Raw genomic sequence first — 57,671 nt, 5'->3', positions numbered from 1 at the left:
ATTTGGAAAATGAAAACAGCCTTTTTCTGAAAATAGAGAACACGGTAGATTCGGCATCAGACAACAAAAAAACAAAAGGTGTCGGACTAAAATATGTTAAGAAGAGACTGGATCTTTCTTATCCGGGTAATTATAGTCTTGAAATTAAGCGGGAAGAAAATAAATACAGAGTAGAACTTCAAATAAATCTGAATAGGTAATGACATGTATAGTAATAGATGACGAGCGCATTGCCCGTGAAGGATTGAGTGAATTTATCAAAGAATTTGATTTTTTGGAAAACAGAGGTTCGTTTTCAAACGCACATCAGGCAATGGAAAAATTAAAAAGTGAAGCCATCGACCTGATATTTCTGGATATACAAATGCCTTTTTTAAACGGATTGGAATTTGCAAAAATGATAGCAGATAAACCCTCGATGATTGTTTTTACAACTGCTTACTCTGAATATGCTTTGAAAGGATACAAGGTAAATGCGGTAGATTATTTACTCAAACCCATTTTTTTTGAAGATTTTAAAGCCTCTGTTTTTAAGGCAAAAAAGATGTATGATTTAATCTTTCAGCAGGAAAGTACAGTTAAGCCGTTGTTTTTTAAAGAAAATGGTATTTTTTTAAAAGTACTGCCCACTCAAATTTTATATGTCAAGAGTATGCAGAATTATGTCGAAATACATCTTGAAAACCAAAAACGGATAATTGTACACCATACTTTAAAGAGTATTTTGGACCAATTGCCTCAGGAGGATTTTTTTCAAATTCATAAATCCTATATTGTCAATACAAAATATATTACCCATATAGATGGCAATACTTTATATCTGAATGAAATCAGTCTGCCCATTGCCAGAAATAGAAAGGAAGCTATTTTAGGAGTTTTTCTTCCGCGTTAGATTTTTTACGAAGTAGTATAGTTTTTGTTCTCTGCCTATTTTTTTTATGGATGCAGGAAGATATTCATTGTATCATAGATATTACTGATTGTAAAAAGAAAAGTTATATAAAGAAATCGGTTAAATTTATATGGTAATTTAAAGGACATTTTTACATCAAAATAATAGTATTGATGATCCTTAAAATTAAACTTTCACACAGTTAGGAAACTAGAATCATCAAAACATGAACTACGCGCAATTAGCATTTACGGATGCCATAAAAAAAATGCAGGAAGAAGTAGGAAGCAGAAGTGCTTATGACCGCATGGAAAAAATGTCGGTTGTTGATGGACTTACAGATAACGAAATTAATTTTATTGGTGATCGGGATAGTTTTTATATGGCAAGTTTTGGAGAAAATGAATATCCATATATCCAACATCGTGGCGGACCGGCAGGATTTATTAAAGTAATAGATAATAAAACAATCGGAATTGTAGATTTTTCTGGAAACAGGCAATATATTTCGACGGGTAATATTTCTAAAAATGAAAAAGTCGCTTTAATACTGCTATCATATCCACAAAGAGCAAGGCTGAAGATTTATGCAAATGCAAAAATTGTTGATTTAGAAGAAAATGAAGAATTATATAATCTTTTGAAACCAGCAGATTACAAATTCAAACCAGAGAGAATGATGATTTTCGAAATTCAGGCATACGACTGGAATTGTCCACAGCATATAACACCTCGTTATACAACAGAAGAGATAGAAGAAGCTTTACTGCCACAAAGAGAATACATTAAAAACTTAGAAAATAAGATAAAAGAGCTTGAATCAAAATTATCCGGTAAATAATGTTACAATACTTGTTAATAATCTTGATCTTATGATTGTTAAAGAATTAAATGTGTTAAATTAGTAGTACATTTTTATTGAAAAGCCGGATTACAAAATAATTTATTGAATATGGAAAATTTAAAAGTATCACAGACTGCTATTGACAGTCTGTTTGTGGAGGAAAACATAATTCCTCAGGAATATCAGATTTCTGAAATTCATCAGCGTGAATACTTATTAGACGGGAAATTAGTTCCCTGGAATGGTGAAGTTACCGAAGTTTTTTCACCGGTTTTTATTCCTGGTCCCGATGGACTTAAACGCAAGCTGGTAGGAACAATTCCGCATACTTCTGCCAAAGAAGCTTTAGTTTCTCTGGATGCAGCAGTTGCGGCTTATGATAACGGACAAGGTGTTTGGCCAACCATGAGTGTCGAAGACAGGATTAAATGTATGCAGAAATTTGTATACCTAATGATTCAGCAACGTGAGTTAGTCATTAAATTATTGATGTGGGAAATCGGAAAAAGCCTTCCCGATTCAACAAAGGAATTTGACAGAACGGTAGAATATATAAATGCTACTATCGATGCACTAAAAGATCTGGACAGGCAATCATCAAGATTTGAAGAAGCAGAAGGTGTTCTGGCTCAAATTCGCAGATCTTCATTAGGAGTTGTTCTAAGCATGGGACCGTTTAATTATCCTCTTAATGAAATTTTCACCACCTTAATTCCCGCTCTTATAATGGGAAATACTATTTTGTTTAAATTACCTAAACATGGAGTTTTAGCGCATTATCCTTTGCTTAATGCTTTTAAAGAAGCATTTCCTCCGGGAACGGTAAATACACTTTACGGTAGAGGAGCTGAGATAATTTCTCCGTTAATGGAAAGCGGCAAAGTAAATGTATTGGCTTTTATTGGTTCCAGTAAAGTCGCAAATAGTTTAAAGAAATTGCATCCAAAAGCAAACAGACTTAGATCTATTTTAAGCCTTGACGCCAAAAATGCAGCCATTGTAACCAAACACGCCGATATTGACGTAGCGGTAAGTGAATGTCTTTTAGGATCGTTATCCTTTAACGGACAACGTTGTACGGCATTAAAATTAATTTTTGTACAAAAAGAAATCGCAGAGGAATTTGTTAAAAAATTAAGTGATGCAGTAGCAGCTCTGAAACCGGGACTTCCGTGGGAAAAAGACGTTAAAATAACACCGCTTCCTGAGTTTGACAAACCGGCTTATCTTAAAACCTGTTTAGATGATGCTCTGGCAAACGGAGCAAAAATCATAAATGAGAATGGGGGGTATTCTAATCATTCATTAGTTTTTCCAGCTGTTGTATATCCTGTCAATGATAAAATGAAATTGTATCACGAAGAGCAATTTGGACCTATAATTCCGGTTGTCCCTTTTGAGTCTATAGACGAACCAATAGACTATCAGATTAATGCCTCACATGGTATGCAGGTTAGTATTTTTAGCGAAGATCCAAAAGAAGTTTCAAGCCTTATTGATCCGTTTGTTAATCTGGTAAGCCGTGTTAATATTAATTGTCTTTCACAACGCGGACCCGATGTATTTCCTTTTACGGGAAGAAAAGACAGCGCAGAAGGAACTTTATCAATATCTGACGCCTTGCGATCTTTTTCAATACGTTCACTTGTCGCGACTAAATCTACAGATGCAAATAAAAAACTATTTAATTCTATTATTAGAGATCATGATTCTAATTTTTTAAGTACAGATTATATATTTTAGTATTTAGACAACAAACTATATTAGTTGGTTATATAAGAAAGGCTGCAATTTATTGCAGCCTTTCTTTTTTAATTACTTACACTAATTTCAATTCAAAAACAGCATGAATTTGTTCTTTCAATAAAATAAAACTTAACCTGTTGGGTGTAATGCATAAAAAATTAATTAAACACATAGAAACATAGATTTTATATTTTTGAAAAAAGCAATTCAAAAAGAAACTTTGTTTCTCACACATAGCTATGTTTGTTAATGCAAGTGAAACGCCTTTTTTGAGTTCAATAATTCTATGTTTCTATGTGTTAAAAATAATTGCACCCAACGGGTTAAAACTTGGACTATAAAGCTTCTAATCTATTCCGCTGCTTGAAGAAATTGTCTTAAAACATATTGTAATATTCCATCATTTCTGTAATATTCAATTTCAATTTTTGAATCAAGTCTCGCAATAACATAAAAGCTAATCACTTCACCATTTTCTTTTTGAGCAGTTACTTTAAGTTCCTTTAAAGGTTTTATATCCTGAGCGATTCCGGATATAGAAAAAATTTCCGTGCCGGTAAGTCCAAGACTTAAAGCATTTTCTCCATTTTTATATTGTAAAGGCAGGACTCCCATACCTACTAAATTGCTTCGGTGAATACGTTCATAGCTTTCAGCAAGTACAGCTTTTACACCCAATAAAAAAGTTCCTTTTGCGGCCCAGTCTCTCGATGAACCGCTGCCGTATTCTTTTCCTGCAAGGATAATTAATGGGGTATTAGCGGCTTTATATTGTATTGAGGCATCATAAACACTCATTTCTTCACCCGTTGGAAGATATTTGGTATAGCCGCCTTCTTTATCTGCCAAAGCATTTTTAATGCGGACATTCGCAAAGGTTCCTCTAACCATAACTTCATCATGGCCACGACGGGAACCGTATGAATTGAAATCGGCTTTTTCAACATTTCGGCTTAATAAATATTTACCGGCTGCAGAATTTTCATTAAAAGAACCCGCAGGAGAAATATGGTCTGTGGTAATGCTGTCTCCAAGGACTAATAAAGTGCGGGCATTTTCAATATCTTGTAATTCTTTTGGAAATTCAGTAAGATTTTTAAAAAATGGAGCTTCTTTAATGTATGTAGAATGATCATCCCAGGCATATATTTTTTGTTCCGGTATTTTTAATTTTTGCCAGGTTTCGTTTCCGTCAAAAATAGTCTCATAACTTTTAGCAAATTGTTTAGGAGATAAAACATCGCTTAAAACCTGATGAATTTCATCATCTGTTGGCCAGATATCTTTTAAATAAACAGGCAACTGATTTGGATCAAAACTTACAGGTTCATTCATTAAGTCAATATCTACTTTACCGGCAAGTGCAAAAACAACTACAAGCATAGGCGACATTAAAAAGTTCATTTTAATCTGCGGATGAATTCTTGCCTCAAAATTTCGATTACCGGATAAAACAGATGCCAAAACAAGGTCGTGGTCTTCAATAGCTTTGGCAATATGTGCAGGCAAAGGTCCTGAATTACCAATGCAGGAAGTACATCCATAACCCACAACGTGAAATTTTAATGCTTCAAGATCTCCCAATAAATCTGCTTTGGCAAGATAGTCGGTTACTACTTTTGAGCCCGGCGCAAGTGAAGTTTTTACCCATGGCTTTACGTTAAGCCCTCTTTCCCTGGCTTTTTTGGCTACAAGTCCCGCACCAATCATTACATAAGGATTCGAAGTATTGGTACAGGATGTAATAGCAGCAATAGCAACTGCCCCATCAGAGAGCATAAATTGTTCATTGCCTAAAGTTACGGCAACGCTTTTTATACCATCTTCTATTTTTTCTTCAATTTTTGCATTTTCCGGAATTATGGCATCGCCCTGTATTGGCTGCGAACCTCCTTCGCCCGACCAACGAACAACTTGTTTTTGCGGAAGACTTTTTCTTCCAAAGCTTTTGTCGAGCATATCTACAAGAGAAGGCTGTAAGTTCTTAAGAAGAATTTTATCCTGAGGTCTTTTTGGTCCCGCAATAGTGGGTTCTATAGTCGACAAATCAAGTTCAAGAATGTCAGTGTAGGTTATAGATTCATCGCCGGTTCTCCACAATAAATTAGCTTTACAATATTCTTCAACCAGATCAATCTGATCTTCAGATCGGTTGCTTAAACGCATATATTCCAAAGTTTTTTCATCAATAGGGAAGTAGGTAACCGTACAGCCAAATTCAGGAGACATGTTACCAATAGTTGCACGATCAGGAACACTTAAACTGTCAAGTCCCGGACCAAATACTTCTACAAATTTACCCACAACACCATATTTTCGAAGCAGCTCTGCAATAGTAAGTACCATATCTGTGGCGGTTGAACCAAGCGGAATTTTCCCCGTAAGTTTCAATCCGATAACTTCCGGCATAATAAAATAAATAGGCTGTCCTAAAATAGCGGCCTCGGCTTCGATACCGCCAACACCCCATGCGATGACACCTATTCCGTTTACCATTGGCGTATGACTATCGGTTCCAACCAAAGTATCCGGAAAAATTTCTCCGTTTCTTTCAATCACGCCTTTAGATAAATATTCTAAATTAACCTGATGGCAGATTCCCATACCAGGAGGAACAACACTAAAATTACTAAAGGACTGCTGGGCCCATTTTAAGAATTCATAACGTTCAGAATTTCGCTTGTATTCTTCTTCCATATTACTTAAATAGGAATATTCCGTTCCAAAATAATCAACCTGCACAGAATGATCGATAACCAGATCTACAGGAATTAATGGATTTATCATATCGGGATTTTTGCCCCTGCGCTGCGCTTCAGCCCTTAGAGAGGCAATATCCACAACGGCAGGAACTCCTGTAAAATCCTGCATCAGTACACGTGCAGGTTTAAAAGGAATATCTTTATCAGAAGCTTCTGGTTTCCAGTTCAGCAGGGTTTCGATGTTTTCTTTTGTGATGGCAAAATCATCATAATTACGTAGTACATTTTCTAAAAGAATCCGAATAGAAAATGGCATTTTTTTTATATTAAATCCCTGGTTTTCCATCTCAGCAAGACTGTAGTACGAAAAAGTCTTGTTTTTAGAAGTTAACAGTCTTTTAATTTGATAAATGTCGTTTTGCATAATTAACAGTATTTAATTTAAAATGGTGTGATACAATTGAACTTGTAGACATACAACAGCTATTGATCAATTATTTTTTTGGTTCATAAATTTAAGTTTATTGCCAAAAAGCCTGCCGTATTTTCAAAGTATTGATTTTTAATACTTTTACGTGAAGTTAGTTAATTATGTTTATGATATATCGTTATTTGATAGTGTTTTTTCGATAATTTTGAAAAAAAGTTTATTTCTCAAGATAGATTTCACGAAAAAAACCAGATGAATATTTAGCAAAGAATCAGAAGTAGTTTTTAAGATCTAGAAAACAAAAAAGCTGAAAAGTAACACTTTTCAGCTTTTTTTATTTGGTCTCAAAAGCGTTATTCAATCGCTTTATTTGTTTTGGTCAGGTCAAAATTTAAATTGGTATTCAATATAAATCCATTATTGTTTTGAAAAACGTTTTGTCCGTTTATTTGTCGGCCCAATTGTACGGTTTGGTTAAGATAACCTCCTTCAATTCGTACATTTTTATTGAATCGGTAACCTAATAAAATCCCGATTCTGTTTTGGTCAAAAACATTGACATTTACATTTTTTCCAAAACCAATAAAAATTTCATCATAGAAAGCCAAATATGGTGTTTTGTCTTTTATTTCATTCCCTTTTAAAGGAACCTGAAGCCTAATCATATATCTGATTCTGTTTAGTAACGGAAATTCATCTTCGGTTGTTTCTGCTAATGAGCTGTAACGGCCTACGAATCTTTGTTCTAACATAAACCGATGCGAAAAATCTACAATTCCTTCTTTATGACCAAGCTGCACCATTTCAAAAATTCGGTGCTCGGTAAAATCTCTGCCCATTCCATTTATTGGGATTTCGCCATACGGATACGTTTCTATCCAGCCATATCCAACTCGGAATTGTACTCTTGGATTTAGGTTATAATTTATTCCAACGCGCAATAAACTTTGCTGCCATTCGGTAATGTATTCATTTCTGCGCCATTGGTATTCGGTATGGATTCCAAATTTTTCGGATATTTTAAATGTTCCAAAAAAGTTATACCATCCAATCTCGTTATTGGTGTGTATGCGATTGTTTTGACCAATTGCCGACTGTAAACCACCAACTAAAAGGATGGTCCATAAATAATTTTTAATGCTCATTATTTTAAAAATTCAAGTGTTCCGTCTGTTAAATTATAAAACACGCCTACAATTTTAATTTCACCTTTATCTTCCATTTCTTTTAAGATAGGACTCTTTTTACGAATTTGGTCGATAGTATAAATCACATTGTTTTCTGAAACGTGTTTTACAAATTTATCATTTTTAGATGTTTTTTCACCATTAAAATCCTGACTCATTGCTACTGCCGGTTTTATTTTTGAAAGCATAGCCGTAATATTACCCAGTTTTACATCATCAATTGCGCCTTTTATAGCACCACAATGCTGGTGTCCCATTACTAAAACCAACTTTGCACCCGAAACTTTGCAGGCAAATTCCATGCTGCCTAATAAATCTTCGTTTACGAAATTCCCCGCTACACGTCCGACAAAAATATCTCCCAATCCCTGGTCAAAAACATCTTCTACAGGTACACGGCTATCTACACAACTTAAAACAACTGCTTTTGGATACTGTCCCGGAGCCGATTTTCTTGCTTGTTTACTGTGATCACGCACAGTTGTCGTACCGCTTTGAAAACGTTTATTTCCTTCTATAAATTCCTGTAAAATAGCATCAGGCGTAAGTCTGGTTTGCTCTTCCTTGGTCATTACATGAGAAATTACAGGCTTAACCTCTTCTTTTACAGCCGAAGCTGCATTTGATTTTTCCGTTTTTGTTGCGTTGTTGCAAGAAACCAAAAGTACAGCTGTACATAGCATTACTATTGATTTAAGTTGATTCTCCATTTCGTTATTTTAAATTAAATGTGCCTACTTTGTAAAACGGTGTTCAGCATTTCCGTTTATTATTCTTTACTATTTATGTAAAACAAGAAAAGAGATAATTGCCCTACTTTAAAATCAATTCTTAACCTTAATTTTGCTTTAACTGTATTAAATTCATATTCTAACCAGATTTGATTTTAAAATTTTATAATCAATATTTTCAACTTTGTTTTTTAGCGTGAAGTATAAAATTGATGAATTTTGAGGTGTATTTAATTTGGGTTTATCAATACAAAAATAGTTCAATTTAAATATTACAGGGTAATTAAAGACTTTAATTCATAAGGAGTTTTTTTAGTTTTGAGAAGAGCTTTTTATGAGTGTATTAAATGAAACTTCGCACTTATCAAAATGGTATGAATTCTGAGTGTTTTGGTATCTTATAATTGTGGTCTGCATTTTAATTTTGTCTGATATAAAAATTAAATAAAATGAGCAAAGCACTATTATTAATCGATATCCAGAAGGAGTATTTTAAAAATGGCGCATTAGAACTTGTAAATCCTGTTGCGGCAAGTGAAAATGCACAAAAATTACTGGAACATTTCAGAAAAGAAAATAATACAGTTATCCACGTACAGCATATATCTCCAGAGGGTGTTCCTTTTTTTATTCCCGGAACAGAAGGAGTAGAAATCCATGAAAATGTAAAACCATTAGCAGGTGAGAAGGTAATTACGAAACAGTTTCCTAATAGTTTTAGAGGTACAGATCTGCTCGAATATTTACAGTCAAAAAATATAACAGAGCTTGTTATTGCCGGTATGATGACTCATATGTGTATTGATGCGGGAACAAGGGCCGCATTTGATTTTGGTTTTGAATGTGCCGTAATTGGAGATGCCTGCGCTACAAGAGACCTTCAAATTAATGGTCAAAATGTTAAGGCTGCAGATGTGCATAACGCTTTTTTAGCGGCGTTAGAATTCTCTTATAGCAAAATTTTAACAACAGCTGATTATCTGCGTTCCTAAAAAGAAAATATAAATCACATTATTAAATGAGCTGTAGCAAATTACAGCTCATTTTTTTTTATTTAAGATTCTAATAATGAAATTAAAATTCGCAAGGAGTTTAAATCACCTAATTGAGTTGTAGATTTGCAGTAACAAGAGATAAAATGAAAACAGTAAAATTTCATAAAACCGAATGTGGAGTAGAAGTTCTCCTGAATGTTTTGCACGGAGATACGCTCAGTGAAAAATATTTGGAAAGGGATACTTACAACACGGATTTTTTTGAAATTCTGCTTTTTAAAAAAGCCAAAGGATCCTTAGTTTTAAATCAGCAGAAAATCACTATTGCGGACAACACCATTGTATTTATTTCTCCTTTTCAAAAAAGACAATGGACGTTGGAGAAAGAAGGACTGGATTTTACGGTTTTAGTGTTTCAGGAAAATTTTCTTAATGATTTTTTCTCAGATAAATTTTTTACCTATCGGAAGCTTTATTTTTATCAATTGAATTATCCCTTGTATATTACTGTTGATGATGAGCAACTCCAAAAAGCGCTGAATCAGCTTATGGAAATCAAATCTGAACTTGTAAATAGCAAAACAGACAGCATTCACATTATACGTTCGCTTACCTATTATCTGCTTTTGAAATTCAATCGAATATATGCTGAGAGAAATCATCTATCAATTGAAAGGGCTGAAAATAACTATGCTTATCAGTTCAAGCAGTTACTGGAATTGCATATAAGGCAGAAACAGAGAATTGATCATTATGCCGATTTATTGAACGTAAGCAGAATTACCATTAATACCTGCGTAAAAAAACAGTTTAATGTTACGGCGACAGAACTCTTAAAACAGCGGTTGCTTTTTGAAATTAAAAACGATCTCATACATTCCGGAAAGACAATTGCCGAGATTGCCTATGATCTCGATTTCTCGGAACCCGGACATATGATGCGGTTTTTCAAAACCCAGACCGGGATAACAAGTGGTCAGTTTCTGTTAGATTATCAAAATGGCATCTTTTCATAAGACCAACCTTGATCAAAGTTAAAAAATAAATTTAGAGGCATTGACTTGTCTCAAATAGTGAATTATTATGTTGAAAAAATACAAATCAAATAAAATATATTATCAAAGTACCATTGCGCTGGCAGGACCTGTTGTTATTTCACAATTGGGTCATACTTTGGTACAAACCGTAGATACCATTATTATTGGTCATTATGCCGGAACCATATCGCTGGCAGCAGTTTCGTTAGTGCATTCAGTTTTCATGGTGATTTTGGTCATTGGATTGGGAATTGCCTATGGGTTAACGCCTTTAATTGCACAGGAAAACGGGAAATCAAATTTTAAGGAATGTGCTAAACTTCTTTCTAATAGTTTATGGCTTAATATAATAGCGGCAATAGTACTTTTTATAGTAGTCTATTTCGGCTCCATGTTTGCCATGCAACACGCCAATCAGGATCCTAATGTCGTAGAAACAGCAAAACCATATCTGCTTATTTTAAGTTTGTCGATTTTTCCGTTAATGATTTTTCAGACGTTTAAGCAATTTGCAGAAGGACTTGGTTTTACCAAACAAGCCATGAACATTACAATTTGGGGAAACCTGATTAATGTAGTTATCGCAGTTATTCTGGTAAAAGGAATGTTTGGCATTGAGCCAATGGGAGTTAAGGGAGTAGGAGTTGCAACTTTGGTAGATAGGGTTTTAATGATGGTAGTAATGGCGTGGTACGTATTCAAATCGCATAATTTTAAAGATTATATGCTGCATTTTTCTGCAAAGTATATTAATCTTTCCAAAGTTCTGGCGGTAGTAAAAATTGGTCTGCCGGTTGCTATGCAATATGTATTTGAAATAGGTGCGTTTGCAGCAGCAGCTTTAATTGCGGGTCAATTGGGGGCAACAGAGCAGGCTGCACATCAAACTGCTATAACACTTGCGGCAATGACCTACATGATGGCGGGAGGAATTGCTTCTGCAGCAACCATTAAAATTGGAAATAGTTTCGGAAATCAGAATTATATGAGGCTTCAGAAATTTGCTCATGCTTCTTATCATTTGGTGATTATATTCATGCTTTTCTTCGCCGTTATTTTTACGCTTTTCAATCAATATTTGCCTTTTTTAATAACAAGTGATGTGAATGTGGTAGCAATAGCTGCACAATTATTGCTGATTGCCGGAATTTTTCAGCTGTTTGATGGTACTCAGGTTGTAGGATTGGGAACTTTGAGAGGAATGGGCGATGTCAATATTCCAACTTTCATCACTTTTGTTGCTTATTGGATCATTGGTTTGCCGTCGTGCTACATTCTGGGTATTTATTTCAATATTGGAATTCAGGGAATTTGGTACGGTTTATCTTTAGGCTTGTTAACATCCTCTGTTTTGCTTTATTTAAGATTTAAATATGTTATAAATAAAGCCTTGAAAAAATAATATACCTGTTTGTGTAATTATTAACACATAGAAAATATAGAATATTGAACTTAAAAAGACGTTTCACTTGCATTAACAATCATAGCTATGTGTGAGAAACGAGTTTCTTTTTGAATTGCTTTTTTCAAAAATATAAAATCTATGTTTCTATGTGTTAATTAAAATATTTTGACATTACATTCAACGGGTTACATATATTAACTCGTTTTTCTATTGAAGTTATCTTTACTTTTTGCTTTATTTTATGAAATATCATAAAGTGTAATGCAATTCTTTTTGAGTGTGTTTTAATGCTGCAGAACTTTTATCAAAACTTTCAGTGACCGGGATATAGATATTAAAACTTACCCCTTTATTTAAATTTCCATCAGCAAATATAATTCCGTTATGATTCTCTACAATTTTTTTGACGATAGCCAAACCAATTCCTGTTCCTAAATAATCCTCGCTATGATGAAGCCTTTGAAAGATAACAAAAATATTTTCGTTGTATTGGGCATCAAAACCAATTCCATTGTCCCGAAAATTCAGGTGCCAGTAATCGCATATCTGCGGGCTATGCGACAGATTAAGAAGCCTGAAATCTTCATTTTTCAGAATACTGGATTGTATGGTAATTTGGGGCGGAATATCAGGGATCGAGAATTTTAGAGAATTGCTCATTAAATTATAAATAAGCTGGCGAAATTGGAAAGTTATTACATTTACCGGGATTAATCCGTTTATTTTAAAAACAGCTTTTTTTTGCTGAATTATATCTGTAAGTTCTGATTTTACATCTTCAATAATATCCTGTAAATCGTTCATTTCAAAATGATGATCGGTAGTAGTAACTCTTGAAAACTCCATCAAATCCTCAATGAGCTGTCTCATTCTGGTTGCCGCGACATGTATGCGTTTTAAATTGTTTTTTCCGTCTTCTGTTATATTATTCATTTCCTTTTCCATCAATATTGAAATGAAAATCTGAATTTTTCGAAGCGGTTCCTGAAGGTCATGACTTGAAATAAAATTGAAAGCAAGCAGTTCTTTATTAGCATTGAGCAGTTCAATAGCCCTTTTTTCTTTTTCAGCATTTTGAAATTCCAATTCCTGATTGGCTAAAAGTAATGCAGCAGTCTGAATTTTTAGTTTCTGCAGCAGATCTTCTTTTTCAAATAATTCCTCAGCTTCTTTTACCGCACGGCTTATCTTTTGCAGCAAGGATGAGAAATTATTTTTAGATACATAATCTGTTACACCTTCTTTTATAAGCATTACAGCATTTTCTTCTCCAATGATACCGGAAATTATTATAAAAGGAATATTTAGGTTTTTGTCTTTTATAATTTTAAAGGCAGAAACAGCATCAAATGACGGAAGAGAGTAGTCTGATAATATAATATCGGGTAAAAAGTTTTCAAGGGAATCTTCAAATGATATTCTTGATTCAACGATTTTTGAAACAAACGATAATCCTGATTTTGTAAGATGACGTACAAGTAAATCCGCATCAGCGCTACTATCCTCTAATATCAATATTTTAATATCTTCTTTTATGTGATATGGAATCATAATTTTAGAAATAATCGTTTGCTTTAAATTTATGTTGCAGGCTGGCTAAGAATCATCCAGTACATTCCCATTTCTTTTATGGCATTAAAAAAATTATTGCTGTCAACAGGTTTTACTATATAACTGTTGGCACCAAGGCTGTAGCATTTTGCTATATCAGGATCTTCCTGTGAAGAGGTTAGTATAACCACCGGAATTGATTTAAGATTAGCATCACTTTTAACTTTTTCCAATACCTGCATTCCTGACATTTTAGGCATTTTTAAGTCTAAGAGAAGAAGTTTTGGATATGCTTTTGGATTTCTTTCGGCATAAATATTTCTGCAGTATATAAAATCGAGTGCTTCAGCTCCATCCTTCACATGCAAAAGTTTGTTTGTAAAACCGCTTTTATTTAATGCGCGTATTGTTAACAAAGCATCTTCCATGCTGTCTTCGGCAAATAAAATTTCAATATCGTCGTAATTCATTTTCATATTTTTTAATTTTTAATATCAGGCAGGCTAAAATAAAATTTAGCGCCCTCGTCTAGTTTTGATTCGGCCCATACAGTTCCGTGGTGACGGTTTACTATTTTTTGCACAATTGCCAGGCCAATACCAGTTCCGGAAAATTCTTCCTGTGAGTGAAGGCGCTGAAAAACACCAAACAATTTATCGTAATATTCCATGTCAAAGCCAGCGCCCCAATCCTTTATGCTATAGATAATTTTATTATTTTTTGATGCTGAAGTGATTTTAATATGGGTTTCAGGTTTATATTTTGAATATTTTATTGCATTGGAAATTAAGTTTACCCATACCTGTTTAATAAGTGAGGGATCACCATTTGAAGGAGCAAGTTCATCAAGCTCAAATATTGGATTATTTTCACCTTTTTCTATTGTGATGTCGTTAATAACTCCGTTTACTAATGCAGTCATATTTATATTGGCAGAAGACACCTGTTTACGTCCTAATTTGCTAAAAGCCAATAAGTCATCTATCAATATTCCCATTTTATTAGAGTTTTTGATTATGGCATTAAACATGTTTTTCCCATCTTCATCAATTAAATCAATATGATCTTCGATTAAAATTTGGGTATAACCATTAATGGCACGTATAGGGGCCCGAAGATCATGGGAAACAGAATAAGAAAACGATTCCAGCTCTTCCTGGGCTTTTTTAAGCTCATCGTATGCGAGGGTCAGTTCCTTGCTTCGTTTTTCCTGATAAGCAAGTTCTCTGTTTTTTACAATCAGTTCGGCTGCACGTTTTTGCTTTTCGACCTTTCTTTTTTCTTTCAGAATATTTTCTGCAGCCAGTTTTTTATTTGCAATTATCAATTCAGCAGCACGTTTTTCTTTTTCTTTGCTTTGTATGGCAAGTTCTTTATTGGCTATAATTAATTCCTTTGCTCTTTGTTCTTTTTGTTCGTTTTGAAATTTCAGTTCCTTATTGGCAATTACCAGTTCTGCAGCACGTTTTTCTTTTTCTTCATTCTGAAAAGCAAGTTCTTTATTAGCGACGGCCAATTCAGAGGCGCGTTTTTCCTTTTCCTGTGCCTGTACCGCCAGCTGTAAAAATTGCGTTTTCGAAAGCGTAATATCTGTGGCTAATTTTAAGATTTTATAAGGCTTGCCCAAAATATCCAGAATGGGATTGTAACTTCCTAAAAGCCATATTAATTTTCCGTTTTTGGCTACTCTGACGAATTCATCTTTTTGATAAATCCCTTTTTTCAGGTTGCTCCAGAATAATTGATAGGCAGTAGATTGTGAATAGGCGGGATCAACTAAAAGGCGATGATGTTTTCCTAACAGATCGGCTTCATTGTAACCCATTATTTCCAGAAAATTTTTATTTACACTAAGTATATTTCCATCAAGATCAAACTCGATTGATGCATTCGAAGTATCAATAGCATTAACATGATTGTTTAGCTGCTGTTCTTTTGCTTTTAGCTGTTTTTTAAGGTTTTGGATTTCTGCTGTTTGTTCTTTGCTATTTGCAATGGAAACTTTATTTTTTACAGCAGTATTTTGATCGTTTTCTTTTTCATTAAAAGATAGTTGATCTGAGAAAAGGACTGTTTCCTTTTTGTCATTTTTTTCTTGAATATTCATATAATACGAAGTTATATTTAGAAAAATAATGGCAATAATTTGCTGGAAAAGCACCTATATTTTTAGTAATTATTAGAACGGATACCTAAAATTAATTTTAAGATTATTAGGATATAAACGAATATAGCGAAATTAAGTGATTAAGCACTTACTTATTTCTATTATTTATAGAATAAAGTAAGTCCTGTAAAATAAAATGCAATAAACTACACACCCTGGCAGCTATTTTAATTAAATAGTTATTTTTTTATTTCAGGAATAATGTATGGTTAAATTAAGTACCTTTCTCACAAATAAATAAAAGAATTTATGAACAAGGGCGGACCAATAATTATTATAGAAGATGATCAGGACGATCAGGAAATTCTGGGTTTGGTATTTAAGGAACTTAATTATAAAAACGAAATCATTTTTTTTGGTGATGGGGAATTGGCACTTGATTATTTAACAGCAACGTCGGTTGAGCCTTTTATTATTTTCTCAGACATTAATATGCCAAAATTAAACGGAATAGAGTTACGTTCAAAAGTTCACGAAAATGAAGATTTGAGAATGAAATCGATTCCTTATTTATTTTTTAGTACTGGTGCAGAGCAGCAGCATGTTATTGAAGCCTATTCAAAATCTGTACAGGGTTTTTTTATAAAACCTTCCGATTTTACAGAAATGAAAAACCTGATAAAAAGCATTGTAGAATATTGGCAGAAATGTGTTTCGCCAAATTATATAAAATAAATAATGTTTTTAATATTAAAGTATTAAGAACAAAACAACTACTGTAAAATGGATTTTTTGGATCCAAAACGTATAATTTTCAACACAACATTTTGTTTAAATTTATTTTGAAGCAAAAAAAAAATCCCTGTTTCCGCTAAACAGTAGCTGCACATGAATTTTTTATTTACTGATTTGGATACACGAAATAAAAGTTTAATTTTACCTTATTATATATTGCCTTCCCGCTTGTCAGTGAAAAATAATCCTTCCTAATTATTTTGACAGGTTGTTGGTCTAAGAAGGTTTTTTTTGAAAACTCATTTTTCATCTGTATAAACTCATTATTCATGTATTCAATTATAAAATATATTTTGATGCTTTTTTTAGCATCATTAAGTTTAGTTTCCTGTAAGCAAAAACAAGGTGATAAAATCAAAGTTGGATTTTCTCAGGCCATGACTACCGATGATTGGCGCAAGCAAATGAACAGTTCTATAAAAATTGAAGCTTCGCTGCAGCCTGAAGTAGAATTAAAAATTAGTGATGCTAATAATAATATCGAAAAACAGATTGACGATATCGAAAGATTCATCTCTAATAAAGTAGATGTAATTATTGTATCTCCAATTCAATCAAAACCCTTAACCGCCGTAGTCGAAAAATCTATAAAAGCCGGAATCCCGGTTCTTGTTGTAGACAGAAAAATTGATGGCGAAAAATACACGGCTTATCTTGGAGCTGATAATATTGAAATTGGACGAATTGCGGGTCGTTACATAGTTTCGCACAGTAAAGGTTCATGCAAAATTATCGAAATTACAGGAGCAATTGGTTCTTCGCCAGCATACGAGCGCAGCTTGGGATTTGGACAAATAATAAAGGAGAACAAACGCATAAAAATCGAGAATACAATTCATGGTGATTGGGAGGGAGAATCGGTAAAAGAACCTTTAAAGGCAATTTTGTTAAGCAATCCCAATATTGAGTACATTTTTGCCCATAATGATCGTATGGCATTAAGCGCCTGGGAAACGGCTAAAACTGTAGGACTCGAAAAGAAAATTAAATTTATTGGAGTAGATGGACTAAATACCGTAAATGGCGGTATAGAATTGGTAAAAAGCGGCGTTTTAGACGGTACTATTTTATATCCGACGGGAGGAAATGAAGCCTTAAAATTGGCTTTAAAAATGTACAATAAAGAACCAATTGCAAAAAACAATATTCTCAATACCATCGTAATCGATAAGAACAATGCTGAAATTATCGAAAATCAAATGGATAAAGTCGATCAGCAGCAAGCCGTTATCGATTCGCAGCAAGGAGCAATAAAAATTCAGGAAAAAGAATATGCTTCACAGAACAATCTGGTTCGATTGCTCAGTTTCTTTTTAGTAATTATTTTGAGTTTAACGATTTACAGTATTTATTCGACTATTTCAATTTCAAGAAAGAAAAAACAGCTAGAGAGAATTAATCAAACGGTAATTGATCAGAATAATGAAATTCAGGAAATGGCTCAAATTGCCCAAAAAAGCAATGAAGCAAAATTGAATTTCTTTACCGGACTTTCGCATGAATTTAAAACACCCATAACTTTGATTATGAGTTATGTAGAATCGTTAATCGAAAATGAAAAAATTAAAGGAACCACGCTTGTCGATGAGGTAAAACTAATTCATAAAAACTCAAACAGATTACTTCGATTAATAAATCAATTACTGGATTTTAGAAAAATTGAAGAGCAAAAATTCACCTTAAGAACTTCAAATACAAAAATCTATGAGTTTACAAATGAAGTAATGACCAACTTTAAAGGCGAAGCTGCCCGTAGAAATATTGATTTTCAGCTTACTTGCAAAAACAAAAACCTGGAATTGTTTATCGATAGGGGATTGATGGATAAAGTGTATTTTAATTTGCTTTCGAATGCCTTTAAATTTACACCCGATAACGGAAAAATCACGATTTCGATTATCGAAAATCACGACAATACCGTTAAAATCAGTTTTAAAGATTCCGGAATAGGAATTCCCGAAAATGAATTGTCGAATGTTTTTAATCCGTTTTTCAGGGCTTCAAATAATAATAAAAACAGTTCAGGAATTGGACTGCATCTCTCTAAAGAATTTGTGCTTTTACATCACGGAACAATCGAACTAAAATCAAAACAAGGAAGCGAATTTGTAATTACTTTATTAAAAGGAATCAGTCATTTACAGCCTTCTGAAATGATTAATAAAGAGGAGAATCTGGATGTAACGCCAAATTTAATATCAGATAATTTAGATATCGAGACTGAATTAAACGTTGTAAATGTAGTTTCTGAATCAGAAAAACATACGCTTTTGGTGATAGAAGACAATATCGATCTGGTCGCATTTTTAAAAGCTAAATTATCAAATGAATATGTAGTTCATACTTCTGACGGAAGCGACGCGATCGAAAAAGCAATGGAAATTGTTCCGGACATTATCATTTGCGACATTAATCTCGTAGACAAGGACGGTTATGAAATTAGCAAAGAGTTGAAAAAGGATTTGCGTTCGTCACATATTCCAATTATTATTTTAACAGCGCAAAGTGATAAAGAGTCAACCTTGAAAGGTTTGCAAAGCGGAGTAGATCAATATCTTACAAAACCTTTTAGTCTTTCTATCCTAAAACAATCCATTTCGGGTTTGCTTTTCAACAGAGAAAAACTTCGTTATTATTACACCAATAATATCTATCGCATTGAGCCTGAGTCTAAATTTGGCAATCAGGAACAGTCCTTTATTACTAAAATGAATGATATTATCAAGTTGAATGTTGAAAATCCTAAATTCTCGGTTGAAGATTTGGCCGATAAATTAGGGGTTTCGCGAGTGCAGCTGTATCGAAAGGTAAAAGCTATTATCGGGATTAATATCAGTGATCATATTAATAATGTAAAATTGGAGAAAGCGGCAGAGCTTTTAAAGTCCAATAACATGAATATTTCTGAAATTGCATACTCACTTGGATTCTCTTCTCCCAACTATTTTTCTACAGCTTTTAAGAATAAATTTGGAATTTCACCAAAGGAATACAAATCTTCTAATTAATAGTAGTTCAAAATTGATACAAAACAGGTATCAATTTTGAACTAAATGTAACAAAATCGAAACTACACGGTTTTCGTAAATAAATTTTAAATTATCTAAAGCCTTGTAAATAAGGCTTTTGTTGTTTAAGTATCAAACTATCATTATTTATAGAATTAAATTGTAACATCATTAAAAATAAGTTGTTTTTTTTGCGGATATCTTAGCGATAAGTTTTTAATACATCTACAATGAACAAGATATTAATTTGGTCTGTTACTGCTGCACTGGCAGGTTTTCTATTCGGTTTTGATACCGTAGTTATTTCTGGAGCTGATAAACAATTACAGCTTCTATGGCATTCTTCTGATGCTTTTCATGGATCTGTTGTTATGGCAATGGCACTTTGGGGAACTGTTGTAGGTGCTATTTTTGGAGGAATCCCAACTAATAAAATAGGTCGAAAAAAAACACTTTTCTGGATCGGGATTTTATATTTCATTTCGGCTGTAGGTGCTGCTTTTGCAAATGATCCCTTTGTATTTGCCGCCTTCAGATTTATAGGAGGTTTAGGAGTTGGCGCTTCTACTATAGCCGCTCCGGCGTATGTTTCTGAAATTGCTCCGGCTGACAAACGCGGACGTCTGGTAGCTTTATACCAGTTTAATATTGTACTGGGAATTTTAATTGCCTTTATCTCAAACTACTTTTTAAAAGATATTGGAGAAAATGCCTGGCGTTGGATGGTAGGAGTTCAGGCTATTCCATCTTTTATTTATATTCTTTTTATACTTACAATTCCAGAAAGTCCAAGATGGTTATTGTCTAAAAACCGTGATGAAGAAGCTCGTAAAGTATTGTATAAAATTGATCCAACTGCAAATCTTACTGATATTATGGACGATTCAAGAGAAAACGGAGTAACGAAACACGAAAATATCTTCATGAAAAAATACCGTTTTCCATTAATATTGGCTTTTTTAATTGCATTTTTCAATCAATTTTCCGGAATCAACGCCTTTCTATATTATGCGCCAAGAATTTTTGAAGAAGCAGGTTTAGGACAAAATACCGCTTTATTAAGCAGTATCGGCATCGGGATTACCAATCTTATCTTTACTTTAATCGGTGTAGCATTAATTGACAAATTAGGAAGAAAGTTGTTAATGTACATTGGTTCTGTAGGATATATTATTTCCTTAGGATTGGTTTCGGCTGCATTTTATTTCAATTGGGGAGGATTATCAGTACCTATTTTCCTTTTCTTATTTATTGCATCTCACGCCATTGGTCAGGGAGCTGTAATCTGGGTTTTTATCTCAGAAATTTTTCCAAATCACATTCGTGCATCCGGGCAGGCATTTGGGAGTTCGGTACATTGGGTTTTGGCAGCGATTATTCCCTCTTTAATTCCAATGTTATTTTCAGAAATAGGTCCCGAAGTCGTATTCTTAATTTTTACACTTATGATGGTCCTGCAATTACTGTTTGTCATTTTTCTAATGCCGGAAACGAAAGGAATATCATTAGAAGTTTTAAGTGAAAATCTAACTAAAAAAAATATCAAAAACCATGAAATCAAAGAAACACATACCGCTGGCATTTTATAGTGCAGCTGTACTTTTAATAGGAGCTTGCAAACCGACTTCGGCGACAGCCCAAACAACAGCAGTAACTACAGTTTCAACTTCTATTGAAGAAAAAATGTACCGTCCTAATTTTCATTTTACACCAAAAAAAGGCTGGATGAATGATCCTAACGGAATGTTTTATGCCAACGGATTATACCATTTGTCTTATCAACATTATCCTGATGGAAATAAATGGGGACCAATGCATTGGGGACATGCGGTTAGTAAAGATTTAATTAAATGGGAAGAACAGCCAATTGCAATTTATCCAGACAATGATAAATATATTTTTTCTGGAAGTTCGGTTGTTGATGCGAACAATACTTCGGGTTTGGGTATTGGAAAAACAGCTCCTATTGTAGCGATTTATACGCTGCATGATATGACAAAAGAAAAAGAAAACAAAATTGATGTTGAACGACAGGATATCGCATTTTCGAATGACAATGGTTTTACATGGAAGAAATTTGACCAGGGAAATCCTGTCATAAAAAATCCAGGAATTCGTGATTTCCGTGACCCAAAAATGACCTGGGATGAAACTCATAAACAATGGATTTTGGTTTTGGCGGCACAAGACCGTGCTCAGTTTTACAAATCAAAAGATATTAAAAACTGGGAATATTTATCTGATTTTGGAAAAAATATTGGAGCCCACGGAGGTGTTTGGGAATGCCCTGATTTCTTCGAAATAAAAGTAAAAGGCACCAATGAAACCAAATGGGTTTTAATTCAGAGTTTAAATCCAGGTGGAGCAAACGGAGGTTCAGGAACACAATATTTTATTGGAGATTTTGACGGAAAAACGTTTACGATGGATTCAAATTTTGCAAAAAAAGTAGAACAGGAAAAAGCCGTTTGGATTGATTACGGAAAAGATAATTACGCCGGAGTAACCTGGAATAATGTTCCGGCTGCTGACGGACGAAGATTATTTATAGGATGGATGTCTAACTGGGATTATGCGCAAGATGTGCCTACGACTGCGTGGAGAAGTGCTACTACAATTGCACGTGAAATTCAGTTAGTAAAAAAAGGAAATGATTATAGCTTAATTAGTAATCCGGTAAAAGAAATCAACAAATACGTTTCTAAAACCATCAAAGCAAAAAACCTTAAAGGAAAAGGGAAACTTTCAATTCCCGAAGCAGGAAAAGTTGATTTAACCAAGGCGATTGTCAATTTTGATTTAAAAAACTTAAAGCAGGACAATTACACTTTTACACTTTCAAACGCAGCCGGTGAATCTTTAAGCTTCGGATTAAATAATTCTGATCATTATTTATTTCTGGATCGTTCGAAAGCAGGAAAAAACGATTTCTCAGAAAAATTTGCTTCAACAATTACCAAAGCAACTTTAGATGGAAATCAGAAAGAAGGCGTTTTTAAAATCATTTTAGACAAAACCTCTATTGAAATATTTTACAACAATGGCGAAAAAGTAATTACCGAAATCTTTTTCACAAACCAGCCCTTTACTTCTCTGTCAGTTTCTTCAAACGAAGGAATTGAAATGAGCAACATTGTACTTAACCAATTAAATATAAACTAACTAAAAACCACTAACCTCATGAAAAGTAAAATTATTTATTTTCTATTTTTCTTTTTTCCAATGCTGATGATGACAGCGCAGGAAAGCGGAATTAAAGGAACGGTAATTTCGTCAGATGACGGAATGCCGCTTCCGGGAGCAACCGTACTTATTTCGGGTACAAATACCAGTACAGTAACAGATTTTGATGGAAATTTTTCTTTCGGGAACATCAATCCAGATGCTGTTATTGTTGTTTCTTTTATCGGTTTCGCACCACAATCGATTCCCGTTAAAGGACAAAATACAATCCATATAACTTTAAAAGTAGACAACAATCAGCTAAATGAAGTTGTTGTAACAGGATATTCCAAACAAAAGAAAACAGATATTACCGGAGCTGTTGCTGTTGTAAACATGAAAGATGTTATGAAACAGCCGGAACCAAACCCAATTAAAGCGCTACAGGGAAGGGTTGCGGGGGTTAAGGTTTCGTCTGACGGATCTCCGAGTGGAGCAAATACAAAAGTGGTGATTCGCGGCGTTGGAACTTTAAACAACACAGATCCTTTGTATGTAATTGACGGAATGCCAACTAAATCTGGAATGCACGAATTGAACCCGAATGATATTGAAACGATTCAGGTTTTAAAAGATGCTTCTTCGGCGAGTATTTACGGTTCTCGTGCCTCAAATGGTGTAATCATTATTACGACCAAAAAAGGTAAAGAGGGTAAAATGAGAATCAATTTTAGCACGTATACCTCTCTTTCTAATTATTCAAGAAAGCAGGAAGTTTTGAATGCAGATCAATTTGGTCAGGCTTTATGGCAGGCCAATATCAACGACGGATTAAATCCGAATAATAATAATTTGCGTTACCAATTTGACTGGTCTGTAAATAATAACAAACCACAGTTAAACAAAGTTTTGATTCCCGAATATTTAGATGCTGCTCAAACGCTAAAATCAGCAGATACAGATTGGTACGATGCGATTTCGCAAACAGGAATTGCAAATTCATACGATCTTTCAGTTTCGAATGCATCTGACAAAGGCAATTATGTTTTTTCTCTGGGATATTATGGAAATGAAGGTGTTGTAAAAACAACTGATTTCGAAAGAATCTCTGCCAGAATGAACAGTTCTTATAAATATTTTAATGGTAAATTGGTTATTGGAGAAAACTTTAGTTTTACCCGTACCAATGAAGTTACAGATCCTTTAGTTTTAGATCCTGCGCTTCGTGCCCTGCCAATTATTCCGGTTCACACTGTTGATGGGAAAGGCTGGGGAGGACCGGTTGGCGGAATGAATGACAGACAAAATCCGGTTCGACTTTTAGAATATAACAAAGACAATAAATACGATTATTTACGTCTTTTCGGGAATATGTATGCCGATTTAGAGATTATAAAAAACCTTCATATCAAGAGTAGTTTCGGTATCGATTACGGGTTTTATAAAAAACGTACTTTACAAAGAAGTTACCAATCGGGTTATTTACAAAACGATCAAACATCGGTTACCATAGACCAAACGGTAAGTGATAAATGGACTTGGACAAACACGGCTATTTACAGTTTGAATTTCGGAAAAAGTAATCTGAATTTAATGGCAGGAACCGAGATGTACAAAGATACTTATGATACCACGACTTTGCGCAAAAATGACTTTTTGATCGAAACGCCAGATTATATGTATCCGGATGCAGGAACGGGAGAATCGTTTACAAGCGGAACTTCAACAGTATATTCTTTGCTTTCTTATTTTGGAAAAGCAGATTATGAATTTGATAATCGTTATTTGCTTTCGGCTACAATTCGTCGCGATGGTTCGTCGCGTTTTGGTAAAAACAATCAATTCGGAACCTTTCCTGCAGTTTCAGCAGGATGGAGAATCAGCAATGAAAATTTTATTAAAAATAATGCACCCGTTTTTTCTGATTTGAAATTAAGAGCAGGATGGGGACAAACCGGAAATCAGGAAATCAGCAATACAGCTGTTTATAGTTTGTATTTGGCCAGTTATGCAGGAGGAAGTCCGACCTGGGCAACGTCTTACGGAACAGCTTATGACCTTGCAGGAAACGGAAACGGATTGCTTCCGTCAGGTTTTATTGCAACACAATCCGGAAATGATGATTTAAAATGGGAAACAACGACACAAACAAACATTGGTTTAGATTTCGGATTATTCAAACAAAAATTAAGCGGTTCTGTTGATTATTATATCAAGAAAACAGAAGATATTTTGGTTTTACCGGCTTATTTAGGAGTAATTGGCGAAGGCGGAAATCGCTGGGTAAACGGTGCTTCGATGGAAAATAAAGGATGGGAAGTTTCTTTAGGATATCACGATGAAACATCATTTGGATTGAAATATGACATTTCAGGAAATATTTCGGCAAACAAAAACAAGATTACGCAATTGCCGGATGAAGTACGAAATAACTACGGAGGAGACGGATTAGACGATAATATTTTAGGCCGCCCAATAAACTCTATGTACGGTTATGTTACTGATGGATTGTTTAAAAGTCAGGACGAAGTAAGCAACTCGGCGCTGCAGGAAGGAAAAGGTCTTGGAAGAATTCGTTACAAAGATTTAAACGGCGACGGAAGCATTACGGATAAAGACCGTACGTGGATTGGGAATCCAAATCCGGGATTGACTTACGGAATTAATTTAGGATTAGGATATAAAAATTGGGATTTCACCACTTTCTGGGAAGGAGCAAGTGATGTTGATGTCATTAACAATACCAAATACCAAACCGATTTTTGGAGCGTAGATGACGTAGGTTCTAACAAAGGAACTCGTTTGTTAAATGCCTGGTCCGTTGACAATCCAAACTCGACTATTCCGGCTTTAACTACAGTGGATAGAAATGCAGAGTCAAGATTCTCCACTTATTATGTAGAAAACGGAAGCTATTTAAAACTTCGTGTTTTACAATTTGGATACAGCCTGCCAAAAGATTTATTGAAAAAAATGAATTTCGACAGCTTTAGATTGTACATCAGCGGACAAAACTTATTGATCCTTGATGCTAAAAGTTTTACTGGTGTAGATCCTGAAAATGCAGGATTTGGATATCCGCAGCCAACGACTTTCACGGCTGGTCTTAATTTTACTTTATAATAAAGATTAAATCAAAAAAAAATGAAAAAGATACTATATATAGCAGGGTTTTTAGTGCTGGGAATATTGGCTTCCTGTTCTGATTTTCTGGAAGAAGATCCTCGTGGAGTGTTGTCTGAAGAAGATATTGTAACACCACAATCTGTAGAAGGTTTTATGAATGCGGCGTACGCACAATTAGGAAATGATCATTATGATTCGCCTTATAGTTTGTGGCCATTTGGAAATGTACGTTCTGATGATGCTTACAAAGGCGGAAGCGGAACTAACGATATTCAGGATTTTCACTTTTTTGAAGTTTCGAATAATATCAGATCTGATTTTGGCGAATTGGATAACTTTTGGTACATCAGTTATGTGGGAGTTTCAAGAGCCAATAAAGCTTTGAAGGCATTAGAACAAATTTCAGAAGCTGATTATCCGTTAAAGAAAACCCGTATGGCTGAAATGCGTTTTTTAAGAGGACATTTTTATTTTATGCTGAAAATTATGTTCAGAGATGTTCCTTACATCACAGAAGATATTGCGATTGAAGATTATAAAACAATCTCAAACAAAGCCCTTTCAAACGAAGAACTTTGGAATAAAATAGCAGAAGATTTTCAGGCTGCCGCCGAAGCTTTACCGGAAACGCAGCCACAAGTGGGCCGTGCAACTCAAAAAGCAGCATACGCTTATTTGGCAAAAACACGTTTGTATCAGGCTTATACGCAGGATGAAACTTATAAAGTAACCGGAATCAATCAACAGCATTTGCAGGAAGTAATTGCAGCCACCGATAAAGTAATCGGCAAAGCAAGTTTAGAACCGGATTTTGCCAATAACTTTTTACCGGGAACTTTTGAAAACGGAACTGAATCGATTTTCTCCATTCAATTCTCAGACAATGACGGAACTTTATACGGAAGATTAAATTTTTCAGATGTACTTTCAACACCACAAGGTTTAGGATGTTGTGATTTTCATAAACCAAGTCAAAACTTAGTAAATGCTTTTAAAACAGGCGCAAATGGTTTACCGGAATTTGACACTTATAACAATCAGGATTTTGATTATAAAAATATCGCTGCCAATACGGTAGATCCAAGATTGTATCATACGGTTGCCATGCCAGGTCTGCCTTATAAATATGATCCTGAATTTTTATATGTTGAGGCTTGGGTTAGATCTCCGGGAACTTACGGGTATTTTGCATCCTTAAAAGAAAACGTGGCGCCAAGCTGTAGTTGTGTTGTGAATATTGATCCGTTTTACGGAAATTCTAAAAACAGAATCCAGATTCGTTATGCCGATGTGATTTTGATGCGTGCCGAAGCCCTGATTGAATTAGGAAGACAATCAGAAGCTTTGCCATTAATCAATCAAATTAGAGAACGAGCTGCCCAAAGTACAGGACGACTTCCGTATGTAAATAACTTTAAAGTTAATACGTATGAAGACGGCGTTAATTGCAACTGGACACAGGATTTTGCCCGTAAAGCAATGCGTTTCGAACGCCGTTTGGAATTGGCAATGGAAGGAAATCGTTTCTTTGATTTAGTTCGCTGGGGTGTTACAGATCAGGTAATGAATGATTTTTACGCAGGCGAAAAAACAAAACGCACCTATTATCAGGATGCCTTTTTTGATGCAAGTAAAGAGGAGTATTGCCCAATTCCGTTGAAACAAATTAATTTCAGCCAGGGAGTGTACAAACAAAATCCGGGTTATTAATTGCTATTTTAGAATTAATGATAAATGAAGAATAGCTAAGGAGAAAGAAGTTCCGTTTGCATGATTTACATTATGCAAACGGAATAACATTAATAATAAAACCCGTTGGGTGTAATTATTTTTAACACATAGAAACATAGTCCCGAAGCGTCGGGATGAACTCAAAAAGGCGTTTCACTTGCATTAACAAACATAGCTATGTGGGAGAAACAAGTTTCATTGAATTTACTTTTTCAAAATCATAAAATCTATGTTTCTATGTGTGTAATTAATTTTTTTGCATTATACCCAACGGGTTAATAATAAATATTTTTAGAATGAACAACGGAAAAAACCTTAAGGCGGTTGCCTTTGGAGAGGTGCTTTGGGATGTTTTTGCCAATGAAAAAAAAATTGGCGGTGCACCATTAAATGTGGCTTTGCGAATGAAAACATTTGGTTGCGAAGTAGCCATGATTAGTTGCGTAGGAAATGATGAAGATGGTGAGGCAATTATCAGTCAGGTAAAAAACCTGGGACTTGAAACGGATACTATTAGTAAATCAGAAGATTTTCCGACTGGTTTAGTAAACGTAACCTTGAATGAACGCGGATCTGCAAGTTATGAAATCACGTATCCATCGGCATGGGATAAAATTGTTTTGAATGAATTTGGAAAAAAAATAGCGTTTGATGCTGATGTGCTAATTTACGGAAGTTTGGTTTGCAGGGATGAAGTATCAGGGAAATCTCTGGAAGAATTGCTTCAGACACAAGCTTATAAGGTTTTTGATGTTAATTTGAGAAAGCCCCATTATTCTTATGAAATGTTAGAAAAATTAATGCACTTAGCTGATTTTATTAAATTTAATGATGAAGAATTGCTGGAAATAGCAGACGCAATGCATTCACCCTATTCGGGTTTGGAAGACAATATGAACTTTATTGCCGAAAAAACCAAAGTAAAAGCCATGTGCGTAACAAGAGGAAAGCATGGGGCTTTGTTAATGTGGGAAGGCAAGCTTTATGAAAATGGAGGTTATCCGGTAAAGGTTGCCGATACAGTTGGAGCGGGCGATTCGTTTTTGGCCGCTTTAATTACATCAGTGCTTAACGGAAAAGATCCACAAACAGCTATTGATTTTGCATGCGCCGTAGGAGCTTTGGTAGCTGAGGCGCCGGGAGCTAATCCCGAGATTTCTAATTCCAGAATTGAAGATTTAATGGCACAAAATAAAAGTATAATTTAACCACGAGCGTTTAATTAATACTGATTATAATATTAAGTTTTGACAAAAAAAATGGCGCCACCTGAAAACAGATGGCGCCATTTTTCATATCGATTAATGTTTTGTTTACTTGCCTCTTTCAACTAACAGCGAAGAAAATGTTTTAACTCCAATTCTAATACACTCTTCATCAACTTGAAAATTAGGAGCATGATTCATTGCTATGATTCCTTTTTGCACATTAGATCCTCCAAGCAGGAAATAAACTCCGGGAATTTTCTGTTGGAAATAGGCAAAATCATCATTGAAATAAGGAACCTGCCCATAGTCAGTTACTACAAATCCTTTTCCGTAAATATTGTCAAGCGTAGTAATAGCAGTGCGTGTTAAATTTGGATCGTTTAAAACTGTTGGGTTTTCTTTTATGAATTTAATAGAAATTTTCTGAGCGCCATAATTATTGTCTTCAATTACTTTATCAATGGCAGGTATAATGTTTTTTAATCGGCTTGCATCAGTTTCATAAATTTCTGCATTTATATGGAATGCATCGTTTTTAGAATATGCCCTAAAATTTTCGTCAGCAATTAAATAATCAGTAAATATTGTTTTTGGATTCATCAAACCCATTTCAGGATCTGAAATAAGTTGAATCTCCCATGGTTTGCTTTGGTTATTCGATCTAACCAAAGAATTGCGAATTTTTGAGGTTAGCTCTTTTAACTCTTTTGCAGGTAAAACATTTTTAAATTGTATTCCTATTTCTTTTTGGTAGGCAAACACTTCATTAGGTTTTACCATTATTTGTCCTGCCGGTAATCCTACTACGTGAAGCGCGTAAATCTCATCAATTTTATATTGGGCAAATAATTTGTTTTCAATAATTTTTTTTGCTCCTATAAATGTTTCTTCTTCAGGCTGAAAAATAAAATAAATTGTGCCATGCAGCGACTTTTTATTTTTTGCCAAAACTTCTGCTATTCCTAACGAAATCGCCATGTGAACATCATGACCGCAACCGTGTTGGACGCCTTTTGTATTAGATTTAAAATCAGATTCATCAGCAAAGTCATTTGGCAATGCATCCATTTCTGCTCTCCAGGCGATTTTCTTCCCTTTTTTTCCACTTTCTAAAATGCCTACAACCCCATATCCGTAAATATCCGTTTCAACTTTAAGACCTAAATTCAATAAATATTTTTTTATAGTCTCCTGGGTTCTTTTTTCTTTACCCGCCAGTTCCGGATTCTGATGAAACTCTCTTCTAATTTGGACAAGCTTGTCGAAAATTGCATCAGTTTCAATTTGGATGGATTTTTGAGTAACATCGTTACTCTTTTTTTCCTGTCCATAAATAATGTATTGTCTGCAAAATAGATTTACAATAAGTAATGCCAATAGAATTTTTTTATTCATTTTGTGTTTTGGGGTTAGCTGAATTTACTTTGAAATAGCTAATATAAACTAATTTTATAATGAATTGGTCTTAGATTGCCGATAGTAACCTTCTTTTAATACTATTGTTTAATGAAATTTCTGTTGATTAAAACAGAGACATAAATATAATTAAAGATCAAAAAAAATGAATCTTTAAAAATGATTATGTAGATTGAAAATCAATATTTTACCTTTTTTATCAATTTAACCCTTCTATTAAAAAAAAAGAGGATTAGAGAGAATATGTCTATGCTTTTGATTGATAAATCCATCTTATAGAATAGCATTATGTATACTTTTATTTTCGGTTTAATGTTCCATTATTTGATCCTGAAATTTAATGGATACAATTATTAATTATTAGTAATATATTTTTTGTTAGGTTTTGTTTGACAGGGAGATTAGTAATTTTTAATCTCCCTTGTTTTTGTTAGGCTAAATACGTTAAGACAATTTAATTAAGATATGATTTATATGAAAAGAGAGAATTTAAAAAGTAAAAAGGACAATTCCTTAAAAATGGCCGTCTCAGTTATGCTGTTATTTCTTTGTTCGTTTAAAGGATATTCTAAAAATGAAGAAAACACAAAAGACGCATTGGCAGTAATAGAAAGACTTATCGGTAATCGTGCCAGCGAGTTTGAATTAAGCATTGTTGAGAACAAAGAGAATAAATCAGATTGGTTTGAAATTGAAACAACAAACAAGCAGGTAAAAATAAAAGCATCAAATAATACGGCAATTTGTTATGCAGCTTATAATTTTCTTAGAGATATAGGCGCCGTCTTGGTGAGTTGGGAAGGAAATAGAATTCATTTACCTAAGTCATGGCCAGAATATTCAAAAAAAGGCGCGACACCATTTCAATACAGAGAATATTTAAATGCCTGTACCTTCGGGTACACCACTCCATGGTGGGACTGGAAGCGCTGGGAACAGGAAATCGACTGGATGGCGATGCACGGAATCAATCTTCCTACTGCAATGGAAGGTCAGGAAGCGGTGTGGCAGGAATTATGGAAAGAATATGGTTTGACCAATACTCTATTAGAAGCACATTTTGCCGGACCAGCCTTTTTACCTTGGCAGCGTATGGGAAATATCAACAGTCTCGAAGGGCCGTTGCCGCAAGAATGGTTCAGTAAAAAAGAAGAACTGCAAAAGAAAATCCTGGAGAGAATGAGAGCTTTAGATATGCATCCCGTAGTGCCTGCTTTTAGCGGTTATGTACCTAAGGCTTTTGCAGAAAAACATCCTGAAGCCAAAATAACGGAATTAAAATCATGGTCGGGAGGTGGTTTTGCGAGTACTTTTCTATTAGATTCCAAAGATCCTCTGTTTAAAAAAATAGGAATACGTTTTATTGAAATTTACACCAAAATGTACGGGAAGTCTAATTTCTATCTGGCAGATTCTTTTAATGAGATTGAACCTCCTGTTTCTGAGGAAAATAAATATGAAGAACTTTCGAATTACGGAAGTGCGATTTATGAAACTATTAATGAAGCCGCGCCGGGTGCAGTCTGGGTGATGCAGGGATGGCTTTTTGGAGATAATAAACAATTCTGGACAAAAGAAGCCACAAGCGCATTTTTAAGTAAAGTGCCAAATGACCGGTTGATGGTTCAGGATTATGCCAACGACAGATATAAGGTATGGGAAAATCAGGAAGCCTTTTATGGTAAACAATGGACTTACGGTTATGTACATAATTATGGCGGATCGAATCCTGTCTATGGAGATTTGAACTTCTATAAAAATGAATTGACAAGCTTGCTGAAAAATCCGAACAAAGGAAATGTTGTGGGTTATGGAGCAATGCCGGAAGGGTTAAATAATAATTCAATTGTATATGAATATATTTATGATCTTCCGTGGAGTCAGGGCGAGCAACCCATAAACGATTGGCTGACTAAATATTTAAATGCGAGATACGGACAAACATCAAAACCTGTTTTTCAGGCATGGGAATTATTACTGGAATCTGTTTACAATATCAAATATTGGGAAACCCGCTGGTGGAATGATAGGGCCGGAGCGTATTTGTTATTTAAACGTCCGACTGCGACAATTACAGAGTTTAAAGGAAATCCCGGAGATAAGAAAAAACTAAAAGAAGCTTTGGATATTTTAACCAAAGAAGCCAAAAAATACGATAAAAAGAATTTCATTAATTACGATTTAATCGATGCTTCAAGACATTACTATTCGCTTTGTATTGATGAAGATTTGGTTGAATGTGTAAAAGCGTATCAGCAAAAAGATATTTCAAAAGGAGATCAATTATTTAAAAAGATAGAAAAGCAAGCTTTGGATATCGATAAAATGATGTCACGACAACCATTAAATAGTCTGGATCAATGGGTAAAATCAGCTTCTGATTATGGGGATTCTCCTGAAGTATCTAAATTGTATGTAAAAAACGCCAAAACATTAATAACGCTTTGGGGCGGAGAAGGCCATTTAAATGATTATGCGTCCAGATCCTGGAACGGAATGTATAAAGGATTTTACTGGCCAAGATGGAAAATGTTTTTAGAAGCTCTAAAAAAATCAACAGTGGATAACACTCCTTTTGATGAAACAAAAGAAAGAGAATTGATTAAAAATTGGGAAATCAAATGGACCGAAAATAAATAAAAAATATACCGGGACTATAATTAATACGTATATAACCAAAATATAACTTAAACTTTTAACTATCAACTTAAACAATACTTAAAATATGAAATGAAATCTTTACGCAATCGATTAATTATAAGTTTTTAACTATTTAAATTTAGAAAAATAATTTTGAAAACCCTTGCTATCATTGACTTTACAGAAATTATCCATGTTTATGAATAACTTGTCCATTTGTTAACATTTCTTTACCATTAATTTCGTCAATACTATTTTAACCAATTAACCAATATCAAAATGGAAAAACTTAAACTTTTATTATTAGCCTTTTGTTTTTGCTTCTCAATTAATACCTGGGCACAAAAAACAGAAGTGTCCGGTGTTGTTTTAGATGACAAAGGCATTCCACTGCCAGCCGCCAATGTACTAGAAAAAGGTACAACGAATTCAGTAACAACAGATTTTGATGGAAAATTTAAATTTTCGGCTTCAAACAAAAATGCGACACTAGTAGTTTCTTATATGGGGTTTGACGATTTGACTTTAAAACTAGACGAAACAAAAACGAATTATTCGATTAAATTACAGTCTACTACAACCAGTTTAGAGCAAGTTGTAGTAGTGGGTTATGGAAAAGGATCTCGTAAAAACCTTACTACTTCTGTAACTTCTGTAAAAGCCGAAGATTTAAACAGAGGAGCAATTAGTGATGTTGGACAGCTTTTACAGGGTAAAGTTTCCGGTTTGAACATTTCATCAAGCGGTGACCCTACAAAAACGGCTTCTGTAGTTTTGCGTGGAGCTTCTACATTAAATAGTTCACAAGGACCATTTTATGTAATAGATGGTATTCCGGGAGTTGATATCTCTGTAATTTCACCAGATGATATTGCAACTATCGACGTCTTAAAAGATGCTGCTGCAACTGCTATTTACGGTAACCGTGCTGCAAATGGTGTTATCATGGTAACAACAAAAAAAGGAAGTAAGGGCAAAACGCAGATTGCATACAATGGTTATGTTGGTTGGGAAGAAGTTTCAAATAATCTTGACATGATGAATGCAGATCAGCTGCGAGATTTCACAACTAGAAACAATTTGAATTTTACTCCGGAAAATGATAAAGGTGCTAATACAAACTGGCAGAAAGAAATTTTAAGAACAGGACGTGCGGCATCAAGCAGCCATAACTTATCGATGAGTGGTGGTGGAGATCACGGAAGTTATACAGCAAGTATCACTTCTCTTAATAAAGAAGGGGTAATGTTAAAAAGTGACTTTTCTCGTATCATTGCCCGTTTATCTGTTGAACAATTTGCTTTTGATGATAAGGTTAAATTTGGTTTAAACGTTACCAATTCCAGTACAAAATATCAAAATGTACCACAAAGAAATACTGTTCTTTTGCAGGCAGCAAGTTATCTTCCTGTTTCTCCGGTAAGAAATGCTGATGGAAGTTTTTTTGAAAACTTTACCAGTCCGGGATATTTTAATCCTGTAGCTTTAATTGAACATGGTACCGATGAAACTAAAACGGATAACCTTGTAGGTAACCTTACTGCAGAAGTAAAACTTCCGTTTGGATTTACTTATAATTTGAATTTGGCGCACCAAAGATTAACTGCGTCTCATGGAGAATTTTATGATAGTTATTATTCACAATACAACAGTGCCAACTTTTACAACAACCCAGATCCACCTTTGACAAAAACATTGGTTAATTTTGGTGTAAATGGTTCTGCATTGAGAAATTCTTACGAAACCAGAAACAACATTATTGAAAGTTTCCTTACCTGGGATAAAACATTTGGAGAGCATAAAATAAAAGCTGTAGCAGGTTACTCCTGGCAGGAAAATACATTAGGAGATGGTTTTCAGGCTACAACAACGAACTTTCCTGTAGACAATGTTGGGTATAATAACCTGGCTTTAAGTAATTACACTTCGGTTAATGGTTATGTAGTAAATTTTGGTGACAGTAAAGCTTATCAAAAAACACGCTTGATAGCTTATTTTGGACGTGTGAATTACAATTACAAAGACAAATATCTATTACAAGGATCTATTAGAAGAGATGGTGGATCTATGTTTGGAGGAAATAACCAATGGGGATATTTTCCTTCTGTAGGTGGTGCATGGAGAGTAGATAAAGAAGGTTTCATGAAGAATCAAAACTTTTTTAGTGATTTGAAATTCCGCGGAAGCTGGGGGGTAACAGGAAACTCATCTGGATTTAATGCTTACACAGCACAGTTTATTTCCGGAAGTTTAGGAACTTTCTATTATAACGGACAACAAATTGGAGCTTATGGTCCTAACCAGGCAGCTAATCCTGATTTAAAATGGGAAAAAACAGCTACCACAAATATTGGAGTTGATTTTTCTATCTTAAAAGGAAAAGTAACCGGTTCTGTTGATGTGTACGACAAAAAAACAACAGACATGATTTTCAATTATAGTGTAAATCCGGTACTTGTACCAGTAGGATCAATTGTAGCAAACGGAGGAACAATGTCTAACAAAGGTATTGAGGTTAGTTTAAGTACAACTCCGGTTAAAACGGCAAATTTCAGCTGGACAACTAATCTGAATTTGGCTCACAATAAAAATGAAATCGTAAAATTAACTAGCCCTTTCTTTGTAGGCGGAGATTCTATTCGTCGTGTTCAGCCAGATGGTGGCGGACAAACAGGAAGTACATTACAGATTTTTAAAGAAGGAAAACCATTAGGACAATTCTTTACATTGAAATATGCAGGAAAAAATGCTGATGGAGTTTCACAGTATTATGATAAAAATGGTGATTTGACTACGACACCACAAATTGGAGTAGATTATCATTATGCAGGAAGCGCGCAGCCAAAACTATTAGTAGGATGGGCAAATAATTTTCAATACAAAAAATTCGATTTAAGTATTTTCTTCAGAGGGGTTTTTGGTAATAAAATTTTCAATGCCACTCGTGCCGATTTATTCAGACCTAGTACCGCAATGACCAATAATATTTTAGTTGATGCAGGAAACGAGTCTCCAAATGACTTAAACTCTTATAAATATTCAGATCGTTTTATAGAAGACGGCAGCTATGTAAGATTAGACAACATGACTTTAGGATATAATTTTGGTAAAGTGGGAAGGTATATCAACAGTGTACGTATTTATCAAACCGTAAACAACGTATTTGTTATTACCAAATACAAAGGAATTGATCCGGAAGTAGAACAAGGAGGAACAGCTCCTGGTGTAGATTCAAATAACTTCTATCCAAAAACCAGAACTTATATGTTTGGTGTAAATGTGATCTTCTAAAATTAAATGCTAAAAATTATGAAAAAGATATTAAAATATTTAGGGTTCCCAGTACTTATGGCTGGTTTAATATGGTCTTGTGACGATCTTGAAGTGCCTATTACAACACAATTGACACCGGAAGTATTTCCTCAAAACTCAGCACAATACATTCAGACAACAGGACCTGTTTATGCAGCATTTCGAGGTGAGTTTTCATTTGCCTGGTGGTGGTCACAGTCTTTATCTACAGATGAAGCTATTTTGCCTGCAAGAGGAGGTAACTGGTTTGATAACCGAAACTATATTGCGATGCATTATCATGACTGGAATGCAGATAACGGAATCATAGGAAGTCTTTGGGACTGGTCATCTAAAGTGATCGGAACAAGCAATCAGGCAATTTCAATTTTAAATCAGACAATGCCGGAAGGTGCAGAGAAAAATACGTTGATTTCTGAGTTAAAAACAATGCGTGCCATTTCTTATTACATGTTAATGGACAGTTATGGAGATGTACCGTTGGATACTTTATACGGAGATTTTTCGTCTCATGCCAAAACACCGAGAAAAGACGTTTTTAATTTTATTGAAAAAGAATTAAAAAATGCCGTTCCTAATTTAAATCCTGTAGCGGGAGTTGCCACTTACGGAAGACCAAATAAGCAAACGGCTAATGCAATGCTGGCTAAATTATATTTGAACGCTGAAGTATATACAGGCGCATCACGTGTTAATGAATGTATTGCTGCTTGCGATGAGGTAATCAACTCGGGCTTATATGTTATTGAGCCAAGAGCAACTTATCTTCAAATGTTTTATCCAACTAATGGGCCGTTGATGAAAGAATTCATTTTTGCAGTTCCTTACGATCCGGCAGCTGTTACAGTAGGTTACAACGGACAAATGTACCATTCACGTTATGATGTACCCCGTTCTGAAAGAGCTAAGTTTGGTCTTTCATTTACACCAAGTGCACCAAGAAGTACACTTCCTGAATTTTATGCTTATTTTGATGATGTAAATGACATTCGAAATAAACAATGGCTTACAGGGCTTCAGTTTATGAATGACGGCATTACACCTGTAACGGTTACAACAACCAAAAAAGGATATGACCAATTTTATACAGGATCTGATGGAGGAGCTGCATATACCTATCAGGTAAATTTAACACCAGATATTATACCACGTCAAAGTGAAACTTTATTTGATCTTGGAAACGACGAAATCGCATGGAATATGGGTTACAGAAATATTAAATTTTACCCGGATGCTACTTCAACAAATCGTAATCAAAAAAATGATGTTCCTTTCTTACGTTATTCAGATGTTCTTTTAATGAAAGCAGAAGCAATCCTTCGTGGAGGAAGCGTAACAATAGGACAAAGTGCAGATGCATTAGTAAATATGGTTCGTTCTAATCGTACAACATCTCCGGCATTAAGCGGTGTAACATTAGAAGATGTTTACAAAGAAAGAAGCCGTGAATTTACCTGGGAAGCATGGCATAGAAATGATATGATCCGTTTTGGAAAATATGAAGGGCAATGGGGTTACAAAACCAATGCAGACACCTATCGCCGTGTTTTCCCAATTCCAACCAATGCCATGGTTTTAAACCCGGCTCTGATCCAGAATGATGGATATTAAAAATAAGAATTAGTTAAGTACGCATTTGTTACCAATTTTAATTTTGAAAAGGAGAGGAGCGTAAATTCTTCTCCTTTTTTACTAAAAAACTGGTCTGTTCAGTTGCTCGTAAGAATCAGTTTAGTTTTGTTTTTGAATGAAAGCAAAGCTTAATCGAATGCCGTTTGAAAAAGCAGTGAAAGATTAAGCTTTGTAACATTCATTTAGCTAATGTTTTGAGAATACATTATAATCCGATAAAATCCTGTCTAAAACAATATTGTCCCAACAATACAAACAGAATAAATGAAACTAAATAAAATCTATAAAATAGGACGCATTGGAATAGGTTTAACTCTTGTTTTTTTAGTGTCGTGCAATGCTCAGAAAACTATTTCCTTAAAAAAGAAACAGTTATCAGACATGGTTTATCCGTTGTTGGACACCGAAAATTCCAGGTGGTTTTACTTTTCATCAGCAAGTCGTCCGTTTGGTATGGTAAACTTAAATCCCGATACAGAAATTAAAGGCGATTGGGGTGGCGGTTATAAATATACTACAGATACAGTTAAAGGTTTCAGCCACGTTCACGAATGGCAAATGTCTGGCGTATCAGTAATGCCGGTAACAATTGCAGCAGTAAACAAACCAACTATATTTAAAGACTTTTATTCGAAATTCAGTCATCAAAACGAAATAATAACACCCGGATATCATTCCGTAAAATTAAATCGATATCAAATAACGGCAGAATTGACCAGCACGCAAAGAGTTGGTCTTCATAAATATACTTTTCCGACAAAGGCACAAAAAGCAGTTCTTTTTAATTTGAACACTATTTTAGGACCTTGTGAAAATACCAATGGGAAATTAGAAAAAAACAACGATTACGAACTTTCGGGTTCATTAGTTTTGAGTACCAATTTCAGACGTCCAAAACCATTAACCGTATTTTTTAAAATTAAAACAAATGAGCCGGTTACTTCCATAGAAAGAGATAATGTGACAGGTAATTATTTAGTAAATTTTAATAAAACAAAAGAACAAGTATTGATGAAAGTTGGTATTTCTTATACTTCAATAGAAAATGCCAATATCAATATCGAAACCGAATTACCACATTGGGATTTCAATAAAACAGTTGACGATTCCAGAAAAGTATGGAGCGATTTATTGGGAAGAATTAAAATAGAAGGAGGAACTCAAACCGATCAAAGAAGATTTTACACAGATCTTTGGCATGCGCTTCAAGGCAGAAAAATGATCAGTGACGCAAATGGAGCCTATCCTGATAATACAGGGGAAAAATTCAGGCTCGGACAATTGCCTTTAAATGCTGACGGAAAACCAAAATTCAATCATTACAATTCAGATGCTTTCTGGGGTGCCCAATGGACAATTAATAATCTTTGGGGATTGGTGTATCCTGAAATTATGGAAGAATTTGTGTATTCGTTAATGCAGTATTACAAAGACGGAGGCATCATTCCACGCGGGCCTTCGGGAGGAAATGATACGTATGTCATGACCGGAGCTTCAGCAACACCTTTTATCGTAAGCGCCATTCAAAAAGGAATTGTAAAAGAAGATTTAGAAGAGATTTATACCGCGCTCAAAAAAAATCATATGCCGGGAGGTATTATGGAAAAAGCAGGATATGAACACAATACCAATATTGGCGGTGGATTAAAATATTATTTAGAAAAAGGATATGTGCCTTATCCGCTTCCAGATGGCAATTTCGGAAGCCATGAAGACGGTACAAGCCAGACTTTAGAATATGCCTATCAGGATTGGACTTTGGCACAATTGGCTAAAAAACTAAATCACGAAGAAGATTATAATTATTTCATCAAAAGAGCCAAAAATTATCAAAATGTTTTTGATGCACAAATAGGCTGGATGCGTCCGAAAAACGTAGAAGGAAAATGGCGTGAAAATTATGATCCCTATCAATATGAAAATGGATTTATAGAATCAAATGGGGCACAATCAACTTGGTTTGTTCCGCATGATATTGAAGGTTTAGCCGTTTTGATGGGAGGAAAGGAAAAAGCTGTAGAAAAATTGAACACTCAATTTGAAACGGCCCAAAAACAAAAGTTTACTTCCGGCACATCGCACGATGCAGAATTGCATCCCGAGTTTAGCAGAATTCCCATAAATTTTGGAAATCAGCCTTCTATACAAACATCCAATATTTTTACAGTATTAGGAAGGTCCGATTTAGCACAGTATTGGACAAGAAACGTAGTAAAAGAAACTTTCAGCGGATTATCTCCTTCAACCGGTTACAATGGCGACGAAGACCAGGGATTAATGGGAAGTTTAAATGTATTGCTTAAATTAGGTTTATTTCAAATAAACGGAGGAACAGATCAAGATGCCGTTTATCAAATTGGAAGTCCAATATTTAATAAGATAACAATAAGTTTAAATTCGAAATATTATTCTGGTAAAATATTTGTGATAAAAGCGGAAAACAACAACGCTGAAAATGTGTATGTAAAAGACATCAAATACAACAATAAAACTGTAAAAGATTTTACGCTTTCACATAAAGAAATTACCAATGGAGGTGAATTAATTTTAGAAATGTCAGATCGACCTAACTAGAAAATAATTAAACACATAGAGACATAGATTTTTATGATTTTAAAAAAAGTAACCAGAAAGAAACTAGTTTCTCACACATAGTCCCGATCCCGAAACTTCGGGACGGGATTTGTTAATGCAAGTGAAACGCCTTTAAGCAGCAAAAAAAATCTATGTTTCTATGTGTTAAAAAATTGACATGCCAAACAAAACCAAAGAAATAACACAATGAAATTAACGAACAAGTTTATCATTTTTTTAGGAATATCATTTCTTACTACCATAACAATCAATGCCCAGCAAACCGTTCATCAATTTGTAGACCCAATGATCGGGTCAGAAGGAGTGGGCAGGGTTTTTATAGGTCCGTCATGTCCATACGGAATGGTAAAACCAAGTCCGGATTGTACTTCGAGTCCAAACAGCGGCTGGCTGCCACTGCCAAAAGAAGTAACCGGTTTTAGTCAGGTACACGTAAGCGGAACGGGTGGAGGCCCGAAATATGGAAACATTCAGATTATGCCATTTTCCGGTGCTTTAGATAAGATGGATCAGACTTCTTACAGAGCAGAAGAAAATGTAAAACTGGGTTACTACGAAACGGTTTTCAAAGAAAATAAAATCAAAACAGAAATAACGACAGGTGAAAAAGTATCTTTTTACCGTATCACTTACCCAAAAAATACATCCAAAGAATTAAAAATAGATCCAGGTTTTTTTCTTGGAGAAGATAAGATTCCCGACGCCAGGGAAGCACAGCAGTTTGTAGGTTCGCAGATCGAAATTGTTTCGGATATCGAAGTTCGAGGTTACAGCAGAATAAGAGGCGGATGGAATAACGGTCGCGCTTACACGGTTTATTTCTGGGCAATATTTGATCAGCCAATTGCAAAATATGTAACCTTTAAAGACGGAAAATTTTACAGCAATCAAAAAGCGCAATTTGATTCCGGAAAAAAAACAGCCGCTTTACTTTCTTTTGGAAACGGTGGAAAAGAAGAACTGAATGTCAAAATCGGAATTTCTTTTTTAAGTGAATTAAAAGCCAAAAACAATATAGAAGTTGAAATTCCGCATTGGGATTTTAATACCGTTTTATCCACTTTAGAAAATAAATGGGAGAACTTATTAAGCCGAATTACATTATCTGAAGATACATCAGAGGATTATAAAAAGATGTTCTACACCGGTTTATATCACACCATGATTATGCCCGTTGATAGAACCGGAGAAAATCCGTTATGGACAAATGATGAACCTTATTACGATGATTTTTATACGATTTGGGATACTTTTAGAACCTCAAGCCCTTTAATAACACTGATTGATTCTAAACGTAAAGTAGAAATTATCAATGCCATGCTCAATATTTACAAACGCGAAGGTTATTTACCCGAAGGAAGAAGCGGCAACGACAACGGACGAACTCAGGGTGGTTCAAATGCTGAGGTTGTTCTGGCAGATGCGTTTGTAAAAAACTTAAAAGGGATTGATTACGAACTGGCGCTTGAAGCAATGCTTAAAGACGCGACAGTTCCGCCGGGAGGCAATGAAGAAAAAGAAGGAAGAGGCGGATTAATAGATTATCTAAAATTAGGATACGTTCCCTTCGGCACAGACCGCGCAGGAAACCGAACAATCGATTATGCCTATAACGATTATAACATTGCCGTTGTAGCCAAAGGATTGGGCAAAACCAATTTGTACAATCAATACATCAAACAAGCCGACAGCTGGCAGAATTTATGGCGTGCTGATTATGAAAATAACGGAGCCAAAGGTTTTATTATGCCAAAAGACAAAGACGGAAACTGGCTGGATGATGTTGTTTTCGGCGAATCAAAAATCCAGAAACCTACTTATAAATATACGCCCGTAATTATCGAATCGCCTTGGTATGTATGCCATTGGTGCGTGTTTTTCTACGAAGGAAATTCGTGGGAATACTCCTTTAGCATTCCGCATGATGTTCCGGAACTGGTTCGAAAATCAGGCGGTGAAAAAGCTTTTGAAGACAGGTTGAATACTTTCTTTAATTCAGAGTTGTATAATGTGGCCAATGAACCTTCGTTTTTAACACCTTGCCTGTATCACTGGATCGGGAAACCGTATTTGAGCAGCGACAGAATCAGAACGATAATCAAAAATAATTTCAATACTTCAAGAGAAGGATTGCCGGGGAATGATGATTCCGGAGCAATGTCTTCGTGGTTGGCTTTTCATATGATGGGCTTATATCCAAATGCCGGACAGCCTTATTATCTGATTAATACGCCTTTGGTAAAAGAAACTACGATACAATTAGAAAATGGTAAAAAGTTTAAAATCTCGGCTAAAAAAATGAGCGACAAAAACAAGTATATAAAAACCGCTTCATTAAACGGAAAACCTTATAACAAAGCCTGGATTTTACACGATGATATTAATAACGGAGGAGAATTAATTCTGGAAATGGATTCTAAACCTTCTGAATGGGGAACCAAAATTTTACCGCCGGCTAAATAAAACGATCAGCAAATGAAAAATATAATGGCAGCATTTCTGTTTTTGGCATTTTATCAAACAGGAATATCTCAAAACTACATTCCGACACTAAAAAATAATACAGAACTAAATTATGTCTGCAAACTTCACGGACAAACCAGAACTTTATCACTTATAGCTCAAACAGCTGGCGATGCTCTGACTTTTAAACTAGAAACAAGAGGCGTTAAAAGCAGTATTGTCATGCTTTCTGAAGCAGTAAAAAACGGAAACGCGTTAAGTTTTAATCAAGGAGAATATGCTTCGGTTTTAAACTTAAAACCTACAGAAACCTTTTTCATGATTTCAAGATCGGCGTATCAGGATTTAGTAAAAAATAATTCTTTTGTGTACAACAATACGACTTATGTCCTGGACAAAAATGAAGATAAAAACGGTGTTTCTATTGACGGAAAATTAATCGATGCGCTGCATGTAATTGCAGAAATCGATGAAACTGAAATGTGGATTGTAAAAAATCCAGAATATCCATTGATCTGTAAAATCGCTAAAAATCCGTTGGGGATAAATTTTACTTTGGTGAAAGTAACAGATAAATAATATAATCCGTTGGGTGTAATTAAAAAACAATTCAACACATAGAAACATAGTTTTGTTGTGTAGAAAAGACGACAAAAAGAAACTTAGTTTCTCAAACATAGCTATGTTTGTTAATGCAAGTGAAACGCCTCTTAACAAGCATCAAAAATCTATGTTTCTATGTGTTAAAAATAATTATGCGTAATCATTAAGCGTACTGTTTGTCATTCGACGGAGGAGACTCGAGCGATAGCGAACAGACGAAGTAAATCTTCGCAAGAAGCTCTACAAAGATTGGTTTCCCGTTGTAGAGTTACTTGCCGCTTCTTTTTTTATAACAAAACCAATATTTATTGAGAAATCGTTTGCGTAATAGTGAAAGTATTGAAATGTTAGTTTAAATTTACGAGAATTAAATTTTAAACTATAAATAATTAAAATTATGAGATTACCAATCATAACCGCTTTACTTTTTTGCTGCATTTGTTTTGGACAAAATAATACAGATACAAGTTTGTATATGAAGTCTGATAAAATTACTTATCTGACAGATATTGGCTCAGAAACGGGAGATTTATATAAAACAATTGGACATCACGGCCCGGCGGTTGAAAATGAATGGATGGCTTTGAGAATTTACTTCAGCGATAAAGTAGCGATTGATGTTTATTCTAAAGCAAAACCAGGTTTAGAATTAAGAAAAGCAAATTGGTACCCAACTCCGGAACAGCAAAAAGAAGGATGGGGAGCTGATTATTATAAAGTAGCATCGACTGTAGGTTTGGGTGGTGTAAAACTTTGGGATGGAGAAAAAGTTGTGCCTTTAAATCCGGTAACAAATCGTTTGGCACGTGTGGGAAAAACAGATACTACGTCGTGGATGGAAATGATTTCAAGAGGAGTGCCTTACAAAGGAAAAAAAGTAGATATTTTAGTTCGTGTAACGGTATTTTCCGGTAAAAGAGAAGCAAAAGTAGAAGCTGTTTCTTTAAGCGGAGAAAAAGTACAATTTGCAACAGGAATTAATTATTTCAAAGATTCCGGAACTAAAAAAGGTACCAATTATATCGCAGTTTGGGGAAAACACCCAGAAGATGTTGCAGCAGAAATCGTGGAGATTGGAGCAGCAATTATGTACAATCCAAAAGATTATGAAAAAACTACAGATGATGGGACACAGTATTTGTTAATCTCTAAACCAGCAAAAACATTAGAAACAAAAATCATTTCTTCGAGCGCAAGAGAAAGTGAATTAAATACTTTAGATAAATTAGAAGCTTACATTAAAAAGTAATAGAATTATCCTTTAAGTAAGAACGCGGATTGAACGGATTTACTTCGTAAAGACGCGGGTTAAAACGGATAATCTATTTGTATTTTTTAAAAGATTAATAAAAATCCGTTTTAATCCGCGTCTTCGCGTTAGCGAATCTGTTTAATCCGCGTCTAATTTTAAGGACATTTCATGGATATATAATCGGTATAATCTAAAAAAAAATACAAGTAACAGATAATTATTAAAAATTAGAATACAAAATAATGTTTAGAATATCGGCTATACTAGTACTATTACTTTCTTTATATTCCTGCAAATCACAGCAGACCGCTAAAAAAGAAGTTCAAATTGCTTTTATAGCCGATGTTCATTTACAAGATATTTTTGCTCAGTTTGAAGATAATAATTATCGCGGAATCAAAAATCCGGTTACGGGCGAATATGCCAATATCAGGACGATGAACGCTCAATTGCATTCTACCAGAATTTTCAATGAAAATTATTTTGCCTTTTTAGAAGCGTTGAATGATATTGTCAAAAGAGGCATCAAGCAAGTCGTACTTCCGGGTGATTTTAGCGACGACGGACAACCTGTGCACGTACGCGGATTGAGAAAAATACTCAACGAATATTCCCAAAAATATGGACTTTCCTTTTATGTTACCACTGGTAATCATGATGTTGTAAGACCATTTTCGCAAGATGCCGAAAAAACCGATTTTCTAGGCAAAGACGGAAAAGAGCAAATCATCAGCAGTTCTAAAAATTTCGATAAAAGTAAAAGTGAACTGGAACCGATTATTACATCAGATATAAAAAACTGGGGATATAAGGAAACGATTCAGGAAATGCGAGATTTTGGTTTTTTCCCCAAAAAGACCGATTTGTATTGGGAAACGCCTTTTTCAAACTATACGTATCAACAATATAATTTTGAGGAAGCTCAAAAACAATCTGTTTTAGAAAAAAGAACGTATGTAATTAAAAACACCAATCTCTATCTTCCGGATGCCAGTTATGTGGTTGAACCAATTAAAGGAATCTGGCTTTTGGCTATAGATGCCAATGCTTATGTTCCCAACGAGAAATTATCAGGAAAACAAGGTGATCCGCATGATTTTTCGGGAGCGAATACGGGTTACAATAACGTTCTGATTTATAAAAGCCATTTATTAAACTGGGTACAAAAAGTTTCCGCGGAAGCGAAACAAAAAGGAAAAATACTGATTGCTTTTAGTCATTACCCAATGGTGGAATTTAACGACAATGCATCGCCAGAATTAAAACAGCTTTTTGGTGCCGATAAAATGCAGCTGCAGCGGGTTCCTAACGAAGAAGTAGCGCAGCAATTTGCAGATGCCGGGATTCAGATTCACTTTGGCGGACACATGCATATTAACGATACTGGTATAAGAACATCAGCCAAAGGAAATACTTTGTTTAATATTCAAACGCCTTCGCTTGCAGCGTATATGCCGGCTTACAAAATATTGACGATTCATTCAGCTTCTCAATTTGAGGTTGAAACAATTGTAATTGGCAAAGTACCTAATTTCAATAGTTTATTTCCTTTTTATGAAGAAGAATATGCGCATTTGCAGAACAGTAAAAGTGAGCATATTTGGAACAAAGAAATTTTAAAAGCTAAGGATTATGCAGCATTTACGAGCTGGCATTTAAAGGAATTAGTTCGTTTAAGATTTTTACCCGAAGATTTTCCGGCTGAATTTCTAAAATCAATACTAAGTCTTTCAGGAAAAGATTTATTAGAAATAAATAAAAAGGCATCCCAAACGGATAAAGATTTAAAATCAAATTCCCTGACTGTTTCTGATTTTGAATCGTGGACCGGTTTTGATATGATTTTCGATTTTTACCGTTTAAAAAGCGCTGATGAATTAGCTTATTCAGAAATTGGAAACAAGAGATTAAAGCAATACGAATTGGTTTGCAATCAATTAAAAAAATCAAATGATCCAAAACTGATTTTATGGGCAGAAATATTCTTGAAAACCATGAATGGCGAACCTTCTGATCATTTTAAAATTGATTTAAAAAACAATAAAATTGATAATTTATCTGTTAAATAATTTTGATATTTATTAGATCAAAAAGATTAAATTGCATTTATAATTTATTTTCATGAGACAAAAATCCTTTCTGCTATTTTTATTTTTTGCCCTTTTTTATCATTCTTATTCACAGAATATAAAATTTGCGCATTATAATGACAATAACGGATTGTCTCATAATTCTGTACGCCATATTGTGCAGGATAAAAAAGGCTTCATGTGGTTTGGAACATTCTCAGGATTAAATCGTTTCGACGGTTATCAGTTCAAAAACTACATGAGTTCTACTCCGGGAAAAAATAAATTGTACAATGATGACATCACAGCTTTGGAGCTTGATGAAGAATCAAATCAACTATGGATTGGTACCAGAAAAGGATTGACACTTTTTCAAATGGATACGCATGTTTTTACCACCTTTTTTCATAAAAAAGAAGATCCAAACAGTCTGCCCGATGATGAAGTACGAGCGGTTTATGTAGATAAATTTAAAAGGGTTTGGGTGGGTACCAAAACAAAAGGTATGTATCTGTTCTTCCTGAAAGAAAACCGATTCGAAAGAATTAAGCTGAAAGGTTTCGATTATGTAAAAGAAATTTTTGAAGACAAAAAAGGCAATATCTGGGTTGGAAGTTATGAAAAATCGGGTGTGGCAAAAATAACAATGGATGCCAAAGGAGCAATTGTGCGAATTAATAATTACACACTTTCTGTTCCTTATTCCAACATAAAAAATCCATATATTAACTTTATTTACGAAGATGCCAAATCGGATATTTTTGTCGGAACCCGTGAATGCTTATATAAACTCGATAAATCTACCGATCAGTTTGTCAATTTATATATAGAAAGCAAGCAGATTAGAGGCGCTTTAGGACCTTATTTTTTATCAGTTGCCCGCGCTCCCGATGGAAAATACTGGGTTGGAACTTTAGGCGGATTGCTGGTTTGTAATCAATTAGAAGATATTCAGAAAGGAAATTATAAATGGTATTATTCTATTTTATCAGATGATACTTCGCTTGTAGATAATTTAATTTCAGCACTTTATTTTGATGCTTCGGGCGTTTTATGGATTGGTACAGAAGATGGTTTGGACAAGTATGATCCTTATGAAAATCAGTTCACTTTAAACAAAGATATTTCACGTTCCATTGGCAATCAGGCACCGCGTATAAGAGGTTTTGCCAAAACGTATGACCAAAAAGTGATTGTGGCAACTTACCATAACGGACTTTTTATTTCGAATACAAAAGGCTCAACTCCGTTACATAACACAGGAAAAGATATTGCCAGCATTTATTCTGATGATGGAAAAATCTTTTATTGCGGCCTGTGGGACGGAAACATATTGGTTTACAATTACAGTACAAATTCTTCCAGAGAAATAAAGGCAGGATTTGAGAAATCACCCGTTTTTGCTTTTACAAAGATTACAGACGATTCGATGATCGTGGGTTCTTTTGGAGAAGGTGCCGTAATTTTGAACACCAAAACGCTGCAAGTAGAAACATCCAGTAAACTTTTGCCAGACTTTCAGATTAATGCAATTGAAAGAGATGCTAAAAATAATGTTTGGTTTGCTACAGAAACCGGAGTGGTAAAATACAATATCAATTCTGGAAAAATAGAAACCTATTCGTCGCTTTTTATCAAAGAAAAAGGAGTTCCTCATGATGAAAATGTGAGTGACGTTTTGGTCGATGCAAAAGGTAAAATATGGGCGTCAACACGTTTTGGGCTTTGTTTATACGATCTGAAAAAAAATGAATTCGAACCAGTAAAAAATCTTAAAGAACTTTCAGGCAAATGGATTACTGATATTTTATCAGACGCACAAGGAAATTTGTGGCTGAATATCAATAACAATAATATTGCTTTCGTTAAATCTAATTTAAAGGAAATCAGTATTTACCATGTAAACAGCGGTAACAGACTGGACGTTTTTAGTTCAAGCGGCTTTTTTTACTTTAATAATTCGAATATTTTTCTGGGAGGTAAAAATGGTATTATTTCTTTTTCGCCTCCTGCAATGAAAAGAAACAAATGGGCGCCGTTGCCCGTGATTTCCGAATTTAAAATTCAGAATGAAGAAGTTTTCCCGGAAATGGAAATTAATGGAGAAATTCCGCTTTCAAAAGATTTGAACTATGGAAATGCAATAGAACTTACTCATAAGAACCGCGATTTTTCGATTCAGTTTTCGGCTCCATCTTTTGCAAACGAAAAGCTGAATAAGTTTCAATATATGCTGGAAGGTTTTGATAAACAATGGATAACGGTTAATAGTACGTCAAGAATAGTGCAGTATACGAATCTTTATCCCGGAAATTATGTATTTAAAATAAGATCCAGCAACAGCGATGGATATTGGAGCAAAACAGTTTCGTATAAAATAAAAATCCTGCCGCCTTTTTGGCTGACACCGATTTCTTTTATACTGTTTTTAGCCCTTTTATTTGGTGTTTTTTATTTCATTAGAAAAGAAATCAAAAACCGAATTCGTTTAAAACAAGAACTGCTTACGGAAAAAGTAAACAGAGAACACGACGTTAAACTGAATAATGAGAAATTGCGTTTCTTCACCAATATCTCTCATGAATTAAGAACACCGTTAACGCTTATTTTAGGTCCGGCGAAACAGCTTTTAGATGAAAGCAGCAACGCCACCGATTATGAAAAAAGCAGATATAATTTAATTTATCAAAATGCGAGCAGATTACTGAATTTGGTAAACCAGGTATTAGATTTTAGAAAAGCACAGTCAGGTGAATTGAAACTAAAAGTAACTAAAACCGATATTCTGGCTTACTCGAAAAATATTTTTGACTCCTTTAAGGAAATGGCTTATGATAAAAAAATTAAGCTCAATTTTATTTCTGAAGATGAGGAAATAAACGGCTGGCTGGATAATGATAAGTATGATAAGATCCTCTACAATCTCTTGTCGAATGCTTTAAAATTCACGAATAAAAACGGAAATGTAGACTTGTACATCAGGCTGAAAGATACGGTTGAAGATATTTTAGTGATTGAAGTAACCGATGACGGAATTGGAATTCCTTTAAAAAGTCAGGATAAAATTTTCAAACGATTTTATCAGGCAACGAACAGTAAAGCCCATAACACAGGATCGGGTATTGGTTTGTCGCTGGTAAAATCTTTAGTAGCAATTCATAAAGGAATTATTGCTGTAGAAAGCACACCAGCAAAGGGAAGTACATTTAAAGTCGAAATTCCGATTGACCGCGCTTCTTACGAGAGTAAAGAGGTGTTTGAATATGCGCTTAAAAATGACAGTTTAAGTATGCTTATTCCGGAAAAAGCGGCTAAGAAAATCATTCAAAACACAGATTTAAAAGAAAAAATATTAGTAATTGAAGACAACAGCGAACTTAGAAAATATCTGGTTGACTATTTATCTGATTATTACAAAGTTTATGAGGCAGAAAATGGAGAAGAAGGTTTAAAAATCTGCCGACAAATTAAACCCATTTTATGCGTTACCGATGTTATGATGCCAGTTATGGACGGACTGGAATTTTGTCAACAACTAAAAAATGATGAATTTATAAGCCATATTCCGGTTGTGATGCTGACGGCACTTTCTGAAAATATGGATAAAGTAAAAGGCTATGACATGGGAGCTGATGGTTATCTGGTGAAACCTTTTGAACCCTTATTACTTAAAACGGTTATTGAAAACATAATTAAATCAAGATTAGAACTTAAACAAAAATTCTCCGGCGAAGTAGAAGGAAAGATCAGCATGCTGACACATTCGCCAATTGATGAAGAATTTATGGAAAAAGTAACCAGTTTAATCAATGATAATTTAAGCGAAGTTGATCTTTCGACAGAATTTTTATGTGATAAACTGGGTGTTAGTTCTTCAAAATTATACAGAAAAATTAAAGAACTAACCGATTTGGCTCCAAACGAGTTTATCAGAACGATTCGTTTAAAAAAGTCAGCAGAACTGCTAAAAACAAAAAAGTACAATGTTTCTGAAGTAACGAATTTGGTAGGTTTCAATGATCCTTTATATTTCAGCAGATGCTTTAAAAAACAGTTTGGTTTCCCGCCTAGTAAACTGATTTAATTGGTTTTTAGCCACAGATTACACGGATTAGAAAGGATTTTTTCTTTTACGCGAATTATTTCGGCAAATATTTTGAAGAATATAGCCCGTGGTTTCAACCACGGGAGCGCAATGTATATCCGTAACAAATTTTCTCCGCTATGTCCCCGTGGTTGAAACCACGGGCTATATTTGAAATGTAATTCCGTCATCTTTTCATTTCAATATTAAAATCATAGCCCGTGGTTTCAACCACGGGGAAGCAATGAATATCCATAATCTAATTTCCCTCACGATGTCTCCCGTGGTTGAAACCACGGGCTATATTTGAAATCCGATTCTCCAATTTTCATTTCAATATTAAAAACATTGCCCGTTGTTTCAACCACGGGATCGCAATGTATATCTGTAACCTAAATTTCTCCCGCTCTGTCTCCCGTGGTTGAAACCACGGGCTATATTTGAAATCCGATTCTCCAATTTTCATTTCAATATTAAAAACATTGCCCTTGGTTTCAACCACGGGATCGCAATGTGAAATGAGCCAGAACGTGTTTGCATGTTTTTAAGTGAATAATATATAAAAATCCTACAATAATAAGAATTATCCATGTTTTTGATGTATTAATCCATTTTGAACGGTATAGGTAATTCTATTTTTGTGTTATAACTTTTAAACTTTTTAGCCTTATGAAAAAGCATATAGACACAGATAATCCGTTGAATAATTTAGATGAATGGGAAGATGATTTGTTATTGCGATATCCTGATCCTTCTGAAAGTACGCCGGAAAAACAGAAAGAAGAATTCAGGAATTATGTCGATTCAGAAAGAGTAGAAACGGTTAAGGAATTTTATAGAATAAACCATACCTATCAAACTTATGATTTTGTATGCAGCAAAGAGCAGGAATTTCTACAATTCAATAAAAAAGAAATGTCAATTTGGGAAGCCGTTGATTTTTTAAATACACTGGTAGATGATAGTGATCCGGATATAGATTTAGATCAGACACAACACCTTTTACAGACTTCTGAAGCGATTAGGGCAGATGGTCACCCGGATTGGTTTGTCCTTACAGGTTTTATTCATGATTTGGGTAAAATTTTATGTTTGTTCGGAGAACCGCAGTGGGCAGTTGTTGGTGATACATTTCCGGTGGGATGTGCTTATTCAGATAAGATTGTTTACTCCGATTTTTTCAAAGAAAACCCCGATTATACAGACGAAAGATTCAATACCAAATTTGGTGTTTATACCCAAAACTGTGGATTGGATAAAGTAAAAATGAGCTGGGGTCACGATGAATATTTGTATCAGGTTATGAAAGATTACCTTCCGGATCCGGCTTTATACATGATTCGTTATCATTCTTTTTATTCACAGCATAAAGAAAACGCTTACGCCCATTTAATGAATGAAAAAGACATCGAAATGTTTGACTGGGTAAGAAAGTTCAATCCGTACGATTTGTACACTAAAGCCCCGGTTAAACCAGATGTAAAAGCATTACTTCCTTATTATAAAGAATTAGTTGCTAAATATTTGCCTGAAAAATTGAAGTTTTAAAAAGTTTATATAAACACATAGAAATATAGATTTTCTTTTGAGCATAAGAAAATTTATTAAATAAACTAGTTTCTCACCATAGCTATGTGTTTTGTAATAAGTGAAACGCCTTTTGAGACAAAGAAAAACTATGTTTCTATGTGTTAGAAAAATATTGCCAGCTATCTAAAACCAAAATAATGCATAAAATCAAAACCAAAATACTTTTATTAACCCTGCTGGTACTTTGCGGAACTTTTGTTTCGGCTCAGGAGCAAGACCGTAACGACTGGGAAAATCCCGAAGTATTTCAAATTAATAGAGAACCGGCCCGAGCTGCTTTTCTGCCGTATGCAGATGAAACTTCTGCAATAATGGATAAATATGAAAACTCACCCTGGTATTTTTCTTTAAACGGAAAATGGAAATTCTTGTGGTCGCCAACACCGGATCAGCGTCCGAAAGATTTTTATAAACAGGATTTCAGTACTTTAAATTGGAAAGAATTACAAGTGCCTTCGAATTGGGAATTAAACGGTTATGGTATTCCAATTTACACCAATATAACGTATCCTTTTGAGAAAAATCCGCCTTTTATCAATCATTCGGATAATCCTGTAGGTTCTTATAAAAAAGATTTTGTTTTGCCTGAAAACTGGAAAAACCGACATGTTTTTCTTCATTTTGAAGCAGGAACATCGGCCATGTACATTTGGGTAAATGGTGAAAAAGTAGGGTATACCGAAAACACCAAAAGTCCGGCAGAATTTGATATTTCTAAATTTTTAAAACCCGGAAAAAATAATTTGGCTGTAGAAGTTTACAGATGGAGTGATGGTTCATATCTGGAAGATCAGGATTTTTGGAGACTTTCAGGAATTGACAGAAATGTTTATTTGTATAGCACAGATAATGTTCGCATTTCCGATTTTTTTGCCAAACCAGATTTAGATGCAAAATACAAAAACGGAAGTTTGAATGTAGAAGTAAATTTAAAAAACCTGACTGCAACTGCAGTTAACAATCAAAAATTGACTGCGAAGCTAGTTGATGCTTCGGGAAAAAATGTATTTACCAAAGAGTTGAATGTCAATTTTGAAGCATCAAAAATTCAGACGATTAATTTCTCTCAAAATGTATCCAATCCCAAATTATGGAGCAGTGAAACACCAAACTTATACACTTTGCTTTTGACTTTAAAAAATGCAAAAGGTGATATTATAGAAACCGTTTCCTCTCAAATCGGATTTAGAAAAGTAGAATTAAAAGGCGGACAATTACTGGTAAACGGAGTTCGATTAATGTTTCATGGTGTAAATATTCACGAACATAATCCGAAAACGGGACATTATCAGGACGAAGCGACGATGATGAAAGACATCAAAATGATGAAGCAGCTTAACATTAATTCAGTACGCTGTAGTCATTATCCAAACAATATTTTATGGGTAAAACTATGTAACAAATACGGATTGTTTCTGGTAGATGAAGCCAATATCGAAAGCCACGGAATGGGAGTAGAAGGACAGCCTATTATGTGGATGAATCCAAAAACTAATCCGGGTCATCTTCCGGAATGGAGAGAAGCACATTTAGACAGAATTTACAGCTTGGTCGAAAGAGATAAAAACATGCCGTCGGTAATACTTTGGTCATTAGGTAATGAAAGTGCCAATGGGCCAGTATTTCATGAAGCCTACAAATGGATCAAAAAAAGAGATAATACGAGATTGGTTCAGTTTGAGCAGGCCAAAGAAAATGAAAACACCGATATCGTGTGCCCAATGTACCCAACAATAGAATACATGAAAGAATATGCGGCGCGCAAAGAAGTAAGTCGTCCGTACATCATGTGTGAGTATTCGCATGCGATGGGAAACAGCAGCGGTAATTTTCAGGAATATTGGGATATCATTCGAAGCAGTAAAAATATGCAGGGTGGTTTTATTTGGGACTGGGTTGACCAGGGTTTTGAAACGAAAGATGAGGCCGGACGAAAATACTGGGCTTACGGAGGCGATTTAGGAAGTCAGCACTATACAAATGATGAAAATTTTTGCCATAACGGATTGGTTTGGCCCGACAGAACACCGCATCCCGGAGCATTTGAAGTGAAAAAAGTGTATCAGGATATTTTATTTAATGCCGTTGATATCAAAAACGGAGTGATCGAAATTATAAACGATTTTGGATTTACGAATCTTAATAAATACAATTTTAAGTATGAGGTTTTAGAAAACGGAAAAGTAATTAAAGCAGGTTCAATTGATGTTGCTTTAAATCCGAAATCTAAAAAACAGTTTAAAATTGATTTGCCAAAAATACAATCAAAAGAAGGAACAGAATATTTGCTGAATGTTTTTGCATACACTAAAACAGGTTCAGAAATACTGCCTCAGAATTTTGAAATTGCAAGGGAACAATTTGCATTAGAAGGAGAAAATTATTTTGAAAAAACGACAGCGACAAATTCTGCTTCGATTGAAAATGAAAAAGATGCTTTTGTTCTAACTGCAGCCAATGTAAAAGTAAAAATCAGCAAAAAGACAGGATTAATTTCTTATTACAGTTTAAACGGCGAAGAATATTTTCAGCAATATCCAGAACCTAATTTTTGGCGGGCGCCAACAGATAATGATTTTGGAAATAAAATGCCCCAAAAATTGAATATCTGGCGAAATGCTGGTAAAAACCTGACTTTAGAAAATATTGAAGTAACGGATGAAAATGGCAAAAAAAGTATTCTCGCAAAAATGAAACTCAATGATGTGTTTTCAGATTATTCAATTAAATATTCTTTGAGTACTGATGGAGCTTTAGAGATTGTTCCTTCTTATAAAAGAGGAAATAATCCAGTGCCTGAAATGCCTCGTTTTGGAATGCTTTTCGTTTTAAAAGAAAACTTTGAAAATCTGGATTATTACGGCCGAGGACCTTTAGAAAATTATTCAGACAGAAATACAGCCTCATTTAAAGGAATTTACGAAAGTAAAGTTGCAGACCAATATGTGCCTTATACACGCCCACAAGAGAATGGATACAAAACAGATATACGCTGGTTTAGATTGTCAGGCGATAAAGGAAATGGCTTGGAGATAAAAGGTCTGCAGCCTTTATGCATGAGCACTTTAAATAATTATCCAGCCGATTTTGATGGCGGAATGACAAAGAAAAACCTGCACTCCAGCGATATTACACCAAGAAAAGAGGTTGTTGTTTGTGTTGACCTTGCCCAACGTGGTTTAGGTGGAGACAATAGCTGGGGAGAATATCCACACGAGCAGTATTTATTGAAAAATAATGAATACAGTTACGGATTTATAATTAAACCAATAAAATAAGTTTTCAGTGTCAGTCTCAGTCTCAGTTTCCGTTTGGAATGAGACTGAGACTGGTCACTGCAATCACACTGAGACTGGGACTGAAAACTGAGACTGAAAACTGAGACTGAAAACTGAGACTGAAAACTGAGACTGAAAACTGAGACTGAAAACTGAGACTGAAAACTGAGACTGAAAACCGCGACTAAAAACTAAAAACTAAAAACTATCAACCATCAACTAATAACCACAAAATGAGTAACAATACAAATGCAAGATTAATTTCTTTGGATGCGCTACGCGGATTTGTTATGTTTTGGATTATGAGCGGAGAACATATCATTCACGCTCTGGCAAAAGCAGCTCCAACTCCTATTTTTATCTGGATGTCATCGCAACTGCATCATGCGGAGTGGAACGGAATTACATTTTACGACATGATTTTTCCTGTGTTTCTATTTGTTGCGGGAGTTTCAATGCCCTATTCTTTTGAAAAGAAAATGCAGCTTGCCGGGGTAAAAACGCCACAAGAATTACCGGGCAGCGAAAAGCGAAAAATATACGTGTCAATGCTTAGAAGAACCTGTATTTTATTGGTTTTAGGCTTTGTGGTAAATGGATTATTGCGATTCGATGGTTTTGATCACACCCGTTTTGCAAGCGTTTTAGGAAGAATTGGACTGGCTTGGTTTTTTGCCGGTATCATCTATTTAAATTTTGACTTTAAAAAACAATTAATCTGGTTTTTTGCTATTTTGATTGGTTATTATGCCGCAATGAAATGGATTCCCGTTCCTAATTTTGGTGCAGGAGTTTTGACCAAAGAAGGATCACTTGAAGGCTATATTGATCGGCTGTTTTTACCAGGCAGGCTGCATAGTACCGTTTATGATCCGGAAGGAATATTTTCTACCATACCTGCTATTGCTACGGCATTATTAGGTGTTTTTACAGGAACATTTTTAAAAGGGAAATCCATTTTTTCAATAAAAGTAAAATTGCTTTTAATGGCTCTTACGGCATTGATTTTGATTATGGCAGGCTTACTTTGGGATCTTAATTTTCCAATCAATAAACATTTATGGACAAGTTCATTTGTGTGTTTTGTCGGCGGATTTAGCATATTATTTTTAGTCTTTTTTTATTTGATAATTGATTTTTTTGGATTCCATAAATGGGCCTTTCCTTTAATCTTAATCGGTTCAAATTCTATTTTAATTTATATCGCTGCAGAAGGTTTAATCGATTTTAAACACACAGCAGATTATGTTTTTGGCGGATTGATCAATTTTACGCCGCTTGTATGGCAGCCTTTTTTTGCAGCATTGTCTGTAACCATTGTACAGCTTATTTTACTTTACTTTCTATATAAAAGAAAATGGTTTCTGAAAATTTAGAATGAAGAAAACCAGTTTTGAAGTTAATTTTTAAACACATAGAAACATAGATTTATTTTTATGCAAGAGAATAAAAAAGAAGAAATAAGAAACACGTTTCTTACATATAGCTATGTGGATTTAAAATAATGAAATGCCTTTTGTTTAATTTCTAAAGCTATGTTTCTATGTGTTAAAAATAAATTTAAATACATTTTACTATCTAACCACACAATAACCACACTATTATGAATGTATTACAAACCGCAGATTACATTGTTTTCTTTATTTACTTTGTCATAGTAACGGCTTATGGAATGTATATTTACAGAAGCAAGAAAACTGCAGCAACCAGTTCCAACGAATATTTTTTGGCAGAAGGATCGCTTACCTGGTGGGCAATTGGGGCATCGCTAATCGCTTCTAATATTTCAGCAGAGCATTTTATTGGTATGAGCGGTTCTGGTTTCGCCATCGGATTGGCCATTGCTTCTTACGAATGGATGTCTGCCGCCACATTGATTATCGTGGCAATGTTTATTTTACCGATTTATCTTAAAAATAAAATATTTACCATGCCGCAGTTTCTGGCCAAAAGGTACAGCGGAACAGTAAGTACTATTATGGCAATTATCTGGCTTTTAATCTATGTGTTTGTAAATCTTACTTCTATCATTTATTTAGGGGCTTTGGCTATTTCATCAATTGCTCCTGTAAGCTTTCAG

The 57,671-nt window shown here is 34.6% G+C and carries 34 protein-coding genes (2 of these 34 cut by a window edge); 27 read left to right on the top strand and 7 right to left on the bottom strand.

Features of this window, described 5'->3' with window-relative positions:
• The 4 genes from SD960_RS17420 to SD960_RS17405 all read left to right on the top strand — a co-directional run.
• Positions 1 to 200: the 3' end of a sensor histidine kinase gene (locus SD960_RS17420; RefSeq protein WP_318805031.1), read on the top strand. It extends 817 nt beyond the left edge of the window; the window shows 200 of its 1,017 coding nt (coding positions 818-1,017); its start codon lies off the left edge, out of view; it ends in the stop codon at positions 198 to 200.
• On the top strand, positions 200 to 892 hold the full coding sequence (locus SD960_RS17415) for a LytTR family DNA-binding domain-containing protein (protein WP_318805030.1): 693 nt from the start codon (positions 200 to 202) through the stop codon (positions 890 to 892). Before SD960_RS17420 ends, SD960_RS17415 begins: the two co-directional genes overlap by 1 nt.
• A gap of 226 nt (positions 893 to 1,118) precedes the next feature.
• Complete coding sequence (locus tag SD960_RS17410; RefSeq protein ID WP_318805029.1) at positions 1,119 to 1,733, top strand: pyridoxamine 5'-phosphate oxidase family protein; 615 nt, start codon at positions 1,119 to 1,121, stop codon at positions 1,731 to 1,733.
• Positions 1,734 to 1,844: 111 nt separating this feature from the next.
• The gene (locus SD960_RS17405; RefSeq protein WP_318805028.1) at positions 1,845 to 3,479 is read left to right on the top strand and encodes an NADP-dependent glyceraldehyde-3-phosphate dehydrogenase; all 1,635 of its coding nucleotides are present in this window, start codon (positions 1,845 to 1,847) and stop codon (positions 3,477 to 3,479) included.
• Between the two features lie 354 nt (positions 3,480 to 3,833).
• On the opposite strand, the gene acnA is transcribed toward SD960_RS17405, so the two are convergent.
• From acnA to SD960_RS17390, 3 genes are all read right to left on the bottom strand, one after another.
• Positions 3,834 to 6,608 (bottom strand): aconitate hydratase AcnA, encoded by a 2,775-nt coding sequence (acnA, locus tag SD960_RS17400; protein WP_318805027.1) that lies wholly within the window; start codon positions 6,606 to 6,608, stop codon positions 3,834 to 3,836.
• Between the two features lie 359 nt (positions 6,609 to 6,967).
• The gene (locus SD960_RS17395; protein WP_318805026.1) at positions 6,968 to 7,759 is read right to left on the bottom strand and encodes a DUF2490 domain-containing protein; all 792 of its coding nucleotides are present in this window, start codon (positions 7,757 to 7,759) and stop codon (positions 6,968 to 6,970) included.
• Complete coding sequence (locus tag SD960_RS17390) at positions 7,759 to 8,511, bottom strand: carbonic anhydrase family protein (RefSeq protein WP_318805025.1); 753 nt, start codon at positions 8,509 to 8,511, stop codon at positions 7,759 to 7,761. Before SD960_RS17390 ends, SD960_RS17395 begins: the two co-directional genes overlap by 1 nt.
• A 470-nt stretch (positions 8,512 to 8,981) precedes the next feature.
• Here SD960_RS17390 and SD960_RS17385 point away from each other — a divergent pair, with 470 nt between their 5' ends.
• The 3 genes from SD960_RS17385 to SD960_RS17375 all read left to right on the top strand — a co-directional run bounded on the left by SD960_RS17385 (position 8,982) and on the right by SD960_RS17375 (position 11,966).
• Positions 8,982 to 9,524: a cysteine hydrolase family protein gene (locus SD960_RS17385; RefSeq protein WP_318805024.1), complete on the top strand. Its 543-nt coding sequence runs from the start codon at positions 8,982 to 8,984 to the stop codon at positions 9,522 to 9,524.
• A gap of 146 nt (positions 9,525 to 9,670) precedes the next feature.
• Complete coding sequence (locus tag SD960_RS17380) at positions 9,671 to 10,543, top strand: helix-turn-helix transcriptional regulator (protein ID WP_318805023.1); 873 nt, start codon at positions 9,671 to 9,673, stop codon at positions 10,541 to 10,543.
• Positions 10,544 to 10,610: 67 nt separating this feature from the next.
• Positions 10,611 to 11,966: an MATE family efflux transporter gene (locus SD960_RS17375; RefSeq protein ID WP_318805022.1), complete on the top strand. Its 1,356-nt coding sequence runs from the start codon at positions 10,611 to 10,613 to the stop codon at positions 11,964 to 11,966.
• Between the two features lie 252 nt (positions 11,967 to 12,218).
• Here the strand turns inward: SD960_RS17375 and SD960_RS17370 are convergent, their stop codons facing one another.
• From SD960_RS17370 to SD960_RS17360, 3 genes are read right to left on the bottom strand one after another with little or no spacing between them, the layout of a single operon-like run.
• A complete protein-coding gene (locus tag SD960_RS17370; RefSeq protein WP_318805021.1) occupies positions 12,219 to 13,520 on the bottom strand; it encodes an ATP-binding protein in 1,302 nt (433 codons plus the stop codon).
• 29 nt (positions 13,521 to 13,549) lie between these two features.
• Positions 13,550 to 13,996: a response regulator gene (locus SD960_RS17365; RefSeq protein WP_318805020.1), complete on the bottom strand. Its 447-nt coding sequence runs from the start codon at positions 13,994 to 13,996 to the stop codon at positions 13,550 to 13,552.
• A gap of 5 nt (positions 13,997 to 14,001) precedes the next feature.
• Positions 14,002 to 15,627, bottom strand: a complete 1,626-nt coding sequence (locus tag SD960_RS17360) for an ATP-binding protein (RefSeq protein ID WP_318805019.1) — start codon at positions 15,625 to 15,627, stop codon at positions 14,002 to 14,004.
• Positions 15,628 to 15,936: 309 nt separating this feature from the next.
• Here SD960_RS17360 and SD960_RS17355 point away from each other — a divergent pair, with 309 nt between their 5' ends.
• The 7 genes from SD960_RS17355 to SD960_RS17325 all read left to right on the top strand — a co-directional run bounded on the left by SD960_RS17355 (position 15,937) and on the right by SD960_RS17325 (position 28,657).
• On the top strand, positions 15,937 to 16,362 hold the full coding sequence (locus tag SD960_RS17355; RefSeq protein ID WP_318805018.1) for a response regulator: 426 nt from the start codon (positions 15,937 to 15,939) through the stop codon (positions 16,360 to 16,362).
• Between the two features lie 329 nt (positions 16,363 to 16,691).
• Positions 16,692 to 19,430: a substrate-binding domain-containing protein gene (locus tag SD960_RS17350; RefSeq protein WP_318805017.1), complete on the top strand. Its 2,739-nt coding sequence runs from the start codon at positions 16,692 to 16,694 to the stop codon at positions 19,428 to 19,430.
• A 230-nt stretch (positions 19,431 to 19,660) separates the two neighbouring features.
• Complete coding sequence (locus SD960_RS17345) at positions 19,661 to 21,019, top strand: sugar porter family MFS transporter (RefSeq protein ID WP_318805016.1); 1,359 nt, start codon at positions 19,661 to 19,663, stop codon at positions 21,017 to 21,019.
• Positions 20,982 to 22,592: a glycoside hydrolase family 32 protein gene (locus SD960_RS17340; RefSeq protein ID WP_318805015.1), complete on the top strand. Its 1,611-nt coding sequence runs from the start codon at positions 20,982 to 20,984 to the stop codon at positions 22,590 to 22,592. Before SD960_RS17345 ends, SD960_RS17340 begins: the two co-directional genes overlap by 38 nt.
• 18 nt (positions 22,593 to 22,610) lie before the next feature.
• Positions 22,611 to 25,715: a TonB-dependent receptor gene (locus SD960_RS17335; protein ID WP_318805014.1), complete on the top strand. Its 3,105-nt coding sequence runs from the start codon at positions 22,611 to 22,613 to the stop codon at positions 25,713 to 25,715.
• Positions 25,716 to 25,736: 21 nt separating this feature from the next.
• Positions 25,737 to 27,428, top strand: a complete 1,692-nt coding sequence (locus tag SD960_RS17330; RefSeq protein WP_318805013.1) for a RagB/SusD family nutrient uptake outer membrane protein — start codon at positions 25,737 to 25,739, stop codon at positions 27,426 to 27,428.
• 317 nt (positions 27,429 to 27,745) lie between these two features.
• On the top strand, positions 27,746 to 28,657 hold the full coding sequence (locus tag SD960_RS17325) for a carbohydrate kinase (RefSeq protein ID WP_318805012.1): 912 nt from the start codon (positions 27,746 to 27,748) through the stop codon (positions 28,655 to 28,657).
• A 105-nt stretch (positions 28,658 to 28,762) separates the two neighbouring features.
• Here the strand turns inward: SD960_RS17325 and SD960_RS17320 are convergent, their stop codons facing one another.
• Positions 28,763 to 30,052, bottom strand: coding sequence for an amidohydrolase (locus tag SD960_RS17320; protein WP_318805011.1), 1,290 nt, complete (start codon positions 30,050 to 30,052; stop codon positions 28,763 to 28,765).
• Positions 30,053 to 30,547: 495 nt separating this feature from the next.
• On the opposite strand from SD960_RS17320, the gene SD960_RS17315 reads away from it, so the two are divergent.
• The 13 genes from SD960_RS17315 to SD960_RS17255 all read left to right on the top strand — a co-directional run.
• A complete protein-coding gene (locus tag SD960_RS17315) occupies positions 30,548 to 32,713 on the top strand; it encodes an alpha-N-acetylglucosaminidase (protein ID WP_318805010.1) in 2,166 nt (721 codons plus the stop codon).
• Positions 32,714 to 32,992: 279 nt separating this feature from the next.
• Entirely contained in the window at positions 32,993 to 36,004 is a 3,012-nt protein-coding gene (locus SD960_RS17310; RefSeq protein WP_318805009.1) for a TonB-dependent receptor, read from the top strand.
• Positions 36,005 to 36,022: 18 nt separating this feature from the next.
• Positions 36,023 to 37,636, top strand: coding sequence for a RagB/SusD family nutrient uptake outer membrane protein (locus SD960_RS17305; protein WP_318805008.1), 1,614 nt, complete (start codon positions 36,023 to 36,025; stop codon positions 37,634 to 37,636).
• Between the two features lie 285 nt (positions 37,637 to 37,921).
• On the top strand, positions 37,922 to 40,231 hold the full coding sequence (locus SD960_RS17300; RefSeq protein ID WP_318805007.1) for a GH92 family glycosyl hydrolase: 2,310 nt from the start codon (positions 37,922 to 37,924) through the stop codon (positions 40,229 to 40,231).
• Positions 40,232 to 40,438: 207 nt separating this feature from the next.
• Positions 40,439 to 42,715 carry a GH92 family glycosyl hydrolase gene (locus SD960_RS17295; RefSeq protein WP_318805006.1) on the top strand — a complete coding sequence of 759 codons (2,277 nt, stop codon included), beginning with the start codon at positions 40,439 to 40,441 and terminating at the stop codon, positions 42,713 to 42,715.
• Positions 42,716 to 42,727: 12 nt separating this feature from the next.
• The gene (locus SD960_RS17290) at positions 42,728 to 43,294 is read left to right on the top strand and encodes a hypothetical protein (protein ID WP_318805005.1); all 567 of its coding nucleotides are present in this window, start codon (positions 42,728 to 42,730) and stop codon (positions 43,292 to 43,294) included.
• Positions 43,295 to 43,715: 421 nt separating this feature from the next.
• Positions 43,716 to 44,567, top strand: coding sequence for a DUF4861 family protein (locus SD960_RS17285; RefSeq protein ID WP_318805004.1), 852 nt, complete (start codon positions 43,716 to 43,718; stop codon positions 44,565 to 44,567).
• A 245-nt stretch (positions 44,568 to 44,812) separates the two neighbouring features.
• Positions 44,813 to 46,639, top strand: coding sequence for a metallophosphoesterase (locus SD960_RS17280; RefSeq protein ID WP_318805003.1), 1,827 nt, complete (start codon positions 44,813 to 44,815; stop codon positions 46,637 to 46,639).
• Positions 46,640 to 46,691: 52 nt separating this feature from the next.
• On the top strand, positions 46,692 to 50,723 hold the full coding sequence (locus tag SD960_RS17275; RefSeq protein WP_318805002.1) for a two-component regulator propeller domain-containing protein: 4,032 nt from the start codon (positions 46,692 to 46,694) through the stop codon (positions 50,721 to 50,723).
• Between the two features lie 669 nt (positions 50,724 to 51,392).
• Positions 51,393 to 52,271, top strand: coding sequence for an inositol oxygenase family protein (locus SD960_RS17270; RefSeq protein ID WP_318805001.1), 879 nt, complete (start codon positions 51,393 to 51,395; stop codon positions 52,269 to 52,271).
• Between the two features lie 179 nt (positions 52,272 to 52,450).
• Entirely contained in the window at positions 52,451 to 55,591 is a 3,141-nt protein-coding gene (locus SD960_RS17265) for a glycoside hydrolase family 2 TIM barrel-domain containing protein (RefSeq protein WP_318805000.1), read from the top strand.
• Between the two features lie 233 nt (positions 55,592 to 55,824).
• Positions 55,825 to 56,967 (top strand): DUF5009 domain-containing protein, encoded by a 1,143-nt coding sequence (locus SD960_RS17260; RefSeq protein ID WP_318804999.1) that lies wholly within the window; start codon positions 55,825 to 55,827, stop codon positions 56,965 to 56,967.
• A gap of 227 nt (positions 56,968 to 57,194) precedes the next feature.
• Positions 57,195 to 57,671, top strand: partial view of a sodium/sugar symporter gene (locus tag SD960_RS17255; RefSeq protein WP_318804998.1) — the beginning only. The gene runs 1,161 nt beyond the window's last position; 477 of the gene's 1,638 nt are visible here — the first part of the coding sequence; its start codon is at positions 57,195 to 57,197; its stop codon lies beyond the right edge, outside the window.

It is taken from the genome of Flavobacterium sp. MMLR14_040, from assembly GCF_033657265.1.
Classification (GTDB): Bacteria; Bacteroidota; Bacteroidia; order Flavobacteriales; family Flavobacteriaceae; genus Flavobacterium.
This window is presented reverse-complemented; position numbering and strand designations above follow the sequence as displayed.

What these genes read in the sequence shown, in the direction of transcription:
- SD960_RS17380 (WP_318805023.1), top strand. Translation starts at nt 9,671, where the DNA reads ATGAAAACAGTAAAATTTCATAAAACCGAATGTGGAGTAGAAGTTCTC.
- SD960_RS17320 (WP_318805011.1), bottom strand. Translation starts at nt 30,052, where the DNA reads ATGAATAAAAAAATTCTATTGGCATTACTTATTGTAAATCTATTTTGC.
- SD960_RS17340 (WP_318805015.1), top strand. Translation starts at nt 20,982, where the DNA reads ATGAAATCAAAGAAACACATACCGCTGGCATTTTATAGTGCAGCTGTA.
- SD960_RS17315 (WP_318805010.1), top strand. Translation starts at nt 30,548, where the DNA reads ATGAAAAGAGAGAATTTAAAAAGTAAAAAGGACAATTCCTTAAAAATG.
- SD960_RS17295 (WP_318805006.1), top strand. Translation starts at nt 40,439, where the DNA reads ATGAAATTAACGAACAAGTTTATCATTTTTTTAGGAATATCATTTCTT.
- SD960_RS17285 (WP_318805004.1), top strand. Translation starts at nt 43,716, where the DNA reads ATGAGATTACCAATCATAACCGCTTTACTTTTTTGCTGCATTTGTTTT.
- SD960_RS17290 (WP_318805005.1), top strand. Translation starts at nt 42,728, where the DNA reads ATGAAAAATATAATGGCAGCATTTCTGTTTTTGGCATTTTATCAAACA.
- SD960_RS17355 (WP_318805018.1), top strand. Translation starts at nt 15,937, where the DNA reads ATGAACAAGGGCGGACCAATAATTATTATAGAAGATGATCAGGACGAT.
- SD960_RS17415 (WP_318805030.1), top strand. Translation starts at nt 200, where the DNA reads ATGACATGTATAGTAATAGATGACGAGCGCATTGCCCGTGAAGGATTG.
- SD960_RS17370 (WP_318805021.1), bottom strand. Translation starts at nt 13,520, where the DNA reads ATGATTCCATATCACATAAAAGAAGATATTAAAATATTGATATTAGAG.
- SD960_RS17300 (WP_318805007.1), top strand. Translation starts at nt 37,922, where the DNA reads ATGAAACTAAATAAAATCTATAAAATAGGACGCATTGGAATAGGTTTA.
- SD960_RS17385 (WP_318805024.1), top strand. Translation starts at nt 8,982, where the DNA reads ATGAGCAAAGCACTATTATTAATCGATATCCAGAAGGAGTATTTTAAA.
- SD960_RS17350 (WP_318805017.1), top strand. Translation starts at nt 16,692, where the DNA reads ATGTATTCAATTATAAAATATATTTTGATGCTTTTTTTAGCATCATTA.
- SD960_RS17325 (WP_318805012.1), top strand. Translation starts at nt 27,746, where the DNA reads ATGAACAACGGAAAAAACCTTAAGGCGGTTGCCTTTGGAGAGGTGCTT.
- SD960_RS17360 (WP_318805019.1), bottom strand. Translation starts at nt 15,627, where the DNA reads ATGAATATTCAAGAAAAAAATGACAAAAAGGAAACAGTCCTTTTCTCA.
- SD960_RS17375 (WP_318805022.1), top strand. Translation starts at nt 10,611, where the DNA reads ATGTTGAAAAAATACAAATCAAATAAAATATATTATCAAAGTACCATT.
- SD960_RS17410 (WP_318805029.1), top strand. Translation starts at nt 1,119, where the DNA reads ATGAACTACGCGCAATTAGCATTTACGGATGCCATAAAAAAAATGCAG.
- SD960_RS17265 (WP_318805000.1), top strand. Translation starts at nt 52,451, where the DNA reads ATGCATAAAATCAAAACCAAAATACTTTTATTAACCCTGCTGGTACTT.
- SD960_RS17335 (WP_318805014.1), top strand. Translation starts at nt 22,611, where the DNA reads ATGAAAAGTAAAATTATTTATTTTCTATTTTTCTTTTTTCCAATGCTG.
- SD960_RS17275 (WP_318805002.1), top strand. Translation starts at nt 46,692, where the DNA reads ATGAGACAAAAATCCTTTCTGCTATTTTTATTTTTTGCCCTTTTTTAT.
- SD960_RS17345 (WP_318805016.1), top strand. Translation starts at nt 19,661, where the DNA reads ATGAACAAGATATTAATTTGGTCTGTTACTGCTGCACTGGCAGGTTTT.
- SD960_RS17390 (WP_318805025.1), bottom strand. Translation starts at nt 8,511, where the DNA reads ATGGAGAATCAACTTAAATCAATAGTAATGCTATGTACAGCTGTACTT.
- SD960_RS17270 (WP_318805001.1), top strand. Translation starts at nt 51,393, where the DNA reads ATGAAAAAGCATATAGACACAGATAATCCGTTGAATAATTTAGATGAA.
- SD960_RS17305 (WP_318805008.1), top strand. Translation starts at nt 36,023, where the DNA reads ATGAAAAAGATATTAAAATATTTAGGGTTCCCAGTACTTATGGCTGGT.
- SD960_RS17330 (WP_318805013.1), top strand. Translation starts at nt 25,737, where the DNA reads ATGAAAAAGATACTATATATAGCAGGGTTTTTAGTGCTGGGAATATTG.
- SD960_RS17260 (WP_318804999.1), top strand. Translation starts at nt 55,825, where the DNA reads ATGAGTAACAATACAAATGCAAGATTAATTTCTTTGGATGCGCTACGC.
- SD960_RS17280 (WP_318805003.1), top strand. Translation starts at nt 44,813, where the DNA reads ATGTTTAGAATATCGGCTATACTAGTACTATTACTTTCTTTATATTCC.
- acnA (WP_318805027.1), bottom strand. Translation starts at nt 6,608, where the DNA reads ATGCAAAACGACATTTATCAAATTAAAAGACTGTTAACTTCTAAAAAC.
- SD960_RS17395 (WP_318805026.1), bottom strand. Translation starts at nt 7,759, where the DNA reads ATGAGCATTAAAAATTATTTATGGACCATCCTTTTAGTTGGTGGTTTA.
- SD960_RS17310 (WP_318805009.1), top strand. Translation starts at nt 32,993, where the DNA reads ATGGAAAAACTTAAACTTTTATTATTAGCCTTTTGTTTTTGCTTCTCA.
- SD960_RS17405 (WP_318805028.1), top strand. Translation starts at nt 1,845, where the DNA reads ATGGAAAATTTAAAAGTATCACAGACTGCTATTGACAGTCTGTTTGTG.
- SD960_RS17365 (WP_318805020.1), bottom strand. Translation starts at nt 13,996, where the DNA reads ATGAAAATGAATTACGACGATATTGAAATTTTATTTGCCGAAGACAGC.